The following is a 55,546-nucleotide window of genomic DNA, read 5'->3' on the forward strand; positions in this document are numbered from 1 at the left end:
CAGATATGACAAACGTGTCTATGTCTTCCTCGGCACGGTCACGGTCGCCGCCCTGGCCATCTGGCTCCGCTCATGATCGACCGGACAGAACCTAGGACCGATGCCGCGTCGATAGGGGTGGGGCCTGTGCGTCAAATCCCTGGCGTGGTCAGAATGTCGATGCTGATGGTGGCCTTGTAGCTGGTCCGGTCGATCGTGCCTTTGGCGTTGTGCTCGGAGATCGCGCGTTTGCTGCGCCGGCTCCCGCTTGAGTCGCCCGTTCTCCCGGCACAGCTTCTCGTTCTCGATCTCGGCAGTGGACTTCTTCGGGCAAGCCGGGCTGCGGCGGTGGTCGGCCGGCTTCTCCCGCGCCCCGGCCTGCCGGGCGGCCCGCCACTCCCGGATGTGCGAGTGGTACAGCCGCTCGCGACGCAGCAGGACCCCGCGCTCGGCGGGGGGAAGCCGCGGTCTCGTACTGCTCCAGGACGCGCAGCTTGTACTCGGCGGTGAAGGTGCAGCGCTTCGGCTTCGCGGCCGGATCAATGCCGTCGAGGGTAACGGGACGTCTCACCCAAACCTGCCACAGAGGGCTTCGCCATCCCCCTATCTACTCTCTGTCAACTCCCCCGCGAATACAAGACTGCAATTTTTGCGGTCAAACCTGGACACTCTTTCCCGGGCGACGGTCTGCGCCGCTCTCACGCGGGAGGACTTTCGTATGGCAGACATCTGGGATCCGCATGGCAGCCTGCACCACATGCTGTGGATCGGCGGCGCGCAGTGGTCCGGCAAGACCACCGTTGCGGAGCTCATCGCTCGTCGCTATGGACTGACGGTGTACCACTACGACTACCACGACGCTCGTGGCCATCAGGACCGCCGGATTGCGCGGCGGGTGGCCCAGGGCGCGCCAGTGGCGGACCTGACCCCTGACCAGGTCTGGTCGGACCGGAGCCCGGAGGAGATGGCCGCCGAGACACTGGCTGGCTTCCCGGTCCGCTTCGGGTGGGCGTTGGACGATCTGCGCGCGCTGTTCATCGCCCGCCCAGCGATCGCGGAGGGCTGGGGACTGCGACCAGAACTGGTCGCGCCACTGCTCGACTCACCTCGGCGGATGGTCGTCCTCGTCCCCACAGAGGACTTCCGGCAACACCAGATCCGCACCGTCCCGCGCGCGGGCGCTCTCGACATCCCGGTCAGCGACCCGGCCCGCGCCCAGGCCAACCGCATCGCTCGCGACCGCCTGGTGGCCGAGGACGCGACACAGAACGCCCGCCGCCTCGGCATCCGCGTCATCGAGGTCGACGGCACGCGCGACGCGTCGGCGGTGGCGTCAATGGTGGCCGAACAGTTCGCCCCCTACCTGCGGGCGTCAGCAACTGCGTAGCCGGTCGGTGTCCCGTCTCACCGGAGTTTGATGAGTCTCACCGGAGTTTGACCGGCCAGTCCTTCCAGTGCCGCCGGCGAACGGGCTGCCGGTGTGCCACGGCGGGGCGGAGAGGTTACGCGATCGCGCAGTCCAGAACCCGGCCATCGGCCGTGCGACGAGCAAGCGGCCCGGCCCGGTGGCGGTGAGCGCCGTCGGGACGGCGGGGACGCCGGCGACGGTGAGCCGGTGTCGCCAGCGGAGGGTGTCGTCCCGGATGTCCAGGGCCAGGATCTCGCCGTCGCGGTACGCGAGGCAGACGGTGTCCGCTTCGGTGCCGAGGTCGGTGGCGACGTGGTCGGTCCGGAGAACCCAGCGGGGCGCGCCGTCGGTGGCCGAGCGGCGGACGACGAAGGAGCCGCCGGGCTGCAGCCCGTGGCCGCTGTAGACGGTGCCGGCGTGCACCAGGTCGCCGTCGGCCGTCTCCACGCCCGGGCCGGGGAAATGCGTCTCCCGGGCTCCCAGGGGAACGGGAACAGTCGCTGGACATCCGCCCCTTCGGGGGGCGCACCGAGAGCCAGTGCTGCTTCGGTCCCCGCCGGGCCCGTGGGGCCTCGTTGACGTAGTCCCGGCTGCCGTGCCGGACCCGCAGGCGCCCGTGCCGGTCGACATTGGCGGCGGCCCGGCTGGCGCACCACCGCCCCCCGTCCGCCCTGAGCCAGAGGATCAGCGCCGCGATGACCACCCCGGCCTTGTGTCGGGCCGCCAGCCTGTCGAACCTGGTCGGTGCGCCACAGGACGCCATGGAGTCGAGTGAGGTGAGAAACCATCACCGCCGGGTTGTCGCAGCAACTCGGCTGAAGCTGAGGGAAGTTCGTCCCGGGGGATGCCGAGGTGGGCGGTGAGCAGCCCTGACGACGTCGGGACGGACTGGCACTGCCAGACGGTTCGGGCCCGGCTGGCGAGACGGCAGGGTGTACGCGAGGAACCGGTGCTTGACGCCCCGTGATTTCGACACCGGCTCCAACCCGGCGGATCCGGGCCGGACGCAGTGCACGACCGTCAGCGCGCACCGCGGGCCGACGGCCGGTGCCTCGACCGCCTCCGCGATCGAGCGGCCCCGGCCTTCGACCCACCGGCCGGCGCGGCGGGCCGAGGCCGTAGTCTCACCGCATGGAGAAGACCGTCACGTACCTGGAGATGACCGACCCGGCCGAGCTGCGCCCGTCCCCGCCGGTCGCGGCGCTGGCCCTCGTCCCGGCCGACGGCTCGTCCCCCGAGGTGCAGGCCGTCCAGGCGCGCGTCGGGGCGCCGCACGGCTGGCGCAGCACCGCCCGCACTGCCGCCGACTGGGCGGCCCACCTCGCCGAGCACCCCCGGCGCCAGTACTGGCTGCTGACGCACGCCGGTGAGCCCGCCGGCGTCGCCAACCTGGAGCCGCACCCGGCCGGCGACGTGGAGATCACCACCTTCGGGCTCGTCCCGGAGCATGTCGGCCGTGGCCTCGGCGGCTACGCGCTGACGCTCGCGCTGCGCCAGGCGTGGGCCACCGAGCCGCTCGGCGCCGAGTCCGTCCGGCGGGTCTGGCTGCACACCGACACCAACGATCACCCGAACGCCCTACGCAACTACGAGAGCCGGGGTCTGCGCCCGTACGACGTCCGGACCGAGACCACCGGCACCGCCTGAGCTCGACGTTCATGGCCGGCGGGTCTGGTGTTTCCTGATCGACTCGGCCCGCTTGACGCTCTTGCCGACCTCGTGGCGCTTGGCCCGGCGCTTGTTCTGCGAACCCGGGTGTGAGTAGTCGAGGTACAGGAAGTCCCGGTGAGATTGATCTTGCTGTGCTTCCCCTACCGGTCGCCGTTCCGGGCCTGCGCGAGCAGCTGGGCCACCAGGTCGTCGGAGCCGCCTTCGGCCTGGCAGGCCAGGTCGTCCAGCACGGTGTCGCCGTTGAGGACCTGCGCGGTGAGCCGTTCCATCAGCGCCGGGTCGGTGCCGCTGCCGGGCCCGGTGATGCAGGCATGGACCGGACGGCGGGGGCCGATGACTTGTGCATCGTCGGACCCGGCGGCGTCTTCGGCCTCGGCGAGCGCCCGGTACAGCGAGGCGACGGACGGGGGCTTGCCCGCGTTCTTGCCGGTCTTGATCGTGAGCTTCTTCGCGATCTGCGGGACGGGGACGCCCTTGTTCTTCAACGCAATGGCGAAGGTGAGCATGTCGTCGTCGATAACCTTCGGCCGTCCGCCGTGGTTGCCCTTCGCCGCGGCGGTCATCTGGCCCTCCAGGGTCTTCTCCCGGATGTAGTTGCGGTCGAGCTGGGCGGCGACGGCCAAGACGGCGAAGAACATCGCACCCATGCCGTTGGGGTCGTAGATGCCGGCGAGCGGGCCGGTGAGGAGTTCGAGCTGGACGCCGGCAGTCTGGAGCTGGGCGGACAGCGTCATCAGCTCCGCGGCGTTGCGAGCGAGTCGCTTGAGCTCGTGGACGGTGAGGATGACCTCCTGGTCGGGGGCGGCCTCCTTGATGTCGTACGCAAGCTTGAGCGCCTTCTCCAGTTCGGGACGGACCTTGACGCGGGTCGAGATCTTCTCGGAGAAGATGCGCTTGCAGACGGGTTCGAGGGCGGCGAGCTGGCTGCTGTGCGGTCGAGCAGCGCGCGTACCCGATCCGGATCGGCTTCGCGACCGGTGCCGCCGGCGCCTGCTCGACGGGCGGCCCTGGCTTCCACGGCCGCCCGGGTCCGCGGTCCTCGGGGACGAGGACGTCGAGTTCCTCCCGCAGTGCGGGGATGAGGATGAAGCGGGCGGTGTGGTATTTCGTGGCGGCTTTCCCGCCGCGGGTGCGGCACGGGCTTCCGGCCGGGGCCTCACACTTCGGACAGTCGTTTCGTTCTACCGCGCTTGCAGCTTGATCGGGCGTCAGATCCACCCGGGCAGCCTGTCAGAACTGTCTCGCACAACGTGCGGGTTTTGAGAGGACTTCTGCGAACGCCGACCTGGGGAAACGTGATCGACCCCGGGTCGTTCTCAGAACTCTCGCAACTGGTCATTTATGCGAATCGCCGAGCGTCACGCTTGTCACCAAGCCGCTACAGACGGCCCGCTGGCCCCCACGATGCGGTTGACAGCAGGGACCATCACCAGGGCTGTCGCCTAGATTGCCACAGCACCCTGCGTGAACGCCTACGGGCAGTGGATCACCACGCTTGGCGTCGAGACCGTCGCCGACTGCCTGGCGTCGGCGACGGATGCCCCTGAACGTCATGGCGACCTGATTCCGCCGGGGCCGTGTAGTGAGCGCGGACGGGCTCGGCGTTCGCGGATTGCGGTCGCTTACCCTGCTCCGGCGCATGCCTCCGCCTCTGCCAGGTACCGCGCCACCGGGCCCAGGGTCAGCATTCCGCTAGCGGCGCCGGCGTGTTCTGCACAGGCATCACGCAGGGCAGCTTCAGCGTGCGCGGCGATTCCGCGCTCGTCGAGGCGTACGGCGGCGCGGGCGGTCAGGCACCACATGGCCTCCTGCATGTGGTCACGCGGTGGTTCGGGCACTGCAGCGAGGGCGGTACGGGCCTGCTCGCCCCGGTTCTGGGCGAGCAGCACGAGTGGGCGAGTCCAGGGCCTGTACGGGCCCCAGTCGAGGTGCGGGTCGGTGGGCGCTGGCCGGTCGTGCAGCAGGCGCAGTCCCAGTAGGGCGAGCGGGAACAGGCCGCGGTGCAGCCCCGGCATTCCGGCCGTCCGGAGGGCGTCCTCGGCAGCGCGGTAGTGCGCTGCTGCCGTGGCGGCGGTCGGTCCGCCGGGTTCGGCGCTGCGGGCGGCCGTGGCCCGGGCCCTGAACCACCCGGTGAGGACGGAGACGAGGGGCGCCTCGGTGGTGGCGGCGAGCTGGTCGGCTGCATTGGCGTGCGAGGTCGCGGCGTCGAGGTCGCCGAGGGCCGAGGCGGATTGCAGGCGGACGAGTCGGCCGAGTACGGCGAAGTTCGACAGCTCGTGCCGGGTGGACAAGTCGAGGATCTCGGCGCCGGTCCTGTCCCGTGCCGCCGCGAGCCCGGGGCTGCTGAAGGACTGCAGGAACACCCCGTTGAGGGCGAAGGCCAGCAGGGCGGGATCGGCCAGGTCCCGTGCCAGCTCCTCGGCCTGACGCGCCGCCTGCTGCGCGTGCTTCAGCTCGGTCCCGGACAGATCGGCGCTGCGGCTCTCGACGGCGACCGTGGCCAGGAGGCGGGCGCGCAGGTCGGCGGGGCCGTCTGGGCCGAGCCCGGCGAGCGTGCGCTCGGCAGCCGCGACGACGGCGCGGGACTGTTCGGGGTCGTCGGCCCGGCTCCAGAGGGCGGGCACGTCGTAGGCGCCGATGATCCGGGCGGTCAGGGAGAGGTCTCCCGTGCGTTCCGCCGCCTGGATGGCGGCGAGGCGGTCGCGCCGCGAGCGGACGAGGGCGTCGCCACCCGCCAGTGCGAGGGTGCGGGCCAGATCCACGGTGGTGCGCGGGCCGAGCCGGACACCAGGGCCGGTCCACGCCGTACGTGCTCCTTCGGGGGGCGCGGACCCGTTGAGGATGTCCGTCTCCAAGCGCTGAAGGTCGCCACCGGGGTCGAGTCCGAGTTGGTCGACGAGCATCGCGCGGGCACGGCGGAGGGTGGCAAGCGCGTCGGCCTGGCGGCCCGTGCGGTACAGCGCGCGGGCAAGCAGCTCCCAGGCCGGCTCGCGCCACGGGTGTTCGGCGACATGGGCACCCAGTTCGGCAACGAGATCGGCCCCTTCTCCGGAGTCGAGAAGGATCCGGGCGCGCAGTTCCACCCCCTCCAACCTCAATTCCTCCAGCCGGTTCCGCTCGCGCTGCGCCCATGCGGAGCCGGTCGCATCGGCGTAGGCGGGTCCTCGCCAGGCCGCGAGTGCCGCGCCGAGGTCGGTCACCGCGGCGGGGTTGCGGCGGGCTCGGGCCAGGGTGTCCTGGAACCGATGGACGTCCACGTCCTCGCGCGGCAGGCGCAGCGCGTAGCCGGGACCTTCGGTGACGATGACGCGCGGCGGATTGCGGGGCGGCCGGTCGGGTTCGAGGGCACGGCGCAGCGCGGCGACGAAGGTACGCAAAGCACCCACGGCGCGGGCAGGCGGAACGGTCCACAGGTCATCGACGAGGGTGTCGGTGGTGACCATCCGTCCCTCGGCGGCGACGAGCCGGGCGAGTACCTCACGATGGCGGGGTCCGCCCAGGTCAACCTGGCGGCCGTCGTCGCGGAGGGCCCGCACCACACCGAGCACGTCGATTCGCATGCCCCCATCCTCCGTGCCGGAGGTCGGCTGCGCCCAACCGTACTGATCGGCTGCTGATCGCCGTCGCCCAAGCTGATCCGGTCAAGTCCCCGACCCGAAAGGGTGGTCCTTCATGACGCTCACCATTCCCGGCTTCGATCACATCCTTCTGCCCGGTGCGGACGGTGTGGAGCTGGCTGCGGCTGTCGGCGGCAGCGGCAGCCCGGTCGTGCTGTTGCACGGTTTTCCCCAGACCCACCTGATGTGGCGACACGTCGCCGAGCGGCTCGCCGACGAGCACACGGTGATCTGTCCTGACCTGCGGGGCTACGGCGCCAGCGACAAGCCGGCGGCCACCGACTCCGATGTGTACGCCAAGCGCACCATGGCCGCCGACGTCGTGACCCTGGCGGCGGCGCTCGGCCACGAGCGCTTTGCCCTCGTCGGCCACGACCGGGGCGCCCTGGTCGCCTTCCGGGCGGGGTTGGACCACCCTGAGACCATCACGCACCTGGGCATCCTCGACATCGTGCCGACGCTCGACATGTGGAACGTCCTGCATGGCGCCTCGGCGGCGGTCGGCTACCACCTCTTCCTGATGGCGCAGCCGCCGGGCCTGCCGGAGGCGATGATCGCAGGCAGCGCGGACGCGTTCTTCGGCTCCTTCCTCGACGCCTGGGCCAACGACCCGACCACCATGCCCGAGGATGTACGTGCCGAATACCTGCGCGCGAGCGCCGCGGCAGTGGCGTCGATCGTCGCGGACTACCGGGCCTCGGCGGACATCGACGTCATGCACGACCAAGCGGACCTGGACGCCGGGTCGCAGCTGGCCATGCCCGTGACGGTCGTCCAGCAGGACTGGGGCGCGCAGCTCGGCTACGACGCTGCCGGGGTGTGGAAGGCGTGGGCGCCGGACCTGGACCACCGGCTGACCCGCGCCGGGCACTTCATGGCCGAAGAGGCACCCGACGAGATCGCAGCCGTGATCCGGGGCCTGCTGGCCCGCTGAGCCTCCTGCTCTCGACTCGTCGGCTGGGCCGCGGTCGGTCGGCGAGCGCCAGGTTTTCGGCGATCAGCATACTTTTGCGCTGGGTACCCAGGCGGTGCCGCCCGGCCTGCACGGGGTACCACGAACGGCCTAACGTCTTGGGTGCGCCGGCGGTCAGTTCTCTTCCTCGTCGTCCTCGGCCGCGGGGTCGCGGAAGGGGCGCAGGCCCTGGCCGGGGCCGCTGGCCGTGATGTTGAACAGGTAGCGGCCGTGGAGGTTCTTATCTGGACACTTCCGGGTGGAGTTCAGTTTCTCGGCCTCGCGCTCCTCGTCGCCGCTCGTTGATGGTGCTGTGGAGTGCGAACTGCGTGTGGTGAAGGACCGAGACGGCGGCATCGTCCGTCGCGTCCGGTTGATCGACGCATCCGGTTCCGAGATCGATCCGGTCTGCCGGTTTCTGGGGCATCTCAGTGATCGGGGGCTGTCGCCGAACACCTGGTGCGCCTACGCCTACGACCTGAAGTACCTGTTCACGTTCCTGGCCCGGGAGAGCCTGGACTGGCGGGACTTCCGGGCACCGGACGCGTTGCGGCTGCTGGGCTTCCTGCGCCGTCAGCCGAGCCGCCGGCCAGCCCAGCGTCTCGGGTTGACCGTCGTGGTCGGCGGAGCGGACCTGCCTGGCAGTCTGCTGTCGCCGTCGACGGTGAACCGCATCCTGGCCGCGGTGTCGAGCTTCTACGACTGGGCCATGGTCGCTGAGGAGTACGACGGCGAGGACTCGCCGATGCAGATGCGCCCTGACCCGGCCCTCGCGCGGGTGCCGGGTCGGCATCAGCCGTTCATGGGTAAGGCCAGCCGTCAGCAGCCGGTGCGGCGCACGGTCACGGTCAAGCAGCCGCGCCGGCTCCCGCGCCCGATGGATGAGGCGGTGTTGGAGGGCTTCATCGCAAGCCTGACGAAGCTGCGTGACCTGGCGATGTTCCTGCTGATGCTGGACGGCGGACTGCGGCCGGGCGAGGTGCTGTCCCTTCATCTGGCCGACCTCTCCCACGGGCGGCGGCGGGTGACGATCGGCAAGCGTGACGACCATCCCGGCGGAGCCCGCGGGAAGTCGCGCTCCGAGCGGGTCGTCGACCTGCACGAGCCGCGCACGCTGGACGCGGTCAGCCGCTATGTCATGCACGAGCGGCCTCTGGAGTCCGCCAGCCCGTTCGTGTTCCTCGTCGGTGGCAACGGATCCCGGAGGCTGGAGCCGCTGGGCTACGACGCGCTCGTCCGGTTGTTCTCCCGCCGGATGGAGAAGCTTGGCGTGCGCACGCCGGAGGCCACTCCGCACGCTTTGCGGCACACCCACGCCACGGCGATGTGGGAGGGCGGGATGCGCGAGTTGTCGCTGCAGAAGCGGCTCGGACACGCTTCTCCGGAATCGACGAAAATCTATACCCGGGTCTCCGATGAGGCGGTGCTGGCCGACTACACCCGGGCGTTGGAGAACCAGCGGTGAATGCCCTTGCCGCGGTCCCGGCCCTGCCGGACCGGCGGCGCCACGCCCCGCGGGAGGAGTACACCGCGTGGGTCCGCGCCACCTTCGCCGGGACACGGGGGACGATCAGTTCCCGGCTGTTCTTCTACAACAGGTTCGTCCGGCACTGGCCCGATCTGGAGGACTGGTTCGCCGCCCCACTGCTGGACCGGCTGGACCTGCACGCCGACGCGCCTGCGGGCTCCGGTAAGCACCTGGGCATCTCCCACGAAGCAGGCTCCTACCTGGCCTACCTCTCACTGACCCACCGCATCCCGATGGACGCCGACTGGGTGCTGGCCCGGAACTTCGACAGCCTGTTCAACCCCCGCGTCGCCCCCACGCTCGGGATGAACCTGGACCTGGTCGACGCGCTGGACGAACGCCAACGGCAGCTCGGCTACCGCAGCGGCCGCTCGCTGCTGACCTGGGGAATCGCCCGCCTCGTCCTCTGGAAAGGCGATCCCGACATCACCGCCATCACCTATGACGACCTTGCCACGTTCGGCGAAGAGATCCGCCGCTGGTGCGCGATGCCGGAAGCCCGGACCATCCGAGCCGCCCACGTTCACCGCAACCGCCGCGACAGCGACCCTGCCACGCTCACCACCGAGTTCGAAAGAGCATGCCTGAGCCGGCTGCACGGACTGCACGTGCTGCTGTTCAACACCGGGCAGGTCAAAGAACCACCGTTCCACGGGCTGAAGACGTGCGAGCTATGGCGCGAAGAACTCACCTCCCCAGGCACCCCGCCCGCGATCGCAGCACCAGTCAACCGGTGGCTGTCCGGACGGCTGCAAACCACCGACCGGGCCGAATCCTCCCGTTGCCGCGGTAGAAGTTGCTCTCGACGGCGTTGCCGTCGCAGATCTCCATGCCGTTCCAGTTGTCGACCATCGAAGAACAACTCTGTGACGCGCACCCTCAACGGTCGGGACGGGCAGGCCTGCGGGTGGAGGAAGCTGCAGGCCTGATCGGTGTCCGTCCCGGTCATCAAGGGACCGGGACCGCCACCCAGGTGACCAGGCGTCAGCACCGGATGCTGTCGGGGTCTTGAACGACCGGGCCCGAGCACCGACAACACTGACGCGGTGGTCACCTGGTCCACGTGGAGGTGTCCTCAGTGCTCGGTCGGCGACGGCTCCAGCACAAACAGCGGGATCTCGCGGTCGGTCCTGGTCTGGTAGTCGGCGTAGTCCGGGTAGGCGGCGACAGCCCGCGTCCACCACTCCGCCTTCTCCGCTCCGGTCACCTCGCGCGCCATCATGTCCTGCCGGACCGGCCCGTCCTGCAGCTCGACCCGGGGGTCGGCCTTGAGGTTCCAGTACCAGACGGGGTGCTTCGGCGCGCCGCCCTGCGAGGCGACGACGGCATAGCGCCCGTCGTGCTCCACGCGCATCAGCGGCGTCTTGCGCAGTTTGCCGGACTTGGCCCCGACGGACGTCAGCAGGATGACCGGAAGCCCGCGCAACGTCGTCCCCTCCGTTCCGCCTGACGACTCGTACGCCTCGACCTGGGTCCGCACCCAGTCGGTCGGGCTCGGCTCGTACTCACCCTTGAGCGGCATGCTGTATCCGTCCCATCGCTTTCGGTGACGCTGGACGTCCTCATACTCCCACGTCCCGCCGCGTCGGTGAACCTCGCCGAACAGCGGGTGCGCACCGGGCGGCTCGCCTCCCGCTCGGCTCCGCCCGGGGTAACTGCTCAGCACGACCGCTGCGCGGGAGGGGTCCAGTCGGAGCGCCCGCAGCCCGTGAGGCAGCGAGCGGGCGAGGACGAACGAGCCGGACGCCGACGAGTGGTGGTCGACACCGGCGGGCGGGTAGCTCCGAACGCTCGTGTGGTGACGGCGGATTGGTGTCCCCCGGGAGATCGGTCGCCGTGTGAAGTCACACGCGCCCTCCCCCAGCCCACGGTGCGCCGCGGAATGTTCGCCGTCACGTGGATTTCTCCTTGCTTCGGACGACCGCGAATACGGTGAGCGTTACGGCGCAGACCACGAGCACGGCCAGCACCGGGTTGACGTACGAGGGGATCACCACGGACACCGTGCGGCCGTCGGAGCTGACACAGCCGAACTTCAGTGGGATGAACGAGGGGTCATAGCCGACCAGTTGCTTTCCCGTTGCCGCATCGCATGCTCTGGCCTCGGTGTAGTCGTCGGCCATGAGCAGGTGCAGCAGGCCCCAGGTATAGAGGCCGATCGTGGTGGCCCAGACCAGGGCCGAGGCGGAAACGAGGGCCATCGCGCGGGAGGCGGTGGCCCGGGCGCGGACCAGCACTCTGATGCCGTACAGGGTCAGCCCCGGAGTGGCGAGGGCTCCGACCAGCAGCACCAGGAGGAGTATGACGCCGTCGTGCCTGGCGAACGGTTGGTCTGCGGACATCACGTTCTCACATCCTGCCAGCGGTTCCGGGGGATGGCGTTGTCATTCTCCGTAGCCTAGTAGAGCCCCCATGCGCTTCTTCGCCTCGCTGTACGCCTCTTCTCCAGGCCTCTGTAACGGCGGAGGACGTCGTAGATCTCCTCGTCCACGTCGTCCGGGCGCGGCGACCCCATCGCGGGCGACCTGTCGTCGCCGAGGGGCTTGCCTGCGATGTCCCGCATGTGGATCAGGAAGACGGGGGCGCCCAGGACGTGTTCCTGGTCGCCTGGGGATGGCGGGCCCGCGTGATCCGCAGCGGGCATGCCGTCAGCCTCCTGTCGCGGACCCGCCCGCCCGTCTCACGGCACCCACAAAACCCCGGCCCACACACCACCCGACATCTCAACTACACCCCTCTGGGACGTCACCCGGCACCATCTCGGCCCCGGTGGACGCCTGCACCGGGCCGGCCTTGGACGGCAAGGCGGGGGACGGCCTGCTCGCCGATTCGGTCGGCTGACGCCCCGTCATTCGAGCTCGACGACGAGCGAGGCGTAGGAGGGGATCATCACCTTCCGGGCATAGCTGCGCGAGACGATCCGGTATGGGCGACCTGCTGCGCAGACCGCCGCGATCATCCGGGCGATCTCGGCGCGTGCGACGGGCGCGCCCAGGCACAGGTGCCGGCCGGCGCCGAACCAGAGCTGGCGCGAGCGCGGGTCGTACGGGCGGGCCAGGTCGAAGCCGCCGGCCAGGTTGTCGGCTGCGTAGGTGACGAGGAGGATCCGCTCGTCCCTGCGCAGTCGGCGGCCGGCCACGGTGACGTCCGCGCTGACGTGCCGTCCGATCACCGGCGCGGGCGTGGTCACCCGGAGCCCTTCGCGCACCGCGTCGCCGATCAGCCCGGGGTCGGCGAGCAGTGGGTCCTGCTGCCCGGTGTCGTGGATCAGCGCGACCGTGCGGGCCATCGCGCTGGCGGCGGTCTCGGTGCCCGCGACGAGCAGCAGCGAGGCGAGCCCGCTGGCCTCCTCCAGTGTGATCCCGGCCTCGCGGCAGCGGCCGAGCAGGGTGTCGGGTGCGGCGCCGGCGTACGCCGCAGGGACGCCGCTGGTCAGCGACCTGACGATCTCCTTCGCTGCTTCGATCCGCTCCGGCGGCAGCTCGGTCGAGGCGGCCGTGTCGAGGGCGAGCGCGGCCAGCCGCTCGCCTGCGGCGAAGGTCTCCAGGTACGTGGAGTCCGGGCTGTTCGGCGGGAGCTGAAGGCCCAGCAGGTCGGTCATCAGGCGGCCGACGACGAGCCGGGCGGTCGCGGCCACATCGACCCGGTCCCCGGCGGCGAGGCGCGCCGTGACGTCGGCGTAGACCGGCCCGGCGGCCCGTTCGACCAGGGCGGCGGAGTTCTCCTCGGTGAACAGGTCCCGGGCGCGCCGGCGCAGGTCCGCGTGGCCGGCGCCGTCGAAGAGCCGGGTGACGTACGGCCCGAGGATCTGCTCCCACAGGTGTCCGACGCCGCCCTCTCCGAGCAGGGTGAAGTGTTCGTGGTCGTTGAGCACGGCCCGGATGAGGGTGGGTTCGCTTGCCACCCAGCCCAGTCGGGGTACCCGCCGGATCGGTCCGAAGGGCCGTGCCATGGTGATCCTGGTCAGCGTCCACAGGGCGGGCCGGCTGGCCCACAGCAGTCTGCTCTCGTGCCGTTCTGCCGTTGTCGCGCCCATCGTCGCCTCGCCCCCGCCGCTGCCTCGAATGTCCGTGCGAGGAACCGTACCGCGACAGGCCGAGTCAGGGATCATCATATGATCAGGCAGCTCGGGGGAGGCTTGAGCACGTGTCGGAGGGCAGTGGAACAGTTGGTCGGGCAAGACGGCGGGGCGCGCGCGGTGATCGCCGCGGTGGCGGTGCACCTGCCGGAGGAATCGCTCACCTCGCGCGAGGTGGAGCAGCGGATCGCCGACAGCGGCCCCTACCGGCCGCGCCCCGGGCTGATCGAGGCGGTCACCGGAATCGCCGCGCGGCGCATCGCCCCTGACGACTGGCAGGCCTCCGACCTGGCCGCGGCAGCCGCCCGGAAGCTGCTGGCCAACGCCGGCCTCGACGTGCGGGACCTCGACCTGCTGATTTTCGCCAGCGCCTCGCAGGACATGGTCGAGCCCGCTACCGCGCACATCCTGGCTTCGAAGATCGGGGCGCGCTGCCCGGTGTTCGACGTGAAGAACGCCTGCAACAGCGTGCTCAACGCGATCCAGGTCGCCGAGGCGCTGATCGCCGGCCGACAGTACCGCAGGGTCCTGGTCTGCACCGGGGAGCTGCCGTCGCGGGCGATCCGCTGGTCGGTTCGGGACCGGAGCCAGTTCGCCGAGTCGTTCCCCGGCTACACCTTGTCCGACAGTGGCGCGGCCGTGCTGCTGGAGGCGGGGGCGGTGCCGGACGGGATCTTCCATCGCGCCTTCACCGCGGACTCCTCGGCTTGGGAGGTCGGCACCCTGCCCGGCGGCGGCACCGCGTACCCGCGGGACCCGGAGGCGACCTACTTCCGGATGGACGGCGCGCGGCTGCACGCGGCCTTCGAGGCGCTCGGTCCCGAGCTGATCCACCAGGCCCTGGCCGAACACGGCCTGACCTGGGCGGACTTCGCGGTGGTGGCGGTGCACCAGGTGACCGTGCCACTGCTGGACGCATTCCTGAGCAGGACCGGCCTGACCGCCGGGTCGCTGGTGCCGGTGCTGCCCGAGCACGGCAACCTCGCCTCGGCCTCGCTGCCGTTCCAGCTCGCCGAGGCATTGGAACAGGGCCGCTGCGGGCCGGGCGACCGGGTGGCGCTGATCGGCCTGGCCGGCGGGGTCTCGCTCGGCGTCGTCTTCGCGCAGCTGTGAATTCGATCATGAGCTCGATTGCGAGGGAGCACCAGTGACCGACCTGTGGGTGGTCGTGCCGGCCTACAACGAGGAGGCCTCGTTGCCGGCCACGCTGCGCGCGCTGGCAGAGCAGACCGACGCGGACTTCGAGTGCGTGGTGGTGGACAACACCTCGACCGACCGGACCGCCGAGGTGGTCCGGGAGTTCGCGGTCACCGCCGGCTTCCCGCTGCACCTGATCACCGAGGGGCGCAAGGGCACCGGCGCGGCCGCGGACACCGGGATGCGGTTCGCGATCGAGGCCGGCGCCCGGTACCTGGCCCGCACCGACGCCGACTGCCTCCCGGTACCGGGCTGGACGGCAGCCGTACGCCGCGGCCTGGCCGGCGGGCTGGAACTGGTCACCGGTCGACTCCTGCCGCGCACCGACGAGTTCCGGCTCAGGCTGTGGGAGAGCCGGCTGCTGCCGGCGGTGGTCGCGCTGGCGGCGTGGTTCGGCAGGTTCCGGCCCGGCAACCGCGACCCGCAGTACGTCGGCCCGTACCTGATGTGCCCCGGCTGCAACCTGGCCATCACCGCCGACCTCTACGAGCGCAGCGGCGGCTTCCCGCGCACCGCGATCGAGGAGGTGCACGAGGACCGCGCCCTGGTCAACCGGGTACGCAGGCTCACCGCCGCCTACGGGCAGGTCCCGGGCATGCGGGTCTACGGCTCGGTGCGGCGGCTGCGCGCGTTCGGGCTGCGCAACACGCTGGCCTGGTACGCGGACCACCGGTACCGGCCCGAGGTGGTCGACATCCGATGAAGCGGCAGGAGCACGTCTGGGAGCGACGGGTGCAGCTGGCCGCCCACCCGTTGGCGTACCCGTTCATCGCGGCCGTGGCCCGGCGTGGTCCCGCCGTGCGGGTGCCGGGGGTCGGCGTCGTGGTCAGCGATCCGGAGCTGGCCCGGCAGGTGCTGCTCGACCACGAGGGGTTCCGCAAGGACGGCCCCGGGTCCTCGGGCGCGCTGTGGACACCGGTCCTGGGGCCGTCCGTGCTGCTGAACATGGAGGGCGAGGAGCACCGGAGGCTGCGGGCGGCGCTGGCCGGCCTGTTCACCCGGGCCCAGGCCACCGAGCTGTGCACCCGGGTGCTCGGACCGGTGCTGCGCGGGGCCATCGACCGGCTGGGCGCCGGCGGCGCGGTGGACCTGGTCGCACTGACCAGGACGGCGGCCGGCACGGTGATCGGCGAACTGTTGGGGGTGGCCGACACCGCGGGTGCGGAGGTGTTCGAGCGGGGCGAGCGGATCGTACGGATGGTCGGGCTGCGGACCAGGGAACTGTCCCCGCGCCAGGTCGCGAAGGCGAAGGCGGTGTTGGCCACTCTGGTGGTGGCGGCGGGCGAGGCGTACGACCGCGCGGAGGCGGGCTCGATGATGGGGCGGCTGCGCGGCCACGGGCTCGACCGGGAGCAGGCGCTCGGGCTGGCGGCGGCGTTCCTGCTCACCGGGACGGAGACCGTGGCGACCACGGTGCCCCGGGTCTTCGCGCTCTGGCACGACTCCGGGCTCCTGCCTGCCCTGCGGGCGGATCTGGCGGCGGGCGGCGCGGCCTTCGACGCGGCGATCGACGAGGCGATGCGGGTGATCACCCCGAGCCCGGCGATGCTGCGCCGGGCCGCACGGCCGGGCCGGCTCGGCGCGACGGCGGTGCGCGAGGGGGACCGGGTGGTCATCGCCACTGCGCGGTGCGACGCGGCTGCGGGACCGTTCGACCGGGCGGCGGCGCTGGGCCGGTGCCCGGCGCACGATCCCAAGCGCCTGTGGTTCGGGGCCGGGCCGCACTACTGCATCGGTGCGCCGCTCGCGCTGGCTGAGATCCGGGTGCTGATGCAGGCACTGCTGATGGCGGGGGCTGAGCGCATCGTGCGGCGACGGGCCAAGCGACGCGTGCTGATACCGACCTACGCGCGGCTGGAGGTGGCAGCCGGACAGGCCGCCGGTCCCCCGAGACCCGCGGACCACGCAGAGCTGGAGGTGACCGCCTCGTGAGCGGCACGCCCGACCCCGCAGGCGCCGGACTGGCCGGACGGATCGCGGGCCACGCGCGCCGGACGCCCGACGCGGTCGCCCTGCTCGACGCACACGGCACGCTCACCTACGCCGAGCTCGCACAGAGGATCGCCGCCACCGCGAGCGGGCTGCGCGCCGCGGGCATGTCCGCCGGCGACACGGTGCTGTTCGCGGTCCGCCCCGGCCGGGACGCCCTGGTGCTCGGCCTGGCCGTCATGGCAGTGGGCGCCGTCGTCGTGGTGGCCGACCCCGGCGCGGGCGCCGAACTCGACGCCGCGCGCGGACGGCTCGTCACCGAACGCCTCGCCGCACCGCGCTGGCTGGCCGCCGAATCCTGGCTCTGCGCGCTCTCCGCCCGCAAGGCGGGACGCACACTGCTGCACCGCCTCGGCCTGAACCTTCCCGCGCTATCCGACCCGACCCTGCGCCTGCTCCACACCGGCCCGCGCCTCCCGGGCCTGCCCCCGGACGCGCTCTCCGCCGCTTCCCTGGCGCACACCGCGCCCGAGCCCGAGCCCGCGGGGGGCCCGGACCGCCCGGCCCTGGTCGTGTTCACCTCCGGCACCACCGCGCGCCCCCGGGCGGTGGTGCACAGCCAGGCCACGCTGCTCGCCGGCGCCGACCTGCTCGGCGAGGGCCTGGGCCTGCCCGCCGCCCCCGGCCCGGTGGTCGTGCACTCCGAGCAGCTGATGATCGCCTTCGCCTTCCTCGCCGCCGGCGCCACCTGGTCGGTGGCGCCGCTCCCGGTGCGGCCGAAGCGGTTCCTGCGGGACCTGCGGCGCCGCCGGGCCAGCCACACCTTCGGCACTCCGGCCGCACTGGCCCGCCTGCTCGCCGCCGGCCAGCTCCCGGACACCCTGGGCACGGTGCTGCTCGGCGCCGCACCCGTGCCGCCCCCGATCCTGCGCCGCCTGCGAAACGCGCTCCCCTCGGCCCGGATCGCCGTGGTCTACGGCGCGACCGAGATGCTGCCGATCGCCGTGACCGGGGCCGATGAGAAGCTGGACCACGCACCCCACGGCGACCTGGCCGGCCACCCCCTGCCCGGAGTCACGGCACGCCTCAACGAGGAGGGCGAACTCCTGCTGCGCGGCGCCCACCTGGCGATCGGCTACCTCGGTGACGGGCCGATCGGCGAGCTCAACACCGGCGACCGGGCCCGGATCGATGCCGAGGGCCGGATCGTGCTGCTCGGCCGGACCAAGGACATGCTGATCCGCGGCTCCTTCAACCTCTACCCCGGCCTGTACGAACCCGCGGTAGCCGCTCTCCCGGGCATCGCCGAGGCCGTTATCGTGGGCGTCCCCGACCCGCTGACCGCTGACGAGGCAGTGGTGCTGGCCGTACGCCCCGACGGCTCGGTCCCGGAACCGGAACTCCTCCGCTCCCTGCAACGCGAACTGCCCCGCACGATCGATCACGCGGCACTGCCGGACCGGATCCTCTGCCTCCCGGCGATCCCCCGACGGGGACGGACCGAGAAACCCGACCGCGAACAACTCCGCACACTGGTCGCGAAGGAGGCGTGGTGATCACCGTCGTCACCGGGGCCAGTGGCTTCGTCGGCAGCACCCTGTGCCGCGCAGCGCGGGCAGCCGGGCACCAGGTGCTGGCGTTGGGGCGGCGCCGAACCGTCCCCGCCGACCTGATCGGTGACGCCCCCTACCTCCCCTGGGACCTGGCGGACCCTGCGGCCCGGCCGGCCCTCCCCGCCCCGTTCACCCGCCCTGACGCGGTGATCCACTGCGCAGGCCTGGCAACCGACTGGGCCCGCCCTGAGGCGTTCCACCGCGGCAACGTGCTGACCACCAGGGGCGTGCTGGCCGCGTTCCCCGAGACGACGCGCTTCGTGCACCTGTCGACCGCGAGCGTCTACGATCCGCGTCGGCCGACCGTCATGGCCCGGGAGGACGAGGCCGACGCGGTCCACCACACCGACGCCTACGGGCGCTCCAAGGCGCTGGCGGAGGCGTGGGTCCGCCGGGTCCGCCCCGACGCGGTGATCCTGCGACCGCACGCCGTCTACGGTCCCGGGGACACCACACTGCTACCGCGCGTCCTCCAGGCGGTGCGCCGAACCCCGTTCGGGCCGAAGCTGTTCGCGATCGGTGACGGTCGGCAGCGGCTGAGCCTGACCAGCGTGGCGAACCTGGTCGACGCCTGCCTGCTCGCCGCCGAGGGCCGTTCCTCGGGCACCTTCAACATCACCGACCGGGAGCCGGCCGTGCTGGACGACGTGCTGCGTCAGGTCCTGACCGCCCACGGCCTCCCGGCCGAACCCGTCTACCTACCGCTTGCCCTCGCCTTCCCGCTGGCCCGCACCGCCGAACTCCTGGCCCGCACCGCCCGATCCGCCCGTCGCCCCCGCCTGACCGTCTACGCCGTCCGCCACCTGGCCCACGAACGCACCCTCGACCTCACCGCTGCCCGCGCCCACCTGGGCTACCAGCCGGCGCCGACGGACCTGGGGCCTGCCCTGCGCCGGAACTGACGCGGACTCTCCGCAGGTGGACCAGTTGCTCCTCGGTGGGTGCTTCAGAGGTACGGCTGCTGGTCGTCGCGGTGGGCAGTGCTGCTGCCTTCGGGCCGCCAGGAGCGACTGTGCCGGGACAGGGTCCAGGGTTCCGGCGCGTGCCGGGCGGCACTGATCCAGGCCGCGAGTTCGGGAAGCGCGCTCTGCCGCAGGATGTGCCGGGCCGCGGCCCGTTCGGCGGCCGGGAGCGGGGCGACACGGATCCGTACCGTACACCACCACCCGGGATGGATACCTCCGCCGTAGTTGGAGGAGAGGCGCGGCATCCACTCGACGTGCAACGCGGTCCCGTCCTCCCACGGGCGGTTGTCGAAATCCAGGTCGGCGGCATCCGTCTCCTGCACGCCGAGGACGGTGCGGATGTCATTCGGGGTGAGCGGCCACGCCAGATCGCGCGGCAGTCGGTGGTTACGGGCTGGCATACGGCCGAGAATGGCAGATGCCCCGATGAAAGCGCATGCAGGTTTCGACCCGGAACGCCGGTCAAGCCTCGGTGAGACGGGACAACCCGCAGGGCGCGGGGCGGGCATCAAGGTGACCGGCGCCGCCCTCACCAATGCCTTGACCTGGGGCGTTATCTGGCCGCGACCTGGCCGCCAAGGTATCGGACGGACACCTTGGCGGCCCGTCAAGGTACGGAAGGGCCCGACGCAAGGACCGTTCGAGGTGGCCGGCGGACGGTCAGTGCGGCGCCGTGCCGACCGCGCCGTCGGGCAGAACCGGCAGTGGCCAGGCCGGATCGGGTGACCAGGCGGTCCACGGGTCGGCGAACGGGCCGGCCCGTTCCTGGAGGAGGCCGAGCGCGCGCCGGCGGGCCTGCTCGACCGAGGTGTGGAGGTCGTCGCCGACCAGGCCCAGGCGCCGGCCTTGCGCGTACTCGTCCTCGTCCTTCCACGACCAGTCCGAAAGGTCGGGCTCCACCACCAGGTCGATGAACAGGTCGAAGGTGTCGATCCCGGCCGGTCGACGAGTGTGGGGCAGCTCGAAATTCACGTACCAGCGCAGTGGCTCCCCCGTGTCGGCGTCCTGGAACCGGTGCACCGAGAAGTGCTCCCCGGCCAGGAAGGTGCTGCGCAACGCGGTGCCGGTCCAGCGATAGGGGGCGACGGTCCAGGTGCCGGCGGCCAGGTCCTGCAGACCGCTCTCGCGCAGCGCGGTGTCGCCGGTGCGCAGGGAGTCGATCCAGGTGGTCGGGGCGAGCGAGGTGATGCCGGGCCAGTAGGCGAGCTGGAGGGTGTCGCCGGTGTCGCCGATGACCCGCTGCGGCATCGCGGTCCAGACCCGACCCGCGTGGACGTCGCGGCGCACCACCGTGCTGCCGGGCGCGAACCGGGCGGGCGAGGCCTGCGCGGCGGGGGCGGTCACGGCCGGCCCCCGGTCGTGCAGGCGGGCTCGTGCCACGTCGTGCGGACGACCAGGCCGCCCGGACAGATGCGTTCGCTGGACCAGGTCCGGCAGCACCCGCCCGCGCCGCGTTGTCGGGCAGCGGCCGGTGGCATCTGGGCTACGGCCGGAACGGCGGCGGCCGCCGGGTGGCGACGGCGACGGCGGTGCCTGGTGGGGGTCGTCATGCGAAGGCTCTGCCCGCCCCGGTGGGCCGGCGAACCCGGCCACCACCCGAACGGAGTAGCCCCGCCCGTTCTCACCAGGCACTGACGCGTAAATAACAGGAGGTGAGAGGGTTTTGGGCCGAAGTGGGTGCCGGGCGTCGGTTCGGCGGCCCGGTGTGGGAGCCGGTCTGTCAGGCCACGGTGTCGATTGGGTTGAGGGTGACGGTGTAGCCGGGTTGGTCAAGCTGGGTGACGGCTCGGCGGGCGGCCCGTTCGGGGCCGCGCCGGGTGAAGTAGGTTCCGCCCAGTTCCCGTTAGGGCTTCCGGTCGGTGAGCATGTGCCAGATCGCGGTGATGACGGAGTGCTCGATGGCGGCAAGGGCTCTCAGCGGGCCGCGACGGGAGGCGAGCCGTTCGTAGCGGGCCTGAAGGTAGGTGTCCTTGGTCCGCACCGCGCCGAACGCGGCGAGTCCGAGGGCGCCCTTGGGACACGGGTTGCCGGGGCGGACCTTGGTGCTCTTCGTGCGGCCGGCGGACTCGTGGTGGCCGGGCATGCCGTCAACCGGAGGAAGGTGGAGCGGATCATGCGCGAGCGCGGGATCGCGGGCGTCACCCGCCGCCGGCGCCGCGGTCTGACCCGCGAGGCCCGCAGGCCGGTGTTCGTCCCGGATCTGATCGGGCGCGACTTCACCGCGCCTCGCCCCGGGGTACGGTCGGTCGGCGACATGACCTGTCTGCCGGTCGAGGAGAACTGGCTCTACCTGGCCACCGCGATCGGCCTGGCCACCCGCGGGGTGGTCGGCCGCCTCGGCCGACCGCCACCGCGCCGAGCTGCCGGTGGCCGCGCTTCGGATGGCGGCCACCCGTGAGGCGGCCTGGAGCGCGGCTGCATCCTTCACTCGGACCGCGGCAGCGAGCACACGTCGAATGTCAGGATGATCAAGAGATCACGCAGTGACCCGCTTGTGATCCGCCGTCCGTGGTCCTCGTTTCCCCCGTCGCCACCACCTGCGCGGGCCTGGTGATGCGCAGCAGAGGTCCGGTCAGGCCCCTGCGGCCAGGGAAAGGCCGGTGACCAGCATCGTCGTTGCGACCAGGGCGTCCAGGACGCGCCAGGAGGAGGCGCGGCGGAAGAAGCCGGTGAGCAGGCGGGCGCCGAAGCCCAGGGCGGCGAACCAGCACAGGCTGGCCAGGACGGCGCCGAGCGCGAACTGCCAGCGCAGCGTGCCGTGGGTGGCCGCGACGGCGCCGAGCAGGAGCACCGTGTCGAGGTAGACGTGCGGGTTGAGCCAGGTCATCGCGAGACAGCTGAGTACCGCGCGGCGGCCGGACCGGACGGCGGGTCCGTTGCCCTCCAGGCGGGAGGCTCGGAAGACACGCCGGGCTGCGATCACGGCGTAGCAGAGGAGGAAGGCCGCGCCGACCGCACGCACCGCGGTCAGTGCCGCCGGCCACGCCGTGATCAGCGCGCCGAGCCCGCCCACGCCGCAGGCGATCAGTACCGCGTCGGAGGCTGCGCAGATCGCGACCACCGGCAGGACCGCTTCTCGGCGGACGCCTTGGCGCAGGACGAAGGCGTTCTGCGCCCCGATGGCGACGATGAGTGACAGGCCGGTCCCGAACCCGGCCACGGTGGCGGTGAGTGTGCTTCCCATGAGGGCCACCGTAGGCAGCCGGCGCGACACAAGGCCAGCTAAAGATTTTTACGTATCATTAGCACTCATGAAGGCTGAGCTGCCCCACGACCTCGTCCGGACCCTGCTCGCGGTGGTCGACGAGGGCACCTTCGACGCGGCCGCGGCGGCCTTGCACGTGACGCCCTCGGCGGTGAGCCAGCGGATCAAGGCGCTGGAACAGCGGACCGGGCGGGTACTGCTGACACGTTCCCGGCCGGTGAGGCCGACCGAGTCGGGCCAGGTCGTGGTGCGCTTCGCCCGTCAGCTCGCCCGCTTGGAGGACGACGCGCGTGACGCGCTGGGGATGCCCGAGGGAGGGGAGGGCGCCGGGCCGTCGGGTCCCTCCCGGCTGCCGATCGCGGTCAATGCGGACTCGCTGGCGACCTGGTTCGTACCGGCGCTGGCCTCGCTCGCGTGGGACGCACGGGTCCACGTCGACCTGCGGCGGGAGGACGAGGCGCACACGACCGCGCTGCTGCGCGCGGGTGAGGTGATGGCGGCGGTCACCTCCTCGCCCCATCCGGTGGCGGGCTGCTCGGTGCGCCGGCTGGGCGCGATGGTCTACCTCCCGGTGGCTACGCCGCAGTTCGCTGCCCGTTGGCTCGACGGCGACCCGGCCCGGCTGCTTCCGGAGGCGCCGGTGGTCTGCTTCGACCGCCGCGACGAGCTGCAGGACGCCTTCGTCGGTGAACTGACCGGTGGCCGGGGAGCGAGCCTGCGGCGGCGGCACTACGTCCCCTCCAGTGAAGGCTTCGCCGATGCCGTGACTGCTGGTCTCGGCTGGGGCCTCGTCCCGCGCAGCCAGGCCGAGCCCCGGCTGCACAGCGACGTGCTGGTCCAGTTCCTCCCGGGCAGCACGGTCGAGGTTCCCCTCTACTGGCAGCAGTGGCGCCTCGACTCGCCCGCGCTGGCAGCTGTCGCCACGGCGGTGGCGGCGGAAGCGGAGCGGGCCCTGCGGTAGGTGTGCCAGGCGCAACCGGAACTGCAACCACGAGCAGTGTGGCGAGCAGATGCCTTCCCTCGCGGTCGATGTCCGATGGTTCCTCACCCAGCAGGACGACAGCCGTGGCTGATCTGCATCTCGTCCGGACTCTCAACGGACACGGGTGGGCCGACTGCAGCATCGCTGACGGGCAAGCCGACACCGAAGCCAGTCCGGGCCGACGGCGCGCGGGCTGCCCCGACCTCGGATGTTGCCGCACCGGCGGGCGGGCGCCCCCGAGGGGATCGGGGGCACCGCCTCCGGGAGCCCTCGGGGCCGGGCCCCTGCCCAGGTCGTAGCCGCCCGGCCGGAGGGTGCGCCCCGGTGAGGAGACGGGGTCGAACCTGAGTCCGACGATCCACCGACCGAATGCCGAGAGAGTTTCGTCGGATTCGCCATCGCCGCACTCGTCTGGCTCGCCCAACGCTCTCGTACCACAGCCGCTCAGAGGGTCACCCGAACTCAGCTCGCACCCCCATCCGCCGTCACAGACCAGCTGGATCACGAGAACGGGTCCTGATCGGCAAGCACACCCTGTGTACACCGCGCGCCGGCCGGTGGCCTCGCCCGGCGCCGTGGACCCGGGCCCGTCGCGGCGGTGCCGAGCCCGGGTCCACGGCATCCGGTGCCTCAGCCGGGAGGCCGCCCGGCCGGGGCGGGGTCGTGGACGGTGGCGGCCTGCTGCTCGGCCCGGCGCGGGGGTCGGCGGTGAGGCTGCTGAGCCGACCACCCCAGCGGTAGGTCAGCCGCGGAAACCGCTCGGCACCGGTCCAGAAGTGGAGGGAGCCACCGTCGTGGGCGATGGTGATGCGGCCGGCCCGGGTGGCGAGTTCGTGGACGTCGGACAGTACGGTGCGGCGGTCGTGGCCGTCGTCCTCGGTGAGGCGCGACCGGAGCGCATCGAACAGAGCGCGAGCGGCCGGGCGAACGGCCGGGCGGCTCGACTGCCAGGCCGGTCCCAGGGCTTCCGGCTGGGCGAACTGCTCCCCGCTGGGCTTCGCCCGGCGGGCCTTCGTATTGTTCAGCCAGGCCCCCACCGACGCCCTCGTGATTTGCGGCGCGCCACACCGGTTGTCCGCGTACTCGGCCATGTACGCAGTCCGGTAGAGACGAACGCGTGGAGCCGCTTCCCGGCCCTGGTTGCCGGGCATGTGTCGGCGGCGCAGGCTGGAAGAACCCAAGAGGTCCGGTGTGCCGGGCCAGGAGGCGAGGTTCGTGATGAGCAGGCTTGAGGAGCAGATCAACATCGACGCCCCCGCACGGGAGGTCTGGGGGAGGCTGCACGACATCGAGGCCTATCCGACGTTCATGGACAGCATCCAACGTGCTTATGCGCCCAGCAGCGACCGCGCCCATCTGGACGTGCGGGCCGGCGAGGTACACCGGGAGTTCGACGCCGTTCTCACCGACCGCGGCAACGAGCAGGTCCTCGCCTGGGAGACGGAGGGCAGCCCGGAGCTGAAGGGCACGCTCTCGGTGCGGTCACTGGACCGGGACCACAGCCAGGTACAGGTGCACCTGGAATACGAGCCGGAGTCCATCCAGGACACCTTCGGCGGCCCGCGGGGCATGGCCCAGGTCCACCGGATCGAGAACACCGTCCGGGGCGGCCTGGAGCAGTTCAAGAACCTGGTGGAGTCGGAGCAGTAGCCGTTCACCTCCGCACGAGATTCCTCGGACCGCGTTCGCCGGGGCTCCCGGTCCGGACTCAGCTCGGAGAGCGCCTGGTGAGTCCCGTCCCGTCCATCGGGGCGCGGGGCGGGCACCCGGGGGGCGGCCAGGCCGTTCGGCTGTAGCCGAGGCACGGTGGAAGTAGCGGTCCGAGATGTCGGGGGTGAGCAACGATGCCCGCCAGGGCCGCCCCTTTTTGCCTTGTTTTGACTCTTCCCGCTGCGGCTGTGGTTGTACGTCTCTCCGTGTCCGGTGGGGGCTCTTCGACCGGCTCGACGGCCGTGTGGAGGTCGACTTCAGCGGCGCCCGGTTCTCGGACGGCAACACCGAGTTCCGACAGGCGGTGTTCAACGGCGCCACCGTCTTGTTCGAGGCCGCTCGGTCTCCCCGTCCACCGCTTCGCTCCGATTGGAGACGCGACGATGACCTCGTCGAACTTCGCTGCCTACCTCGAGCGCAACAAGCAGTTCGCCGCCACCGAGGCCAAGACCCGGATCCCCGAGGTCCCGTTCATCCCGTTCAAGCAGGTGTACCTGATCACCTGCATCGACCCGCGGGTGGAGCCCGCGGCGATCGTGGGCGTACAACTCGGCGAGGCGATCGTGGCCCGCAACGTCGGCGGCCGCGTCACCCCCTCCATGATCCACGATCTGACATGGATCTGCCACCTGCACGAGAACAAGACCCCCGACGCCGACTGGTTCGAGGTCGCGATCATCCACCACACCGACTGCGGCTCCGGACTGTTCGCCGACGCCGAACTGCGCCGCACCTACGCCGAACGCGGCGGCTATGACGAGGAGACCTCCGCAGCCATGACGGTGCTCGACCCGTCCGCCACCGTGCGTACCGATGTCGAGTTGCTGCGCAGGGCCCCCGAGCTGGCCGGCAGCATCGAAAGCTTCAAGATCGGCGGTTACGCCTACGACCTCAGGACCGGCGTGGTCACCACCGTCGTCGACCCGAACTGACCCGGTATCGCACCGGATCCCACCGCACCGCCGGTGCGGACGGCGGCCTCCGGGGCTCACCGGCGTAGCGCCATGGTGCAGGAAGCAGAGAAGATCGTGATTTCCAGCGATACGCACCTGAAGATCGGTTCGCTGGTGTATGAGAAAGTGGACCAGATTGATGTGACCGGACCGTTCGAGGCCTTCTCCCGGATCCCGAGCGTCGCGGCAGAACTGCGCGGTCTGCAGGTCGCCCAGAAAATCCAGCTCCACCTGGCCTACGCGCCCGAACCCCCCTTCGACAGCGGTACGCCGGCCTCTGCACCCGCCGCAGTTCTGGCCAAAGCCAAGGAAGCCGTCGGGGACGTCACGCGGCGTCGGAAGCAGACGGCCATCCGCATCGCCGACCGACTACACGTCCAACACGCCAACAGCAGCCCTGGATAGTGAAGTTCCCCCGGATACGGCTCTCGCCCCATGCCCCAGATCCCAGCATGCACATGCCGAACATCCGGCCCGTACGACGATCGGTACCACGAACGAGCGATCACGAATTGAGAGATAAGGAACTCGACACTCTCTCATACCAGCGGAACCCGCGCCGCCGTTCACGACGCCGACAAAAGCGCACCTCAGCAATGCAACTGACCGACCGTCGCAGCTGGGGACCTGGACACTGCACCGGGCCTCGGAGGACGCTCTGAGCCGCTTCGCCCGGTCGGCTGTTGGCTCGGGTCAGGAGGGCTGGTGGGCCGGGGAGTTTGGGCGGGGCCGCATCAGTAGCAGGTCCTCGCCCCAGGCGTCCAGCACCGCCGCGTGGCCGGCGGCCCGGGCAGCCGCCTCGGCCCGGGCGAAGAGCCGCTGCTGCGTCGCCACTTCGCCGGTCGCGGTGATCCGGGCAACGGTGTCCAGCAGCGCGGCGCTCTCCCAGCCGGGCAGCGGGAACCGGTCCAGCTCCCAGGCCAGGTACTTGTTGTAGGGGCGCGGTCGGCGGTCCAGGGCGAAGAGCAGGTCGAGCAGGAACCCGACACTGGCGGCCGCGTCGAGGAGGCCGGCGAGCGGGTTGCCATCGCGGTGGTTCTTGACCGAGCGGTAGAGCGAGTTGGCGTAGGCGTCCAGTAGGGCGGCGCCGGACCGGAAGGCCTCCTCGGCGCCGAGCCGTCCCATTGCGGCGACGATCCGGGTGATCTCCCCGTCGCGGCGGTCGACCAGCACCCGGGAGCGGGCGATGGCGTACCGCTCCCAGTCGGCGGGCCGGCGGAACCGTTCGAGGGTGGTGACGACCAGGTCGAGCCGCGCGGAGCGGTAGCCGTCGAGCGCGGCCAGTTCGCTCGCCGCGTCGTCGGCGAGGATGACGTAGAGGTCGTGGTCGGAGTGACGGGTGGTCATGCCGTCGTGGGCCCGGGAGCCCTTGAGGACGAGCCCGATGACGGCCGGGTCGGCCGTCGCATCGGCGACGAACGCCGCGAAATCCAGCGTCATGCCAGGTCCTTGCGCATCAGCGTGCACATCGTCTCGTACCGCTGGAGCGAGCCGTCCTTGGCCTCCACGTCCCAGGAGTCGAGCTCGCGGCCAAAGGCCCGGTAGCCCAGGCGTTCGTAGAGGGCGCGGGCGCGCAGGTTGCTCTCCTCGACGCCGAGTTCGGCGCGGGTCAGGCCCCGGGCGCCGATCCGCTGCTCGGCGGAGCGGATCAGCAGTGTGCCGATCCCGCAGGACTGCAGGGCCGGGTGGACGCCGAGTTGCCAGAGCGTGCCGACGCCGGGTTCGACCGTGTAGTCGATGCCGCCGACCGCCACCGGGAGCCCGACCGGCGTGCAGACCGCCAGGTAGTCGATCTCGCCCGCCTCGGCGCGGCGGATCTGGTGGACGAGTTCGCGCACGTGCTTGGGGGAGCCGGCCCAGCCGCAGGACGGCAGGTCCGCGTCGGTGAGGCCGCGCACCGACAGGTGCAGTCTGATCTCGGTCATCGCCGTATCCCTTCGACTCCGACAGCGGCCGTCTGCTATTTCAGCAAGCCGGTCCCCGTGCCGTCCAAGGGGTTTCGGCTCAGGGCCATGTGTCCCGAGCCGGTTCCCGCTTGCTGTCAGTGGTCAGCACGTCAGTGGTCAGCACCATGGGCTGGTTCGCGGGACAGGTTGCGGACGTACCAGTCGAACCGGTTGCCGTCCGCGTCCAGGACTTGCTTGACGTAGGTGAAGCCCGCCCTGAGGGCGACCGCGGCCGAGCCCGGGTTCTCCGGAGCCACCTGGATCACCGCCTGATCTGCTCCTTCGCCTGCCGCGTATCGGCAGACCAGGAGGACCGCGCGGGTCGCCAGGCCCCGTCCACGCCAGGCGGGGTAGAGCCCGTAGGCGATGTTCACCTGCCCAGCGGCAAGGCCGGCCATCTCGAACCGGAGGTCGATCGTTCCCGCGAGGGTCTGCTCGGCGCCCACTCGGATTCCGAAGGCACACAACGGGCGGCCGGCACGGTCACGGCGATGACCTGGCCGACGCCCACCGCTCGTCGGACAGGTCGCTTTTGCAGGGCTTGCGGTCACTCACCCGGACAGCATCCGATGAGCTGCTGGTGGACGCCCAGCCCTGCTAGAATGATGGTCATCACGTGAGCCTTCCCGGTGCGGATTCCGATCCGCCGGGGAGGCTTTTTTCATGCCCGGGGCCCGCCTGCCTCGACACCGGTGAAGCCGCCGCGAGGTCCTCGCCCTGCCGAGCGACCTGAACGCGCCGCGCCCACCCATCGGTTCTTCGTTCCAAGCCGCAAGAGGAGATCCACGTCATGAGCCCACAGACGAACACCACGCCCGCCACAGGTACTTGGCAACTTGGTGACCAGACCGTCAACCGCGTCGGGTTCGGCGCGATGCGGCTGACGGGTACCGCCCCCTTCGACCGCGGCGCGCCGCGTGACCGCGATCGGTCGATCGGCGTGCTCCGGCGGGCGATCGAGCTCGGCGTGAACCACATCGACACCGCCGCCTTCTACTTCTCGGCGACATGCTCCGCCAACGAGCTGATCAACCGGGCGCTGGCGCCATACCCGGAGGACCTGGTCATCACCACCAAGGTCTGGCCGGCCCGCGATCCCTCGGGCGCGTGGTGGTGGGCCGCGCCGACGCAGTTGCGCGGCCAGGTCGAGGAGAACCTGCGCCAACTCGGCCGCGACCACCTGGACGTGGTGAACCTGCGCGTGCCACCGAGCCGGCGGACCGGCTCGATCGGCGAGCACTTCGGCGCGCTGGCCGAACTGCGCGATGCCGGGCTTATCCGCCACCTCGGCATCTCCAACGTCACGTCCGAGCAACTGGCCGAGGCCCGGGCCATCGCCCCGGTCGTCTGCGTGCAGAACCCCTACGGGATCGGTGCGTCGAGCGAGGACCGGGCGCTCCTGCGGCTCTGCGGTGAACTCGGCCTCGCCTTCGTCCCGTTCTTCGCGATCGCCGGTCCCGGGCGCGAGGCAGGTCCGGCTCCCAGCGACCACGAGGCGGTGTACGCCGTAGCCCGCGCGCACGGTGTGTCCGTCGCACAGGTCCGGCTGGCCTGGACCTTGCAGCAGGGGCCGCACGTGCTGGCGATCCCGGGTACCGGCGATCCGGACCACCTCGCGCAGAACATGGCGTCCGGCGCGCTGCGGCTCTCGGAAGACGAGATGACACGCCTCACCTCGCTGCGGCCGGCCGGAGCATAGCGGCGCCGCTGCCGGCCGGAATCCATTCCGCAGGCCACCGCTCGGACTGAAAGGGTCCGCCAGCGCCCCACTGGCGGACCCTCTTGCCGAATGCCGTCCATGATCGTTTCTCCGGTCGTTCCCTCTTCCTCGCCCTGTGGAGGGCTCGCGCCGGCGGAGCGTGAGATCCGTCCCGGAAATCCCTTCCAGCCGTCCTCGCGCGGTCGCGGTCGCCCGGGCGTGACGTCCGAATGCCGCCAGCACCCGGCCCCTGCGCGAGCGACGATCGGAACAACCCGGCCGATCGCCGCTCACGGCCAGGCCTGTCCGCAGGCCCGCTTCCCCCCGCTCGTCCCCCGCACCTCCCCCGCACGTCGAAGGATCTCTCCGTGAACGACACCCTCTCCACCACCGACGCGCCCGCCGCTGCGGCGCCCGCCCCGGGCCCGGCCGTCCTGCCGGCGCTCGCCGCGCTCGACTGGCAGGACGTGCAGGAGCAGCCGGACCGGGACGGCGTCGCCCCCACCGGCGGCACCGCCCCCGCCTCCCCCACCGTCCTGGCTCCCGACAAGGCCGCCGCCGCCTACGAGCGCCTCGCCGCCGAGACCGGCACCCCCGGTGTGGCCCGCGCCGTCGACGCCGCGCTCGCCGCGACCCCCGTCCTGATCGCCCGCCCAGGCCACCGCGTTCCGGGCACCGACGGCACCCTGCCCGGCTACGCCGCCGGCACCGCCGCCAGGCAGCGCCTCCTCGACCACGAACACGCCCACACACCCGCCGCCACCGCCGCCTGACCCTGCGGCCACCCGCACCCGAGGACACCACCGTGAACACCACCCTGGCCACAGCCGTCCGCGCGCTCGACACCGCCGACTGGACCGCCCTCACCTCCGAACTCGACGCCCACGGCTGCGCCCCGACCCCCCGTCTGCTCGACCCCGACCAATGCCGGCAGATCGCCGGCCTCTACGACCGGCCCGGACTGTTCCGCACCACCGTCGACATGGCCCGCCACCGCTTCGGCTCCGGCCAGTACCGCTACTTCACCCACGACCTGCCCGAACCCGTCGCCGCCCTGCGCGAGGCCCTCTACCCCCGCCTGCTCACCGTCGCCCGTGCCTGGGCCGACAAGCTCCACCGCCCCGCCCCCTGGCCCGACACCCTCGCCGAGTGGATTGCCATGTGCCACGCCGCCGGCCAGGACAAGAGCTCCCAGATCCTGCTGCGCTACGGCCCCGGCGACTGGAACGCCCTGCACCGCGACATCTTCGGCGAACTCGTCTTCCCCCTCCAGGCCGTCATCGGCCTCGACGCCCACGGCACCGACTACACCGGCGGCGAGTTCCTCCTCGTCGAACAGCGCCCCCGCGCCCAGTCCCGCGGCACCGTCACCGTCCTCCCCCAAGGGCACGGCCTGATCTTCACCACCCGAGACCGCCCCGTCCCCTCCGCCCGCGGCCACCGCGCCGGCCCCGTCCGCCACGGCGTCAGCACCGTGCGCACCGGCCGCCGCCACGCCCTCGGCCTCGTCTTCCACGACGCCTGACACCCCGCCGCCATGGACGCCACCGACACACCCGCGCCCGCCATCGGCACCGCCCCGGTCCCGCCGCGCCGCTACACCCTGACCGGGCCCGACAACCGCCCCTGCTCCAGCACCACGCCCGGCACCCTCGGCGGCTACCGTCGAGGCCGCCTCTACGGCCGCCTCGACTGCCCCTCCGCCCTGCGCGCCCTCGCCGCCGGCGGCTACGTGCGCCACCGCGTCTTCTTCGCCGACGAAGCCACCGCGATCGCCGCCGGCTACCGGCCCTGCGCAGTGTGCCTGCCCGAGAAGTACCGGCAGTGGAAGACCTGCAAAAAGGACCGAACCCCGTGAACCCCCGCCCCGCACCCGCCCGCTCCCCCCTCCTTCCCGCACCCGAGGCCACCGCCTACGGCCCCCTCCCCGTACCCGCCCCCCACACCGCCCCCGAACTCGCCGCCCTGCTGCGCCTGCTCGCCGACCACCGCCGCCCGCGCCTGCACGACGTCGCGATCGGCCACAGTCGCGACGACGCGTCCCGCACGGCCGCCGCCGCGTTCGCCGACGCCTGGCGCGCCGCCGGCAACGCCGTCCTGGCCGTCGTCGACTGGCCCGAACAGGCCGCCTCCTGGCTGCGGCCCGCCCACCGCCTCACCGCCCCCGAACCCGACGCCCTCGTCATCGCCGCCGCCCCACTGGGCTGGGCGCAGCTCGCCCGGCGCCTGCGCCACAGCACCTCCTGGCGCCCGGACCGCACGTTCGGCTTCGCGTCCCTCGCCGAGCCGGCCGCCACGGCGCTCGCCGGGCCCGGCGTCCTGGACGGCGTGCGGGGCGCGAGCGCGGACGGCGGCACCTGGTGCATCGAATCCGGCTGGACCGACTCCTTCCCTCCCCCCGCCCCGGGCGCCGCCGCGTGAACATCACCCCCGCCCTGTTCGGCCCACCGCCCGCCGGCTACGAGCGCCGCGAGATCGCGCCGGGCGCCGTCCACCTGCCCGGCTGGCTCACCCCCGACCGGCAGCGCGACCTCGTCGCCGCCTGCCGCGCCTGGGCCGCCGGCCCCGTCCCGATCCGGCACACCCGGCTGCCGCGCGGCGGCGTCATGTCCGTGCAGACCGTGTGCCTGGGCTGGCACTGGCAGCCCTACGCCTACACCCGCACCGCCGACGACGTGAACGGCCGCCGCGTCACCCCCTTCCCCGGCTGGCTCGCCGACCTCGGCCGCCGGGCCGTGGCCGACGCCTACCAGGACCCCGGCCAGGGCGCCGCCTACGAGCCCGACGCCGCGCTGGTCAACTTCTACGACGCCGACGCCCGGCTCGGCATGCACCAGGACAAGGACGAGCGCTCCCTCGCCCCGGTGGTCTCCCTCAGCATCGGCGACACCTGCCTCTTCCGCCTCGGCAACACCGACAACCGCAACCGGCCCTGGACCGACCTGACCCTCGCCTCCGGCGACCTGCTCGTCTTCGGCGGCCCCTCCCGCCTCGCCTACCACGCCGTGCCGAAGATCCTCCCCGGCACCGGCGACCCCGCCACCGGCCTCGCCGCCGGCCGCCTCAACATCACCCTGCGCGTCACCGGCCTCACCGACCCCGCGCCGGAACCGACCGGAGCCGCCCGGTGACCGCCCCGCCCTCCCCGCCCGCCCCGCCCGCCGCCGGCCCCGGCGACGCCGACGCCTCGCCCGCTGTCCCCGGGCCGCCCACGGACCTCTCCTGCTCGCCTGCCACGACACCGAACGGGGCATGCCCCTGCACGGCGAACAGGCATTGTTCGAACGCATCACCCTCGAAGGCTTCCAAGCCTGACTCAGCCGGCGCACCATCCTCGCCGAACGCCCCGCCCTCCACAGGAACGGCTTCACCTGCACCAGCCCCGACGGGCCGTGCGCGGCGAGGAGGGCCAGGGACCGGTGGCAGTCCGTAGGCTCGCACGCCCGGGCCTGACGGTCAGCAGAACATCGGGCACGGGCAGACCGGAAGACGAGCCGGAACCCTACGCCCCACCACCGGCACGCGCGTGCGCCCGCGCGCGAGGGGCCGCGGTTGCAGTGGGCCTGGCGCTGACCGATCCCGGCCCCGTGCGGCTGAGGTGACCGCCTCCCGGCGCGACTCGCGAGAACGAGGGACCCCCCTGGTCACGAGCCTTCCGGCCGCCCCTGGGAGGATCTGCGCCATGACGACCGACATCCGCCGCGCCGCGGGAACCAGAACCCTCTTCGATGTCCTGCTTTCGATGTTCGGCATCCGGCGGCTGAGCACGGACAAGGACCTGGCCGACTTTCGGGCAGGCACCACCTTGCAGGTGTTCTGCTCGAGCCCGACGCTGGGCACGGTCAAGATGCTGTCGATCGGCAAGGGGCGCACCGTCCCACACGCGGCGCCCGGCAACCTGTACCTCGCGGCCGACGCGGTGACCTGGCGCAACCAGCGCACCGGCGAGAACGTCGCCCTCCAGGGTCCGTTCCGTCTGTCGCCGTCAGAGCGGAAGACCCCGCACCCGAAGATGGCCCGCCTCGACCTGGTGGCGGGCGACGAGCAGCACGTGATCGTGATACCCAAGGCCGATGTCGCCCTGGTCACGCGGGTACTGGAGGCGGCTGACCGGTAGCGCGCCGGCGAGAAGCCCTGGCCGCAGCCCGGCCTCTCGGCGACCGAGGCCACCCGGCCACCACACACCGCCGGCACCGTCCTGACCGTGAAGAGGGGGAAGCTGGGCATGGGGGTGGTCCTCACTCGGGCAGGGCGTCCAGGGTTCCCCGGGCCACCATGGCCACGTCGCCGCCCACCCGGACGTTGCGCAGGTCGTCGGGGTCTCCCTGCGGGAGAACGGTGAGCCGGCTCGGCCGGCCGGTGAAGCGCCCCTGCCGCAGCACGAACTCCTCCTCGACGGGCACGATGCGGTGCTTGGCCAGGTACGCGCCGACGCAGCCGGCCGCGCTGCCGGTCGCGACGTCCTCCAGGAGGCCGTCATTGTTCCAGTGGCGGCCTTCCAGGGCCTCGACGTCGATCACGTACGCGAACTGCGCGCCGTACCGCGCGACCAGGTCCGCGAAGTCGTTGCGGACGATCCTCGCCTCCGCCAGACCCGCCACCACCGGAACGATGAGATAACGCAGGCCGGTGGAGACGACGTGCAGGGGAAGATCGGCGAGTGCCTGATCGGGCAGGTTCAGGGCCGCGGCGACCTCCGGCCTGTTCTCCGCCGGGACGGTCGCGAGGAACTCCGGTTCTCCCTGGTCCAGTTCCGCGTGGTACCCGGTGGCGGTGCGCCGGGTGGTCACCTCGACGGTTCTGCCGGTCAGGCGGAAGGTCCAGCGCCGCGGGCCGGGGTTGCCGTCGCGCTCGTGCAGGACGGCGGCGGCGCCCAGGACCGGGTGCCCGGCGAAGTCGAGTTCCTCGAAGAGGTCGAACACCCGGGCGGTGACGTCCTGCGTCCCGTCCGCGCCGCTCAGAAAGATCGTCTCGAAATGCCGGAGCTCCTGGGTGATCGCGAGCATCTGCGCGGTGGACAGGCCCGGGTTCTCGGGGAAGACGGCAAGGCTGTTGCCGGTGAACGCCTTGCCGGCGAACACATCGACATGTCGATAGCTCAAGGGCATGTGGTTTCCGGAGTAGTGGCGGCTGGTCACGGCTCGACGCTAGGCGGGACCGACCGTCCGGTCATGGTCCAATCACGCTAAAGTGGCCTACGTGAATCGCGCTGTGCGGCGCGTCCCGGCGTCGCAGTTCCCCCGCCTGCTGGGCGACTGGCGCGTCGGCGAAGGCCCGCTCGCCAAGCGACTGGCCGTTGCCGTGGAAAAGGCCGTCCACGACGGCCGGCTGCCGCTGGGGGTGCAGCTTCCTGCCGAACGTCTCCTCGCCGGCGACACTCCGCCCGATCGGCCGTGGCGCGGCCGCGCATGCAAGTACCCGCATCCACGGTCGCCACGACGTCTGGCGCCGCGTTCGACGAGGCGGTCGTGCCGGCCCTGCGCCTGAAGCTGCCGCACATCCGTCGGGCGATGGCCGAGATCATCCCCACCGCGAAGGCCCGACGCCGGCCCGTCAGTTCGGCCACCACCTCGGGAGAGCCAAACCTTGCCGCCCGGTGCAGGCGGCCATGCCCGGCGGGCCGAAAGAAGGCAGGCCGACGGCCCGGCCCGGCCACGAGGCCACCCCGCTGGACACCCCGAGGTTGACGGCGCATACGATCCGATAACTCTGTGTCAGCCGATCAGTCACCCTATGGTGTCCCCATGTGGCGATCGAAACTCCTCTACTCGGCAGCCATCCTGCTCCTGGGCGCAGCGTCCGTTGCCGTTGCGAGGACGGCTCAGGGCGATGCCGATGAGACCCGCATGGCTCCCACGGTCCTGCTGAGCCGCGAGTACCACGAGAAGCAGCTGAGGCCGGTCGCGGACGAGGTCCACCGGCTGGTCGACACCGGCCGGGTCGACGGCGCCGGCTTCACCTCGATCGTGTTCCACGGCGACGAGCACTACCTCGACCTGTACTGGAAGGGCCCCGTCCCCTCCGGGGTCACCGAGGCCGTCGGTGCCTGGCGCGCACGCACCCGCGAACAGATGCGCCACGACCCCGCCGGCCCGGTGAACCCGGACTACGACGTCCGCTACCGCTCGGCCGGCTACTCGCGTTCCGAGATGGACCAGGCCGTCAACAGGTTCGTCACCGCTGTCGGCAACGACCCCTCGGAGTGGTCGTCGATCTCGCCCACCAACGACGGCAGCGGCCTCCTGCTCACCTACCAGCCGAAGACCACCCGGCGCATCGCGCCGGCCAACGCCCCGGAACGCGACTACGAGACCCGGGCCGGACACCTCGCCGGCGTCCCCGTCCACGCGCAGACCGGCTCCCCCGAAACACCCACCCGGGGCAGCCGTACCAGCGACGCCCCGCCCTGGTACGCCGGAGCCGACCTCGCCCTCGCCGACAACTCCCGCTGCTCCACCGGTGTCCCCGGCCGGGTCGACAACAAGCGCGTGCTGCTCACCGCCGCGCACTGCCAGACCAGTGGGAACGTCTACAACGGGCAGCGCGTCGTCGGGGAGGTCACCGCCTACGACAACGGACTGGACGTCGCCGTCGTCACGACCGACAAGGACACCGCGGCCCGCTTCTACAGCAGCTCCTGGAACAGCAGCGACTCCCGTCCCCTGTACGGTCCGGCGCGTCTGGACCCGGGCCAGTCCGCCTGCTTCAGCGGTGCCATGTCGGGGTTCCACTGTGAGCTGGAGGTCACGCGCGTCGGAGTCCACTCGCCATCCGGCCGCACCAACGCCACCGAGGTCAAGTCCCGCAGCGGGGGCATCGCCGTTGCCCAGGGCGACAGCGGAGGGCCGGCCGTCGCCAACCCGCAGGGCGACTCCATGGCACCGGTCGGCGTCATCATCGCCGGGAACACCGACGCGAAGATCCCGTGCAACGGCACCTCGACCTCGACGACCTGCTTCTCGACCGGCTACTACACACCGCTCGACCCAGTAGTGTCCGCATTCGGGTTCTCAGCGCTGTGAACCTCCCCGCGCCCCTCGGCCCGCCGAGCAGGAACAGCCGACTCCGCTGTACGTCCTCCTCTCCGGCACAGCTGAGCGGCTGTTGTCCTTCCGGGCTTGAGGACTGCGTTCTCGCTGGTCACCTGGTCCGGAACGCGCAGTCGCCCGGGAAAGCGGTGGCGTCGCTCGGGAGCGGGTGGCAGCAGCGGAGCCACGCGCTCCCACAGGTCGTCCGGAACAAGATCAGCACGCTCCCGGACACCCCTGCCGACCAAGATCGCCGAACGCAAGACCTGCGACTCAACTCATTCTGAAACGATCAGTAAGGTGAAGCGACGCGGTTCCGGCCGGTCAGCGGCGGTGGCCGCGCCGGTGCTCGCTGTGGATGAGCTGCTGTGCGGCGAGGTGCCCCGAGCCGCCGCCGAGGCCGGGGCCGGGATGAGTGGAGGCGCCGATCTGCCACAGGCCGGGCACGGGCGTGGCGTGCCTGGGCGCGCCGGGCAGTGGGCGCCACAGCAGGTTCTGGTCGAGTTCGGCGGAGCCGCCGTACGGGTCGCCGGCCACCGCGTTGGGGTTGTAGGAGGCCAGGTCGGTTGGGGTGACGGCATCCCAGGCGAGCACCTTGCCGGGCAGGTCGGGCGCGTGGCGGGCCACGCGTGTCAGGACCCGGCGGACGTAGCCCTCGGTCAGCTCCTTGGTCCAGCCGCCGGTGACGTCCAGTTCGCCCGCCGCGTCGCCGACAGGCTGGTACGGCAATTCCTGGAGCTGAAGCCACAGCACACCACGCGGATGTGTGAGGTCGGCGTTCCAGGGTAGCGGTGGCGGGCTGGGAGCGGCCTGCCGACCGTCTCTGACGAGGTGTGAGATCCGGTTCCGTCATCGACGGCCGTACCCGTCGCCGCCTCGGGAGACCCGAGCGCAGAGGACTATCGTTCTCATTCGGTCCGTCGGCGGGATGACCCCCGCTCCCCGGACGCGGCGAGACCCAGGAAACGGTCCGCCGTCTCGGCTTTCCCGCTCCCGCACCTGGTTCGTCAGGCATTCGCCCACACGCGGCGGAGGCCGGGCCGATGATGTGACTCATCATTCTCGCCGGCTCGCGCGGGGCCGCTGCGACACGCGAGGTTTCCCATGACCTCGCTGCCTCGAAGTGATCGGATCGGGGTATCTAATTGCGGTTTGTCATGATTTGCCATCAAATGTCCTGTCATGCCTGCGACTTGTCGCTCGGGGAAGTGCGGGGCGCTTTGTTGTGAGGAGAGGTGAACCCGCGGATGAGTGCTCGTACGCGTGGACAGGGCGACCTGCCGTGGTACCGGATCAGCCGTCAGCGGCCCGTGGCCGTGTTCAACAGGGCCCTGGCCAGCGGGATGACCCCGGCCGGTGCCGTCGGCGCGTCCGACCTGGCTGGCTCGGGTGAACGACGCGGGGAGCGCGGTGCGGGAGTGGCATCGCTGGGGGGCGCACTGCTGTCCGGTATGGCGCTGCTGGCGGCCACGGCTGCACCGGTGGCCGCTGCGCCGGTGGAGGACGTGCCGGTGCGGGCGCAAGGGGCTGATCCGTCGCAGACCTTCACCTTCACCGGCGGTTCGCAGACCCTGACGGTTCCGGCGGCGGCGGTGGTGACGATCACCGCGGACGGCGCGGGTGGCGCCGACAACACCGGCACCCCCTGTTCCGTCACGGGGACCGGTGGGACGGGGGCAAGGGTGGTGACCACCCTGCCGCAGACCACCGCACCGACGACCTTCACCGTCAACGTCGGCGGCACCGGCGGCAAAGGCTGCAACGGCACCGGCACGGCGGGCGCCGGCGGGTTCAACGGCGGCGCCCCGGGGGGAGGTTTTCCGCTCAGCGGCTTCCATTTCGAAGGTCCGGGCGGGGGCGGGGCCTCCAGCGTCAGCACGGGCGGCTCCCTGCTCGTGGTCGCCGGGGGCGGCGGTGCCTCCGGCGGCACCGGAGCGGGCTCCACGGGTGGCAACGGAGGCAACGGCGGGACAACGCCGGATGCCACCGGCGGTACCGCGGGAAGTGCCACCGGCCCCGGGGCCGCGCCGGGGCAGGGTGGGGGCGGCGGCAGCACCACGACCAGCACCGGGGGTGCCGACGGGGTCTCTGGCAGCGTTGCACTCTGTTCGGTCGCGAACGGCGCGCCGGGGACCGGGTTCTCCGGTGCCACGGTCGGCACCGGCGGCGCCGGGGGCAGGTTCGGCGGCGGCTGCGCCGCCACTGCCGTCGGTGGTGGCGGCGGCGGCGGGGGCGGCTACTTCGGCGGCGGGGGCGGCGGCAGCGCCGCCGTCAACAAGGAGGGCACCTCGGCGGGTGGCGGCGGTGGCGGTGGGGGCAGCAGCTTCGCCACCCCCACGGGTACCGGCACGAGCTATGCACTGTCGACGATCGGGACGGCGAACCACGACGGCCAGGTGATCATCTCCTACACGGTGCCGTCCTTGACCATCACCAAGACCCACACCAAGCACTTCACCCAGGGACGGGACGGCACCTACACCATCACCGTGGGCAACGCCGTCGGGGCCGCCCCGACCGACGGCACCACGGTCACCGTGTACGACACCCTGCCCCCCGGGCTCAGGACCGACAGCATCAGCGGCACGGGATGGATCTGCACCCTGGACATCCTCACCTGCACCCGTAGCGACGTCCTCCCCGCCGGGAGCAGCTACCCTCCCATCACCCTGAAGGTCGACGTCTCCTGCGAGGCCCGCGACGAGGTGACGAACCGCGTCACCGCCCTCGGAGGCGGCGACACCACCAGCCACACCGCCACCGACCCCACCAGGATCAGGCGCCACGAGCACGACGCGCGCTGCGAGCGCCACGACCACTGGTAGCCCAACCGACCTGTGCCCAACGGCGGGGCACGTGCTCATGGACGTGCCCCGCCGTTGGGCACGCGCTGCGGACCCCGGGCGGCGGGTGCCGCAGATCCCGCAGCGGCGACGCGCCCGGGATCCGGGTCGGACCGTGACCACGATGACCTGCGGCTTCTCCTCGAATCGGACGTCCTGCGCAACCGCCTGCCGACATCCGACCAACGCGTTCAACACTTCGCCCGGCAGACCGGGTCCGAGAGCATCACCCGCCTCCGCTCGGGCGAGGGCAGGAGCCTCGCGCCCCTCCCGGGGCACGACAACCCACCTCGGCCCTACGGTGTCCGGCGTTCCACGCCGTCGAGCAGCAGGCCGAGCCCCAGTTCGAACCCGCGGTCGTCGAGGCCCGTCGCGCCGCCGCCGCGGGCGAAGGAGCCGTCCAAGGCGTCCGCGAGCGCCGGGTACTGTGGCCGGTACGCGGCCGGTGCCCGGGTGAAGCCGGCGGTGAAGGTCTCCATCGCGGAGCCGAGTACCAGGTAGTCCAGTGCCGCAGCGACCTCCGCCGCGTCCGCGGGGCCGAGGCCGGCCCGGCCGAGGAGGGCGAGCAGCGCGTCGTAGCCGCGCAGCGCGCTGGCCGCTTCGACGCGGCGGCGGGCGAGCAGGGCGACGGTGTTCGGGTGCCTCAGGAAGACCGCGCGGTAGCCGCGTGCATACGCCGCGAGGCCGGCCCGCCAGTCGGGATCACCCAGCGGTGTGTGGTCGATCTCGTCGTTGACCAGCTCGGAGACCGTGTCGACCAGTGCCTCCTTGCTCTGTACGTGGTTGTAGAGCGACGCCGCCTTGACCCCGAGCCGCTCCGCCAGTGCCCGCATGGTCAGGCCGTCGGGGCCGTCCTCGTCCACCACCTGGAGGGCGGCGAGCGCGATCCGCTCGCGGGTCAGCAATGCCCTGCTCGGTCGGCCCACCGAAAAAATCCCCTCTTCCGCTCTCCGTGTCCGGGAGCTATCGTGCCAGACCAACAGCAGTTGCTAACAAAGTTAGTTTTATCTGGAGGGCGCAGCTCATGGCCGAGAACACCCCAACCGACGCCGACCGGCTGGCCGCGCTCGGCTACCAGCAGGAGCTGCGGCGCAGCCTGACCGTGCTCGGGAACATCTCCATGGGTTTCGCCGTCGTCTCCCCGGTCGTGGGGCTGTACGCCGCCGTGCAGGTCGGCATGAGTGTCGCGGGCGGCGCCTGGGTCTGGGCGCTGCCGCTGTGCCTGCTCGGGCAGTGCCTGGTCGTCGCCGTCTACTCCGAGCTCGCCTCGCAGTGGCCGCTGGCCGGCGGCGCCTACCAGTGGAGCAGACGCCTGACCAGACCGGCCGTCGCCTGGCTGAGCGGCTGGATGTGGCAGTTCGCCGTGATGTTCGGCAACACCACCGTCGCCTACCTCGCCTCACCCTGGCTCTTCGCACTCTTCGGCGCCGTCCCGACGCCCACCGAGCAGGTCCTCGTCTCGGTCGGCTTCATGCTCTGCTGCACCCTGGTCAACGCCTACGGCATCAACCTCCTGCGCTGGTTCGTCAGCCTGGGCATCGCCGCCGAAGCCGTTGCCTCCGTCCTGGTCGGCTTCACCCTGCTGCTGGTCTTCCGGCAGCACGGCTTCTCCCTGCTCACCGACTTCCTCAGTGCGCCCAAGGGGCTGGGCATCAGCGACACCGGCGCCCTGCTCGCCGCCGTGGCCGTCGCCGGCTGGGCCTTCATGGGCTTCGACGCCTGTGTGTCGACCTCCGAGGAGACCAAGGACGCCGCCAGACAGGTCCCCAAGGCGATGTGGTGGTCGCTGCTCAGCGTCGGGCTCGTCGTCATCCTCAACGCGGTCTCCGTCGAGCTCGCCCACCCCGACCCCGCCGACGTCGTCTCGGTCAAGGACCTCGACCCGGTCACCACCGCCGTCACCCACGCCTTCGGCGGCTGGGCCGACAAGCCCTTCGTCCTCGTCGTCCTGATCAGCTTCACCGCCTGCCTGATGGCCTCCCAGGGCGGCGCCGCCCGCGGCCTCTACTCCCTCGCCCGCGACGACGTCTTCCCCTTCTCCCGTCACGTCCGCAAGGTCAACCGGCACAAGGCGCCGATCGGCGGCCTCGTCGCCGCCACGGTGGTCAGCTGCGCCGCCCTGCCGCTCGGCCTGAACACCTCGGCCATCGGCAGCCTGATCACCTTCGGCAGCGCCGCCATCTTCGTGCCGTTCTTCCTGCTCACCCTCGTCGCCCTCGCCGCCCGCCTGCGCCGCACCTGGAAGCCGGCCGGAGCGGTCGACTACGGACGCCTCGGCACCCCGCTCAACGTCCTCGCGGTGCTGTGGACCGGCTTCGAACTGGTCAACATCTGCTGGCCGCGCACCATCCTCGCGCCGGCCGGAGCACCCTGGTACCAGATCTGGGCAGCACCGCTCGGCGTCGGCACCGTCACCCTCACCGGTCTCGCCTACCTGCTCGCGCGCCGCCCCGACCGCCGCATGCCCGACGCCGACCAGGACCACCCGCACACCGACGAACTCGCCCCCGCCGTCCTGTAGCCGGCGTCGGCCCGGCCGGCACCGCACGGCCGACCCACGTGAAGCCGCGTCCCCGCCCCGGGCGGGGTCGACTCCCACCAGCGGCCCAGCGCCGCACCTTCGAGGCCGAACGCCTCGGACCGTTCGACCGAACCACCCTGGAGGCACCCGCATGACACGCGCATTCGACGTCGTCGAGACAGGTATCGCCGACCTGCGCGCGGCGCTGGAGAAGGGCGAGACCACCGCCGTCGGCCTGCTCGACGCCTACCTCGCCCGGATCGACGCCTACGACCGGCCCGGCACCACCACGGCGCTCAACTCGCTCGTCGTGATGAATCCGGACGCCCGCGCCGACGCCGAGGCCTCCGACGCCCGCCGCGCCCGCGGCGAGACCCTCGGCCCCCTCGACGGTATCCCCTACACCGCCAAGGACAGCTACCTCGCCAAGGGACTGACCGCCGCCGCCGGTTCGCCGGCCTTCGAACACCTGGTCGCCCAGCGCGACGCCTTCGCCGTCGAGCGGCTGCGCGCCGCCGGCGCCGTGCTCATCGGCCTGACCAACATGCCGCCGATGGCGAACGGCGGCATGCAGCGCGGCGTCTACGGCCGCGCCGAAAGCCCCTACAGCGCCGACTGGCTCACCAGCGCCTACGGCTCCGGCTCCTCGAACGGCTCGGGCACCGCCACGGCGGCCTCGTTCGGCGCGTTCGGCCTCGGCGAGGAGACCTGGTCCTCGGGCCGGGCGCCCGCCTCGAACAACGCCCTGTGCGCCTACACCCCCAGCCGCGGCGTGATCTCGGTGCGCGGCAACTGGCCGCTCGTACCGACCATGGACGTCGTGGTCCCTCACACCCGCACCATGGCCGACCTCCTCGAACTGCTCGACGTCATCGTCGCCGACGACCCGGACACCCGCGGCGATCTGTGGCGCTCCCAGCCCTGGGTTCGGCTGCCCGCACCGTCCCGGGTCCGTCCGGCCTCCTACCCGGCGCTGGCCCCCGCGGACGCGGCGGCGGCGCGCGCAACGCTCGCCGGCAAGCGCGTCGGCGTGCCCAGGATGTACATCAACGGCGACCCCGACGCCGGGACCAACCCCGACGGCGGCATCGGTGGCCAGACCGGGCAGCGGATCGACACGCGCGCCTCGGTCATCGCCCTGTGGCAGGCCGCCCGCCGCGATCTGGAGGCCGCCGGCGCCGAGGTCGTCGAGGTCGACTTCCCCGTGGTGACCAACTACGAGTCCGACCGCCCCGGCGCACCGTCCCTCCTCACCCGAGGCCTCGTCAGCCGCGACTTCCTCACCCGCGAGATCCTCGACCTGTCGGCCTGGGCCTGGGACGACTTCCTGCGCACCAACGCGGACCCCGCACTGGCGACCCTCTCCGACGTCGACGGCGCACGCATCTGGCCCAAGCACCCCGGCGAACTGCCGGACCGCTACACCGGCTTCGACGACGTGATCGCCGACTACCCGCGGCTCGTGCGCGACCGTCCGTACGCGTCGGTCACCGAGATCCCGCACCTCGAACAGGGACTGCGCGGCCTGGAGGAGACCCGCAGGATCGACCTGGAGACGTGGATGGACGGACTCGGCCTGGACGCCGTGGTCTTCCCTGCGGTCGCCGACGTCGGCCCTGCGGACATGGACGTGAACGAGTCCTCCGCCGACCTCGGCTGGCGCAACGGCGTGTGGGTCGCGAACGGCAACCTCGTACCGCGCCACCTCGGAATTCCCACAGTGACCGTCCCGATGGGCACCATGACCGACACCGGCATGCCGGTCGGGCTGACCTTCGCCGGCCGCTCCTACGACGACAACACCCTGCTCCGGCTCGCCGCCGCCTTCGAGACGACCGGGCAACGCCGCACGGAACCGCCGCGCACCCCGCGCCTTCCAGTCGACTGACGGACCGCCAGGGGGCCCAAGGGATCGCGGGTTCACCACCCGCGCTTCCGACCCCGACGACACCTGATGACCGCATCCGGCTACCGCACCGCGATGGCACCGCCCACGGATCGTGGGACACCCGCCCAGGGCCGGGCCGCCGGGCACCGTTGCGTGTGTTGCCCGTTCACCGAGGCCGGTGGCCCGTACGGTGGTTCCCTCAAGCGCGCCCCATCCCCACCGCTACGGCCGATGGCGCCCGCACGCCGCGGCCCGGCGGCCAACTCCCCTGCGGGCAGGATGAGTCACGGAGGTGGAGTCGTGGAGCAGTGGGCCAGACGCGAGGACGAACGGCTGCTCACCGGCCGGGGCCGCTTCGTCGCCGACATCGAGGTACCGGGCTGCCTGGATGCGGCGTTCGTACGCAGCGGCGCGGCCCACGGCGTGCTGCGCGGGGTGGACTGCGCCGCCGCCCGCGAGGTGCCGGGGGTGGTGGGGGCCTGGTCCGGCGCGGATCTATCGGAGCCGGCACCGCCCGGGACGGCGTCCTCCGGCTCTCAGGGGCTTCCGGCAGTGCCGTACACGTTGCTGGCCGGGCTCTCCACGGAGGAGGCCGTGGCCGGCCGGGAGTGGCCGGCGCTGGCCAGGGACCGGGTGCGGTACGCGGGCGAGGCCGTGGCGGTGGTGCTGGGCGAGGACCGTTACCGGGCCGAGGACGGGGCGGCGGCGGTGTCCGTCCGGATCGACCCGCTGCCCGCGGTGGTCACCGCGGGCGCCGCGGCTACGGACTCGGTCCGGCTGTTCGACGCTCTGAGCAACACCGCCTTCCGTGGGGAGGCCGGGAAGCCGATCGACGCTTCGGTGTGGCAGCGGGCCGCGGCGGTGGTGGAGGGCCGCTACCGCCAGCAGCTCCTGCTGCCCTCCCCGATGGAGTGCCGGACGATCCTCGCCGTGCCCGAGGACGGCCGGCTGACGGTGTGGTCGGGGCACCAGATGCCCCACCGGCTGCGGCGCGAGCTGGCGGCGCTGCTGGGGTGGCCACTTGACCGGGTGCGCGTGGTGGTCCCGGACACCGGCGGGGCGTTCGGGTCGAAGAGCGCGGCGTTCCCGGAGTTCGTCGTCGTCGCCCACCTGGCGGTGCGGCTGGGCCGGCCGGTGCGGTGGATCGAGGACCGGCTGGAGTCGATGACGGCCGCCACCCGGGGCCGGGGGCAGGACCAGCGGGTGCGGCTCGCCGCCGATGCCGACGGACGGCTGCTCGCCTACGAGTTGGAGGTCGACGCCGACGTGGGCGCCTACCCCCACCTCGGCGCCGGGCTGCCGATGCAGACCGCCTGGATGGCCACCGGCCCGTACGCGACCCCGCAGGTGCACGCGACCGTCCGCTCGGTGCTGACCAACACCATGGTGACGTACCCGTACCGCGGCGCCGGCCGGCCGGAGGCGGCGATCGCGCTGGAGCGGGCCATGGATCTGCTGGCCCGTGAACTCGACATCGACCCGGCCGAATTGCGGCGGCGCAACTTCATCCCGCCGGACCGCTTCCCGTACCCGACGCCCACCGGCCGGTGCTACGACAGCGGGAACTACGCCGCCGCGCTGGACCTGGCGCTGGAGACCCTGGACTACCCCGGGTGGCGGGCCGAGCAGGCCCGGCGCCGAACGGATCCCAACGCGCTGCCGCTGGGCATCGGCCTGTCCTGCTACGTGGAACGCTCCGGCGGGGAGCCCGGCGGGCTGCACGAGTTCGGCGGCGTCGAGGCCACGGCGGACGGCGCGGTCGTCGTCCGGTGCGGCGCGGCCTGCGCCGGCCAGGGGCACGAGACGGTCTTCCCCGCGCTGGTGGCCGAGTCCCTGGGCGTGGACGCGAGCCGGGTCCGGCTGGTCGAGGGGGACACCGGCGAGCAGCCCGAGGGCCTGGGCTCCTTCGCCAGCCGCTCCGCCCAGGTGGCCGGCGCGATGCTGCGGCACACCTCTCAGCTACTGGTCGACGAGGCGCGGGAGCGGGCCGCGCGGCTGTGGAACGTTCCCGCCGAGGCCGTGGGCTGGTCCGACGGCGCCGCACAGCTCGCCCGTGGCGGCTCGCAGACGATCGGACTGGCCGAGCTGGTGCGGGCCACCGGGCCGCTGCGGGTGGACGACCGGTGCGAAACGAGCATGGCCTTTCCCTTCGGCGCCCACGCGGTGGTGGCCGAGGTCGATCCGGAGCTGGGCACCGTACGACTGCTCCGGGTGGTGGCCGTGGACGACTGCGGAGTGCAGCTCAACCCGGTGATCGTGCGCGGGCAGGCCTTCGGGTCGGCGGTGCAGGGCATCGGCCAGGCCCTGTACGAGGGGATCCCCTACCGGGACGACGGCGTACCACTGTTGGCCTCCGGGCTGCTGGACTACCTGCTACCGACCTTCACCGAAGTGCCGTCCATCGAGGTCAGGGACACCTGCACCCCGGGCCCGGGCACGCCACTGGGCGCCAAGGGGGCGGGTGAGTCGGGCTGCATCGGCACTCCGGCCGCGGTCGTCAACGCCGTGGTCGACGCGCTGCGGATCGCCGACCCCGACCTGTTGCAGATGCCGCTGACCCCGGATGTGGTGTGGCGGGCGGCCCGTGCCCCGAAGCTCACGCAGGCGCCCCGATGAAGCCCGCCTCCTTCGACTACGCCGTACCGCGCACGGTGCCCGAGGCCGTCGAGCTGCTCGCCTCCGCCGACGGGACGGCCCAGGTGCTCGCCGGCGGGCAGAGCCTGATCCTCGACATGCGGCTGCAGCGCGTGCACCCCGGGCTGGTGGTCGACATCAACCGCGTCGCCGGGCTCGGCCGGATCGACACGGACGGCCGCACCCTGCGGGTGGGCGCCCTGGTGCGGCACCGCGCGTTCGAAGCGGCGCAGTCCGTCCCGGGCCCGCTCGGCGCGCTGTTCGCCCGCGCGGTGGTCCACATCGCCCACCCGCCCATCCGCACCCGCGGCACGATGGCGGGCAGCTTCGCCTGGGCGCATCCCGCCTCCGAGTGGTGCGCCGTGGGCACCGCCCTGGACGCCGGCATCGAGCTGCACGGCCCGCTGGGCACGCGCAGCGTCGCGGCCCGGGACTACTTCCGGGGGCCGCACCTGACCGCGCGCCGCCCGGACGAACTGCTCACCGCGGTGACCTTCCCGCTGCTCGGCGAGGACACCGGGGTCGGCTTCACCGAGCACCGCCGTACGCACTTCTGCTTCGCCCAAGTCGCGGTCGCCGCCGCCCTGACGGTGCGGGACGGAGTGGTCGCCGAGGCCCGCATCGGTCTGGCCAACTGCGCCGACCGGCCGCTGCGGGCCCGCGCGGCGGAGCAGGCGCTGATCGGCGCCGAGGTCCGGGCACCCGCCGACGGACACCGGCTGCCCGACGGACACCCGTTCACCCGGGCCGGCCGGATCGCCGCCGAGCAGGACGCCGCCCCCGTGCCGGAGCCGTACGCCGACGTCGAGTACAAGCGGCACGCCATCGCGGTCCTGGTCGCCAGGACGCTGCACCAGGCGGCGCGGGACCTGCGATCCCGCCGCACCGAGCCGGACGGAGACCGCGCGTGAGGATCACCCTGACCGTCAACGGCGAGGCGTACGAACTCGACGTGGAGCCCCGCCGCATCCTCGCCGACGTGCTGCGGGAGGACTGCCGGCTGACCGGCACCCACCTGGGCTGCGAGCACGGCGTCTGCGGGGCGTGCACGGTGCTGGTGGACGGCGAGGCGGTCCGTTCCTGCCTCGTGTTCGCCGTGCAGTGCGACGGGAGCCCGGTGCGCACCGTGGAGGGCCTCGCCGGGCCCGGCGGCGAGCCCCACCCCCTCCAGCGCGCGTTCTCCGCCGAACACGCCCTGCAGTGCGGCTTCTGCACGCCGGGGTTCCTCATGGTGGCCGCCGGCGCCCTGGCGGCCGACCCCGCTCTCGCCGACTCCCCCGAGCGGGTCGACGCCCTGGTCGGTTCCAACCTCTGCCGGTGCACCGGCTACGAACCCATCCGCCGCGCGATCCTGCGGGCCGCCCGCGAGCAGGACGCGCCGCGCCCGCACGACGCGCGGGGCCCGCGGTGACGGCCGTCCGCTCACGGCCCCTCCCGGGTCCGGTCGTCGGCACCGGCGGCCGCCTCCGGACCGTCGAGGCCCAACCTGCGCCCGAGGCTGACTCCTTGACGGTGGATGGCGGTGCCCTCCGCGAGGCGGAGCCGCTCCCATGCCTGCAGGACGGTGTCCGCGGACGGCGCCTGCCGCAGGGCCTGGAAGAGGGCGATGGCGTCACCGGCAGCCTTCTCCGTGCTGGCGGCGGTGTGGGGCCGGACCACGAAGGCGGCGTCCCCGGTCAGCAGGATCCGGTGGTTGCGCATCCTGGTGGCGCGCGCGTCGAGGATCGCCTGCAGGAAGGGCTCCGCGGTGTGTTCCACCAGTTGGCACAGGGGCGGCGGCAGCGTCGAGCGCGCGCGGGCCAGGAGGTCGGTGTGGACCTGGGGTGCGAGCAGTCCCGGCGGCAGTGACAGCCCGTGGCGGGTGCCGTTCCGGTCAGTGGTGATGCGGGCGAGTTCGGGCCGGTCCGCCCGCGTGTACCAGACCCAGTTCATCCGGCGGCGGCCCGTCGCGGTCGTGCCGAAGTCGCCCGGGATGAAGTAGCAGAGGAACTGGCTGCGGTCCCCGTCCCAGAAGCTGAACCGGTCGTCGAAGCGCGCCGCCAGTTCCCGGGGGAGGTCGGCTTCGTCCACGACGCCGCGGTAGGCGACGTAGCCGGCGTAGCGCGGCGCACCGTCCGGTGTGACGAGTCCGCGGTACCGGGAGGCGGATCCGTCCGCGATGATCGCCAGGTCGACCGCCCGGGCCGCCCCGCCGACGTGGACGGTGGCCCCTGCGGGGCCGGGTGCGAGGGCGGTCACCGGCTGCCCGTCGTGGTAGCGCTCGGCGGGCAGCACGTCCCGTAGGGCCTGGTAGATCGTTCCCCAGGAGATCATCCGCTGCCGCATGGGCATGATCCGCACGTTCCCGTCGCCGGTGAAGAACTGCCGGTGGGTGACGGGGACGCTGACCTGGTCCGGATCGACGCCGCAGAACTCGCGCAGGAACCAAGCGACGCCCGGTTGCAGCACGATGCCGGCGCCGCGGTCGTCGGGGCGGCCCGTGGAGCGTTCCCAGACGTCCACGTCCAGGCCGAGCCCGGTGAGCGCGACGGCATGGAACAGGCCTGCGAGCGACCCGCCGACGATGCCGGCCGAGGTGATGTCGGGTGTTGCAGTCATCGTGAGCACGTCCCTTCCTCGCACACGGCTCCGGCCTGCGGCCGGCCCGTCTGCTCTTCCAGGGCTTCGGTGAGCCGCTCGACGTCGACCGCGCCGTTGATCGCACGCCCGCCCAGGACGAACAGCGGCACACCGCGCAGCCCCAGCCGCTCGGCGAGCTCCTCGTCCTCACGCACGGCCCTCTCCGGTACCGGGTCGTCCAGCCGCTGCGCCACGCCGGGGGCGAGGCCTTCGTCCTCGCCCAGCCGGGCCAGCACGGCCGGGTCGCCGATGTCCTGCCCCTCGGCGAAGTAGGCGGCGAACAACCGGTCCGCCATGGCCGCGCCCAGCCCCGTCTCGCGCTGCGCCAGGGCGATCAGGCGGTGTCCGGCCCGGGTGTTCGGTGTCCTGGTGATCTTCTCGTAGTCGAAGGCGATGCCGTCGCCTCGGCCGGCCAGGACCGTGCCGTGGTCGAGTTGCCGCGACCGTTCCCAGCTGCCGAACTTCGTGCTCCGGTAGGTGTGCCGGTCCATCCCCGCCAGGGGCATGGCCGGGTTCAGCTCGAACGCGCGGTGACGGATCCGGAACTCGGCGCCGGTGCGTCCTTCGACGGTGTCGACCGCCTGCTTCAAGCGGCGTCCGCCGATGTAGCACCAGGGGCAGATCAGATCGCTGAACACGTCGATCGTGAACATGGTCCCTCCTCTTCCCTCCTCATCGAACCGACTAGTCTGTTCGATCCGAACGGCAATCGAGCCGAACCCATTCCCACGCCCTCGGAGGCGCCGATGACCAGCCCTGAAGCGACCCGCACCAAGATCGTCGAGGCCGCCGCCGATCTGTTCACCCGCTGCGGAGTCCGTGCGGTGGGGATCAACGAGATCTGGCGTGCGGCGGAGGTCGCCAAGTCGACGCTCTACCAGCACTTCCGGTCGAAGGACGAGCTGGTGGAGGCGGTCCTGCGCCGGCGCAACGACGCGTGGTGCGCGCGACTGCGCGCGCTCGCCGAGAGCCGCGACGCACCGGCCGACCGGCTCCTCGCCATCCTCGACCTGCTCGGCGAGGAGTTCGCCGATCCCGCCTATCGGGGCAACGACCTGGTGAACGTCGCCGCCGAGTACCCCGACCCCGGCCACCCCGTGCGGGTGGCCATCCGGGACCACAAGCGGGAGATCCTCCGCTACCTCACCGGCCTCGCCACCGCCGCGGGAGCCCAGGCCCCGGAGCGGGCCGCCGCCCTGGTGCTCATGCTCGCCGACGGGGCCGTCTGCGCCCGGGTCAGCCTCGGTGACGCCGACGCCGCCCGCACCGCGCGCACGGCAGCGGCACGACTGCTGCCGGCCGGCCCGTCGAGCGCCGCCACCCCCTGACGCGGGAGCAGGCGCGGGAGAGGGCCGCCGGGACGGGCAACGGCTCCCACCGGACGCCAAGCGGTCCGATCGGCATGTCGGTGACGGACGTTCCGTGCACACGGCCAGGCAGAAGCGGGCGGACGCACCGGCCTGGCCGGCCTTCCACCGCGACAGCATCCGCCGGTACGCCGCGCCGACCACCCGGCTGGCGGCGGCGGTGTCCCGCTGGGAGCCCGGGCGACCGGCGCCGTTCGAGAAGCCGAAGGCGCCGGGCGGGCGGCGGGATCCGCTGCCCGCCCGGTGGGGCCGCCGGTGTTCCCGGATCAGGCGAAGTGCCGAATGGTGGCCGGTTCGGCGGGCTCGTACGGGTGCCACCGGTCCGCGGCGGGCCGGCCCGTGGCGGCGAACACCGCCACCGCACGGGAGAACTCCCGGCCGAGGGCACGGACGGCGTCGGTGGCCTCGCCGAGCATGGGGCTGTCCGGGTAGGCGTCGAAGGTGTCGAAGAAGAAGGGGAGTTCGACGCAGTGCGTGGCACCCAGCCGGGCCGGGTCCGGAGCCGGGGTGTGGTCGAACCGGTAGACGTAGGTGGGGTGGCCGGCCGTGGCGTGGCGGTCGGCGACGGCGAGGGTCCCGTCGCGGAACAGCGCCCCGGTGCCGATCCCGGTGAGGACCTCGCCCGACGTCGCGCCCGGCGTCCTGGCGGCGGCGTCGGCGAACCGCCCTGCGCCGCCCTCGACCAGTGCCGCCGCGATCGAGCGGGCCTGCTCGGCGGTGGCGGACCGGATGGACGGGTCGAACGCGAAGAACGCCGTCATCTCGTCCCTGGTGGTCCCGGTCAGCAACTGCTTGCCGTCCAGGCGCCCGTCCGCCAGGGCCTGCTGCCAGGTCGCCGGCATGCCGAAGGAGCCGAGGACGGGGTACATCGGCGGAGCGACGCTGCCCGGGCGGGAGACGTCCCGCGCGAGCTGCCGGTAGGCGGCGAGCAGGTGCTCGGCCGGGACGGTGCGCAGCGCGGCCAGCGGGTCGGGGCCGCGGTCCAGGCCGAGGATCCCGAGGAAGCGGCGGGCGTGGTCGGCCGCCTCCGCCGGGTCCTGCGGCGGGAGCCCCAAGGGGCCGCTCTGGGCGATGACCCGCTCGATCCACGGACCCGTGTCCGGTGAGAGGGCGAGGTGGAAGGCCGAGAACGCGCCGGCGGACTGGCCGCCGACGGTGAGGAGTTCCGGGTCCCCTCCGAAGGCGGCGATGTTGCTCCTCACCCAGCCGAGGACGGCGGCCTGGTCCCGCACCCCCAGGTTGTCGACGCCGAGCTCCGGGAGGTGGAGGTATCCGAGGGGGCCGAGTCGGTAGTTGGCGGTGACGACGACGAGGTCCCCGGCGGCGGCGAGGTTGCGGCCGTCGTACCAGTCCCAGCCGCCGGATCCGCTGGTGAATCCGCCGCCGTGGAACCAGACCAGGACCGGGCGGCTGCGCACGGCGCGACCGTCGGCCGACAGGCCGGGCGACCACACGTTGACGGTGAGGCAGCCGTCCTCGTCCCAGTCGGGGGCGCGCCGTCCCATCACCGCTTCGAGCCGGGAGGGCTCCTGGGGCACGGACGGCCCCGGGCGGGCCGCGTCCCGAACGCCCGACCAGCCCGGGTGCGGCCCGGGGGCGGCGAAGCGCCTCTCCCCCACCGGGGAGGCCGCGTACGGAATGCCGCGGAACGCGGCGACGCCGTCCTCGACGGTGCCCCGCACGCTCCCCGACCCGGTCACGACGACGGGGCGTTCCATCACGGTCATCGATGTCACCTTCCTTGCCCGACTGCGGGTTTCCTTGTCCGACTGCGCTGCCTCCGTTCTACGGTCGGACGGCGAGAACCGGCGGGTCATCGCCCATCGGCTTCGCGAAGTGCGCCATGCAACCCACGATCCCGGTGGAAGTGAGACACATGAGAGAGTCACTGGACGACACGGAACGGCGGATCGCCGCGGTGCTGCTGGCGTCGCCGCGGGCCTCGTGGCGAACGGTCGCCCGCGTCCTCGGCGTCTCCGAACGCACCGTCGTGCGCCGCGCGGCACCGCTCCTGCACGACGGCACCCTGCGGCCCACGGCGGTCCGCAATCCCGCCCGCTTTCCCCGGCTCATCCCGATGGCGTTGCGCGTCCGGTGCCGCCCCAGCCGCACCAGGGCCATCGCCACGAGCCTCGCAAGGCGCGCCGACACCGTGTGGGTCGACGTCCTCGGCGGCGGCGACGAGATCTGTGCCGTGCTCTTCCTCGACGGCCCCCGGGCCAGGACCTCACTGCTGCTGCGGGACCTGCCCGCCACCACCGACGTCCGCTCCTGGCACGCCTACGACCTGATGAGGATGTTCCCGGCCGGATTCGTCTGGAGCGCGGGGCTGCTGACGGCGGACCAGTTCGACGCCCTGGCCCCCTACTCGCGGCAGCCGGCGGCCGCTCCGGCGCCGCAGCCCCTCGACGACGCGCTCATCGACCGGCTGGCCGTGAACGCCCGGGCCGGCTACAACCGGCTGGCCGACCGGCTGGGATCCGCGCCGTCGACGGTGCGCCGCCGGCTGGACCAGCTCCTCGCCGCCCACCTGGTACGTCTGGCCTGCGAAGTGGACCTCAGACTGCTCGGCATCGGAAGCGAGGCGCTGCTGTGGATCACCGCCGGTCCGGGCAGCCTGGAGGCGACCGCGCACGAGCTGAGCCGGCATCCGCAGGTGCGCTTCGCCGCCGCGACCACCGGCACCGCGAACCTCCTGGTCGCCGTCGCCGCCGAGGACCTGGGCGGGCTGTACGCCTTCCTCACCGAGACCGTCGGCTCGCTCGACGACGTCCGCGGCCTGGAGGTGACCCCGATCCTCACCTCGGTCAAGAGGACCGGTCTGCTGCGCCCGTTCGAAGCCTGACGGCCCGCACCCAGCGCCTGGTCATGTTCCGGATCGGCGACGACGGCTCCGCCTACTACAGCTTCCTCCTGGACCGGAACTCCAACCGGTGGACCGGCTGGAGCAGGGTTCCCGGCATCCTGCACCTCACCGGCACGATCTCGGCGACCTACTCCACCGAGGGCATCCAGCTGGGAACCGAGGTCAACGGCTGGCTCTACACCCAGCAGATGGACCTCCGGCCCGGCCGGCCACGTTTCCGGCCCGACTGGGAGGTCCAGCACTTCCAAGGCCGGGACATCGGGCTCTCCAACACCTTCACCTTCACCGCCGGGGAACAGGAGTTCTACGCCTCCCGGGGCCTGACCAACACGGTCAACATCGCCCGCACCCGCCCGGGCGACGGCAGGAATGCCCGGTACACCGAACTGCCCGGCGGCGGCCGGTGCGAGTCGCTCGCGATCGGCCGCGGCGGCGACCCCGGGCACCTCGCCACCAGCCCCTTCGACCCGGGCTACGCCGCCCAGCAGAACATGGCGATCGGCTGCATCAGCCCCAACGACCACCAGCTCTACCTCAACCGCTCCACCGACGGCGGCAACACCTGGTCCGGCTGGGCCCACAGCTCCGGCGGCCCCTCCCCCTCCGCTGCCGCGCCCGAGATCCACGGCTTCCCCGGCGGCGAGGTCTTCGCCGTGCTCTCGTGGGGCAGCGACACCGCGCCCTTCAAGCGCCACATGATCGTGATGAAGCGCGTCATGTGACACCTGCTCAGGGCCGGGTTCGGCCTTGTCCGTGAATCGTGAGAACGCGTGTTGCTCAGCGGCGAGAGCCCCGGTCACCCCGGGGGTGATGCCGCCGAGTCCTGAGAGCGCGGTGGCGCTTGCCTGGGGCCTTTGGTCGTGCCGCGCGCGACGGGGAGGCCGGGGTGACGCCGAAATCGAAGGTCGAGACGCGTGCGGCGATCCGCCGGGACACCGGACCGGCATGTTCGATCGACGAGGCTCAGGGCACCGGCTTCGCAATCCGGCAGCGCCGGCGCCGCCGGCGCAATAGGAAGGCCAGCCTTGCAATATCAGACTTCGAAGGCTAGCCTTCCAATCATGGATGCTCGTGATGCCCTGAACCGTTCCACCGCCATCGCGGTCCGGGTGGCGCTGGGGATGCTCAAGCGACGCGCCCGCGAGGCCGTGGCCGACGGGCAGTTGACGACCCCGGAGTTGTCCGCGCTGGCACAGATCGATCGCAGCGGCCCGAGCACTGTCGCCGATCTCGCCCGTCAACAGCAGATCACCCCGCAGGCGATGGGCTCCACCGTCGCGTCGCTGGAGAAGCACGGGCTGGTAACGCGGTCCCCGGACCCCGACGACCGGCGGCGATCACTGCTGACGGTGAGCGTCGCGGGCAGCGACGCCCTCCACACCGGCCGCACCGCGGTATCCGACCGCATGGCCGTCACGCTCGGCGAGTCGTTCACCGACGACGAGGTCGCCACTCTGGCCGCTGCGGCGCCACTGCTGGAACGCCTGGCCCAGCGCCTCTGACCCTTGATCCGAACCAGCCTCCATGGCCGGCGTGCGAAGCCGATGACGTGCAGCCTCGACCGCACCCGAGGAGGTGCACATGTCCTCGACCGAAGAGCACTCCGCGACTTCTCCCACGTACGGTGGCCGCCCGTTTTCCTGGCGTTTCACCGCCCCCTGTTCGCCGGTTCGGCCCTCAATCCGATCAACCGCCCACTCATCGCGACGGCGCTGCTGCCGATCGCCGACGACTTGGGCGTCCACACCGGCCGGACCGCTGCCCTTGTGGCCGCCCTCTACCTGGCGAGCACGACCGCCCAGCCCACCACGGGCAAGGCCGCCGAGGTGTTCGGGCCCCGACGGGTCTTCATGTCCGGCATCGCCTCGCCATCGGCTTCTCAACCGCCGGCAGCCAGACCCCGCTCACCCAGCATGCACCCGCCGATCAGCTGGGCACCGCGTCCGGGCTGCTGCGCACCTTCGGGTACGTCGGCTCCATCGGCGCCAGCGCCGTCACCGGCTTGGTCTTCCATCACGACGTCACCAATCACGGCGTCCACCAGATCGGCTGGATCATGACGGCCGTCAGCCTCGTCCTGGCGGCACTCACACCCGCCGACCGCACCCTGCGGCCCGCCCGGCACCGACCGCTCAACACCACCAACTGATCAAGGAGATATCCATGCCCATCACCACGATCGACCCCAACACAGCCCTCATCGTCGTCGATCTCCAGGCCGCCGCCCGCCACATGCCGACGGTTCACCCGTTCGACGCCGTCCTGGCCAACGCGGTCAAGCTCGCCGACGCATTCCGCGCCAAGCAGCTCCCCGTCGTGCTCGTCAACGTCGCCGGCGGTGCCCCGGG

The 55,546-nt window shown here is 72.2% G+C and carries 54 protein-coding genes (1 of these 54 cut by a window edge); 35 read left to right on the plus strand and 19 right to left on the minus strand.

What is annotated here, in order from left to right; genetic code table 11:
• The first annotated feature begins 697 nt into the window (after positions 1-697).
• Positions 698-1,366 carry a hypothetical protein gene (locus AB0O11_RS33140; protein ID WP_363394449.1) on the plus strand — a complete coding sequence of 223 codons (669 nt, stop codon included), beginning with the start codon at positions 698-700 and terminating at the stop codon, positions 1,364-1,366.
• On the opposite strand, the gene AB0O11_RS33145 is transcribed toward AB0O11_RS33140, so the two are convergent.
• Positions 1,352-1,834: a hypothetical protein gene (locus AB0O11_RS33145; protein WP_363394563.1), complete on the minus strand. Its 483-nt coding sequence runs from the start codon at positions 1,832-1,834 to the stop codon at positions 1,352-1,354. The genes AB0O11_RS33140 and AB0O11_RS33145 overlap by 15 nt on opposite strands.
• 684 nt (positions 1,835-2,518) lie before the next feature.
• On the opposite strand from AB0O11_RS33145, the gene AB0O11_RS33150 reads away from it, so the two are divergent.
• The gene (locus AB0O11_RS33150) at positions 2,519-3,034 is read left to right on the plus strand and encodes a GNAT family N-acetyltransferase (RefSeq protein ID WP_363394451.1); all 516 of its coding nucleotides are present in this window, start codon (positions 2,519-2,521) and stop codon (positions 3,032-3,034) included.
• Positions 3,035-3,198: 164 nt separating this feature from the next.
• Here AB0O11_RS33150 and AB0O11_RS33155 read toward each other — a convergent pair whose 3' ends face one another.
• Positions 3,199-4,218 carry a recombinase family protein gene (locus AB0O11_RS33155; RefSeq protein ID WP_363394453.1) on the minus strand — a complete coding sequence of 340 codons (1,020 nt, stop codon included), beginning with the start codon at positions 4,216-4,218 and terminating at the stop codon, positions 3,199-3,201.
• A 462-nt stretch (positions 4,219-4,680) separates the two neighbouring features.
• Positions 4,681-6,618 carry a BTAD domain-containing putative transcriptional regulator gene (locus tag AB0O11_RS33160; RefSeq protein WP_363394455.1) on the minus strand — a complete coding sequence of 646 codons (1,938 nt, stop codon included), beginning with the start codon at positions 6,616-6,618 and terminating at the stop codon, positions 4,681-4,683.
• Between the two features lie 112 nt (positions 6,619-6,730).
• On the opposite strand from AB0O11_RS33160, the gene AB0O11_RS33165 reads away from it, so the two are divergent.
• The 3 genes from AB0O11_RS33165 (at position 6,731) to AB0O11_RS33175 (ending at position 10,084) form a co-directional block, all read left to right on the plus strand.
• Positions 6,731-7,609 carry an alpha/beta hydrolase gene (locus AB0O11_RS33165; protein ID WP_363394457.1) on the plus strand — a complete coding sequence of 293 codons (879 nt, stop codon included), beginning with the start codon at positions 6,731-6,733 and terminating at the stop codon, positions 7,607-7,609.
• 277 nt (positions 7,610-7,886) lie between these two features.
• The gene (locus AB0O11_RS33170; RefSeq protein WP_363394459.1) at positions 7,887-9,092 is read left to right on the plus strand and encodes a tyrosine-type recombinase/integrase; all 1,206 of its coding nucleotides are present in this window, start codon (positions 7,887-7,889) and stop codon (positions 9,090-9,092) included.
• Positions 9,089-10,084 (plus strand): hypothetical protein, encoded by a 996-nt coding sequence (locus AB0O11_RS33175; RefSeq protein WP_363394461.1) that lies wholly within the window; start codon positions 9,089-9,091, stop codon positions 10,082-10,084. The genes AB0O11_RS33170 and AB0O11_RS33175 overlap by 4 nt, the downstream gene beginning before the upstream one ends.
• Positions 10,085-10,230: 146 nt before the next feature.
• Here the strand turns inward: AB0O11_RS33175 and AB0O11_RS33180 are convergent, their stop codons facing one another.
• From AB0O11_RS33180 to AB0O11_RS33190, 3 genes are all read right to left on the minus strand, one after another.
• A complete protein-coding gene (locus AB0O11_RS33180) occupies positions 10,231-10,677 on the minus strand; it encodes a nitroreductase family deazaflavin-dependent oxidoreductase (RefSeq protein WP_363394463.1) in 447 nt (148 codons plus the stop codon).
• A 370-nt stretch (positions 10,678-11,047) separates the two neighbouring features.
• Positions 11,048-11,497, minus strand: coding sequence for a hypothetical protein (locus tag AB0O11_RS33185; RefSeq protein ID WP_363394465.1), 450 nt, complete (start codon positions 11,495-11,497; stop codon positions 11,048-11,050).
• Between the two features lie 506 nt (positions 11,498-12,003).
• Entirely contained in the window at positions 12,004-13,059 is a 1,056-nt protein-coding gene (locus AB0O11_RS33190; protein WP_363394467.1) for a cytochrome P450, read from the minus strand.
• A gap of 264 nt (positions 13,060-13,323) precedes the next feature.
• On the opposite strand from AB0O11_RS33190, the gene AB0O11_RS33195 reads away from it, so the two are divergent.
• The 5 genes from AB0O11_RS33195 to AB0O11_RS33215 are packed head-to-tail and all read left to right on the plus strand — an operon-like array spanning position 13,324 to position 18,874.
• Positions 13,324-14,346 carry a 3-oxoacyl-[acyl-carrier-protein] synthase III C-terminal domain-containing protein gene (locus AB0O11_RS33195; RefSeq protein ID WP_363394469.1) on the plus strand — a complete coding sequence of 341 codons (1,023 nt, stop codon included), beginning with the start codon at positions 13,324-13,326 and terminating at the stop codon, positions 14,344-14,346.
• A gap of 34 nt (positions 14,347-14,380) precedes the next feature.
• Positions 14,381-15,133, plus strand: a complete 753-nt coding sequence (locus AB0O11_RS33200) for a glycosyltransferase family 2 protein (RefSeq protein ID WP_363394471.1) — start codon at positions 14,381-14,383, stop codon at positions 15,131-15,133.
• On the plus strand, positions 15,130-16,362 hold the full coding sequence (locus AB0O11_RS33205) for a cytochrome P450 (RefSeq protein WP_363394473.1): 1,233 nt from the start codon (positions 15,130-15,132) through the stop codon (positions 16,360-16,362). Before AB0O11_RS33200 ends, AB0O11_RS33205 begins: the two co-directional genes overlap by 4 nt.
• A complete protein-coding gene (locus AB0O11_RS33210; RefSeq protein WP_363394475.1) occupies positions 16,359-17,915 on the plus strand; it encodes a class I adenylate-forming enzyme family protein in 1,557 nt (518 codons plus the stop codon). The genes AB0O11_RS33205 and AB0O11_RS33210 overlap by 4 nt, the downstream gene beginning before the upstream one ends.
• Positions 17,912-18,874, plus strand: coding sequence for an NAD(P)-dependent oxidoreductase (locus tag AB0O11_RS33215; protein WP_363394477.1), 963 nt, complete (start codon positions 17,912-17,914; stop codon positions 18,872-18,874). The genes AB0O11_RS33210 and AB0O11_RS33215 overlap by 4 nt, the downstream gene beginning before the upstream one ends.
• A 44-nt stretch (positions 18,875-18,918) precedes the next feature.
• Here AB0O11_RS33215 and AB0O11_RS33220 read toward each other — a convergent pair whose 3' ends face one another.
• The 3 genes from AB0O11_RS33220 to AB0O11_RS33230 all read right to left on the minus strand — a co-directional run bounded on the left by AB0O11_RS33220 (position 18,919) and on the right by AB0O11_RS33230 (position 21,020).
• Positions 18,919-19,338 (minus strand): hypothetical protein, encoded by a 420-nt coding sequence (locus tag AB0O11_RS33220; protein ID WP_363394479.1) that lies wholly within the window; start codon positions 19,336-19,338, stop codon positions 18,919-18,921.
• A 259-nt stretch (positions 19,339-19,597) separates the two neighbouring features.
• Positions 19,598-20,281, minus strand: coding sequence for a DUF402 domain-containing protein (locus tag AB0O11_RS33225; RefSeq protein ID WP_363394481.1), 684 nt, complete (start codon positions 20,279-20,281; stop codon positions 19,598-19,600).
• 499 nt (positions 20,282-20,780) lie between these two features.
• Positions 20,781-21,020: a hypothetical protein gene (locus tag AB0O11_RS33230; RefSeq protein ID WP_363394483.1), complete on the minus strand. Its 240-nt coding sequence runs from the start codon at positions 21,018-21,020 to the stop codon at positions 20,781-20,783.
• An 18-nt stretch (positions 21,021-21,038) separates the two neighbouring features.
• On the opposite strand from AB0O11_RS33230, the gene AB0O11_RS33235 reads away from it, so the two are divergent.
• Positions 21,039-21,335, plus strand: a complete 297-nt coding sequence (locus AB0O11_RS33235) for a hypothetical protein (RefSeq protein WP_363394561.1) — start codon at positions 21,039-21,041, stop codon at positions 21,333-21,335.
• A 174-nt stretch (positions 21,336-21,509) separates the two neighbouring features.
• Here AB0O11_RS33235 and AB0O11_RS33240 read toward each other — a convergent pair whose 3' ends face one another.
• Positions 21,510-22,121, minus strand: a complete 612-nt coding sequence (locus AB0O11_RS33240; protein ID WP_363394485.1) for a LysE/ArgO family amino acid transporter — start codon at positions 22,119-22,121, stop codon at positions 21,510-21,512.
• A gap of 67 nt (positions 22,122-22,188) precedes the next feature.
• Between AB0O11_RS33240 and AB0O11_RS33245 the strand changes: the two genes are divergently transcribed.
• From AB0O11_RS33245 to AB0O11_RS33260, 4 genes are all read left to right on the plus strand, one after another.
• Positions 22,189-23,103 (plus strand): LysR family transcriptional regulator ArgP, encoded by a 915-nt coding sequence (locus AB0O11_RS33245; protein WP_363394487.1) that lies wholly within the window; start codon positions 22,189-22,191, stop codon positions 23,101-23,103.
• 1,239 nt (positions 23,104-24,342) lie between these two features.
• On the plus strand, positions 24,343-24,774 hold the full coding sequence (locus tag AB0O11_RS33250; protein WP_363394489.1) for an SRPBCC family protein: 432 nt from the start codon (positions 24,343-24,345) through the stop codon (positions 24,772-24,774).
• A gap of 443 nt (positions 24,775-25,217) precedes the next feature.
• Positions 25,218-25,766 (plus strand): carbonic anhydrase, encoded by a 549-nt coding sequence (locus tag AB0O11_RS33255; protein ID WP_363394491.1) that lies wholly within the window; start codon positions 25,218-25,220, stop codon positions 25,764-25,766.
• Positions 25,767-25,838: 72 nt separating this feature from the next.
• Positions 25,839-26,192, plus strand: a complete 354-nt coding sequence (locus AB0O11_RS33260) for a hypothetical protein (protein ID WP_363394493.1) — start codon at positions 25,839-25,841, stop codon at positions 26,190-26,192.
• 288 nt (positions 26,193-26,480) lie between these two features.
• On the opposite strand, the gene AB0O11_RS33265 is transcribed toward AB0O11_RS33260, so the two are convergent.
• The 3 genes from AB0O11_RS33265 to AB0O11_RS33275 all read right to left on the minus strand — a co-directional run bounded on the left by AB0O11_RS33265 (position 26,481) and on the right by AB0O11_RS33275 (position 28,284).
• Positions 26,481-27,227, minus strand: coding sequence for a hypothetical protein (locus AB0O11_RS33265; protein WP_363394495.1), 747 nt, complete (start codon positions 27,225-27,227; stop codon positions 26,481-26,483).
• Positions 27,224-27,712 (minus strand): GNAT family N-acetyltransferase, encoded by a 489-nt coding sequence (locus AB0O11_RS33270; protein ID WP_363394497.1) that lies wholly within the window; start codon positions 27,710-27,712, stop codon positions 27,224-27,226. Before AB0O11_RS33270 ends, AB0O11_RS33265 begins: the two co-directional genes overlap by 4 nt.
• Positions 27,713-27,843: 131 nt before the next feature.
• Positions 27,844-28,284, minus strand: coding sequence for a GNAT family protein (locus AB0O11_RS33275; protein WP_363394499.1), 441 nt, complete (start codon positions 28,282-28,284; stop codon positions 27,844-27,846).
• A gap of 239 nt (positions 28,285-28,523) precedes the next feature.
• Here AB0O11_RS33275 and AB0O11_RS33280 point away from each other — a divergent pair, with 239 nt between their 5' ends.
• The 7 genes from AB0O11_RS33280 to AB0O11_RS33310 all read left to right on the plus strand — a co-directional run bounded on the left by AB0O11_RS33280 (position 28,524) and on the right by AB0O11_RS33310 (position 33,549).
• The gene (locus AB0O11_RS33280) at positions 28,524-29,432 is read left to right on the plus strand and encodes an aldo/keto reductase (protein WP_363394501.1); all 909 of its coding nucleotides are present in this window, start codon (positions 28,524-28,526) and stop codon (positions 29,430-29,432) included.
• Between the two features lie 368 nt (positions 29,433-29,800).
• Positions 29,801-30,205, plus strand: a complete 405-nt coding sequence (locus AB0O11_RS33285) for an MGMT family protein (RefSeq protein WP_363394503.1) — start codon at positions 29,801-29,803, stop codon at positions 30,203-30,205.
• A gap of 32 nt (positions 30,206-30,237) precedes the next feature.
• Positions 30,238-30,957, plus strand: a complete 720-nt coding sequence (locus AB0O11_RS33290) for a 2OG-Fe(II) oxygenase (RefSeq protein ID WP_363394505.1) — start codon at positions 30,238-30,240, stop codon at positions 30,955-30,957.
• A gap of 12 nt (positions 30,958-30,969) precedes the next feature.
• Positions 30,970-31,290 (plus strand): Ada metal-binding domain-containing protein, encoded by a 321-nt coding sequence (locus tag AB0O11_RS33295; protein ID WP_363394507.1) that lies wholly within the window; start codon positions 30,970-30,972, stop codon positions 31,288-31,290.
• Entirely contained in the window at positions 31,287-31,853 is a 567-nt protein-coding gene (locus tag AB0O11_RS33300; RefSeq protein ID WP_363394509.1) for a hypothetical protein, read from the plus strand. Before AB0O11_RS33295 ends, AB0O11_RS33300 begins: the two co-directional genes overlap by 4 nt.
• Positions 31,850-32,563 carry an alpha-ketoglutarate-dependent dioxygenase AlkB gene (locus AB0O11_RS33305; protein WP_363394511.1) on the plus strand — a complete coding sequence of 238 codons (714 nt, stop codon included), beginning with the start codon at positions 31,850-31,852 and terminating at the stop codon, positions 32,561-32,563. Before AB0O11_RS33300 ends, AB0O11_RS33305 begins: the two co-directional genes overlap by 4 nt.
• A gap of 551 nt (positions 32,564-33,114) precedes the next feature.
• The gene (locus tag AB0O11_RS33310; RefSeq protein WP_363394513.1) at positions 33,115-33,549 is read left to right on the plus strand and encodes a hypothetical protein; all 435 of its coding nucleotides are present in this window, start codon (positions 33,115-33,117) and stop codon (positions 33,547-33,549) included.
• 121 nt (positions 33,550-33,670) lie between these two features.
• On the opposite strand, the gene AB0O11_RS33315 is transcribed toward AB0O11_RS33310, so the two are convergent.
• Entirely contained in the window at positions 33,671-34,570 is a 900-nt protein-coding gene (locus AB0O11_RS33315; protein ID WP_363394515.1) for a PhzF family phenazine biosynthesis protein, read from the minus strand.
• Positions 34,571-35,278: 708 nt separating this feature from the next.
• On the opposite strand from AB0O11_RS33315, the gene AB0O11_RS33320 reads away from it, so the two are divergent.
• Entirely contained in the window at positions 35,279-36,454 is a 1,176-nt protein-coding gene (locus tag AB0O11_RS33320) for a trypsin-like serine protease (RefSeq protein WP_363394517.1), read from the plus strand.
• A 330-nt stretch (positions 36,455-36,784) separates the two neighbouring features.
• Here the strand turns inward: AB0O11_RS33320 and AB0O11_RS33325 are convergent, their stop codons facing one another.
• Positions 36,785-37,189 carry a hypothetical protein gene (locus AB0O11_RS33325; protein WP_363394519.1) on the minus strand — a complete coding sequence of 135 codons (405 nt, stop codon included), beginning with the start codon at positions 37,187-37,189 and terminating at the stop codon, positions 36,785-36,787.
• Positions 37,190-37,707: 518 nt separating this feature from the next.
• Between AB0O11_RS33325 and AB0O11_RS33330 the strand changes: the two genes are divergently transcribed.
• Positions 37,708-39,285, plus strand: a complete 1,578-nt coding sequence (locus AB0O11_RS33330; RefSeq protein WP_363394521.1) for a hypothetical protein — start codon at positions 37,708-37,710, stop codon at positions 39,283-39,285.
• 314 nt (positions 39,286-39,599) lie between these two features.
• Here AB0O11_RS33330 and AB0O11_RS33335 read toward each other — a convergent pair whose 3' ends face one another.
• Entirely contained in the window at positions 39,600-40,229 is a 630-nt protein-coding gene (locus AB0O11_RS33335) for a TetR/AcrR family transcriptional regulator C-terminal domain-containing protein (RefSeq protein WP_363394523.1), read from the minus strand.
• A 98-nt stretch (positions 40,230-40,327) separates the two neighbouring features.
• On the opposite strand from AB0O11_RS33335, the gene AB0O11_RS33340 reads away from it, so the two are divergent.
• From AB0O11_RS33340 to AB0O11_RS33360, 5 genes are all read left to right on the plus strand, one after another.
• The gene (locus AB0O11_RS33340; RefSeq protein ID WP_363394525.1) at positions 40,328-41,824 is read left to right on the plus strand and encodes an APC family permease; all 1,497 of its coding nucleotides are present in this window, start codon (positions 40,328-40,330) and stop codon (positions 41,822-41,824) included.
• 151 nt (positions 41,825-41,975) lie between these two features.
• Positions 41,976-43,712 carry an amidase gene (locus AB0O11_RS33345; protein WP_363394527.1) on the plus strand — a complete coding sequence of 579 codons (1,737 nt, stop codon included), beginning with the start codon at positions 41,976-41,978 and terminating at the stop codon, positions 43,710-43,712.
• 300 nt (positions 43,713-44,012) lie between these two features.
• On the plus strand, positions 44,013-46,328 hold the full coding sequence (locus tag AB0O11_RS33350) for a xanthine dehydrogenase family protein molybdopterin-binding subunit (RefSeq protein ID WP_363394529.1): 2,316 nt from the start codon (positions 44,013-44,015) through the stop codon (positions 46,326-46,328).
• Positions 46,325-47,257, plus strand: coding sequence for an FAD binding domain-containing protein (locus tag AB0O11_RS33355; RefSeq protein ID WP_363394531.1), 933 nt, complete (start codon positions 46,325-46,327; stop codon positions 47,255-47,257). Before AB0O11_RS33350 ends, AB0O11_RS33355 begins: the two co-directional genes overlap by 4 nt.
• Positions 47,254-47,757, plus strand: a complete 504-nt coding sequence (locus tag AB0O11_RS33360; protein ID WP_363394533.1) for a (2Fe-2S)-binding protein — start codon at positions 47,254-47,256, stop codon at positions 47,755-47,757. The genes AB0O11_RS33355 and AB0O11_RS33360 overlap by 4 nt, the downstream gene beginning before the upstream one ends.
• Positions 47,758-47,768: 11 nt before the next feature.
• Here AB0O11_RS33360 and AB0O11_RS33365 read toward each other — a convergent pair whose 3' ends face one another.
• A complete protein-coding gene (locus AB0O11_RS33365; protein ID WP_363394535.1) occupies positions 47,769-48,944 on the minus strand; it encodes a hypothetical protein in 1,176 nt (391 codons plus the stop codon).
• A complete protein-coding gene (locus AB0O11_RS33370) occupies positions 48,941-49,618 on the minus strand; it encodes a DsbA family oxidoreductase (protein ID WP_363394537.1) in 678 nt (225 codons plus the stop codon). The genes AB0O11_RS33365 and AB0O11_RS33370 overlap by 4 nt, the downstream gene beginning before the upstream one ends.
• A gap of 93 nt (positions 49,619-49,711) precedes the next feature.
• Between AB0O11_RS33370 and AB0O11_RS33375 the strand changes: the two genes are divergently transcribed.
• Positions 49,712-50,293, plus strand: a complete 582-nt coding sequence (locus tag AB0O11_RS33375) for a TetR/AcrR family transcriptional regulator (RefSeq protein WP_363394539.1) — start codon at positions 49,712-49,714, stop codon at positions 50,291-50,293.
• A 305-nt stretch (positions 50,294-50,598) separates the two neighbouring features.
• Here the strand turns inward: AB0O11_RS33375 and AB0O11_RS33380 are convergent, their stop codons facing one another.
• Positions 50,599-52,059: a carboxylesterase family protein gene (locus tag AB0O11_RS33380; RefSeq protein WP_363394541.1), complete on the minus strand. Its 1,461-nt coding sequence runs from the start codon at positions 52,057-52,059 to the stop codon at positions 50,599-50,601.
• A gap of 149 nt (positions 52,060-52,208) precedes the next feature.
• Here AB0O11_RS33380 and AB0O11_RS33385 point away from each other — a divergent pair, with 149 nt between their 5' ends.
• The 5 genes from AB0O11_RS33385 to AB0O11_RS33405 form a co-directional block, all read left to right on the plus strand.
• On the plus strand, positions 52,209-53,177 hold the full coding sequence (locus tag AB0O11_RS33385) for an Lrp/AsnC family transcriptional regulator (RefSeq protein WP_363394543.1): 969 nt from the start codon (positions 52,209-52,211) through the stop codon (positions 53,175-53,177).
• A 23-nt stretch (positions 53,178-53,200) separates the two neighbouring features.
• Positions 53,201-53,920 carry a zinc-ribbon domain containing protein gene (locus tag AB0O11_RS33390; protein WP_363394545.1) on the plus strand — a complete coding sequence of 240 codons (720 nt, stop codon included), beginning with the start codon at positions 53,201-53,203 and terminating at the stop codon, positions 53,918-53,920.
• 339 nt (positions 53,921-54,259) lie between these two features.
• On the plus strand, positions 54,260-54,700 hold the full coding sequence (locus AB0O11_RS33395; protein WP_363394547.1) for a MarR family transcriptional regulator: 441 nt from the start codon (positions 54,260-54,262) through the stop codon (positions 54,698-54,700).
• A 500-nt stretch (positions 54,701-55,200) separates the two neighbouring features.
• Positions 55,201-55,347 (plus strand): hypothetical protein, encoded by a 147-nt coding sequence (locus AB0O11_RS33400; protein ID WP_363394549.1) that lies wholly within the window; start codon positions 55,201-55,203, stop codon positions 55,345-55,347.
• A 14-nt stretch (positions 55,348-55,361) separates the two neighbouring features.
• On the plus strand, positions 55,362-55,546 hold the beginning of the coding sequence (locus AB0O11_RS33405) for an isochorismatase family protein (RefSeq protein ID WP_363394551.1). The gene runs 370 nt beyond the window's last position; only the first 185 of its 555 coding nucleotides appear in the window; its start codon is at positions 55,362-55,364; its stop codon lies off the right edge, out of view.

Source organism: Kitasatospora sp. NPDC093102 (genome assembly GCF_040683915.1).
In the GTDB taxonomy this organism is placed as follows: Bacteria; Actinomycetota; Actinomycetes; order Streptomycetales; family Streptomycetaceae; genus Kitasatospora.

What these genes read in the sequence shown, in the direction of transcription:
- AB0O11_RS33205 (WP_363394473.1), top strand. Translation starts at nt 15,130, where the DNA reads ATGAAGCGGCAGGAGCACGTCTGGGAGCGACGGGTGCAGCTGGCCGCC.
- AB0O11_RS33330 (WP_363394521.1), top strand. Translation starts at nt 37,708, where the DNA reads ATGAGTGCTCGTACGCGTGGACAGGGCGACCTGCCGTGGTACCGGATC.
- AB0O11_RS33150 (WP_363394451.1), top strand. Translation starts at nt 2,519, where the DNA reads ATGGAGAAGACCGTCACGTACCTGGAGATGACCGACCCGGCCGAGCTG.
- AB0O11_RS33310 (WP_363394513.1), top strand. Translation starts at nt 33,115, where the DNA reads ATGACGACCGACATCCGCCGCGCCGCGGGAACCAGAACCCTCTTCGAT.
- AB0O11_RS33165 (WP_363394457.1), top strand. Translation starts at nt 6,731, where the DNA reads ATGACGCTCACCATTCCCGGCTTCGATCACATCCTTCTGCCCGGTGCG.
- AB0O11_RS33230 (WP_363394483.1), bottom strand. Translation starts at nt 21,020, where the DNA reads ATGCCCGGCCACCACGAGTCCGCCGGCCGCACGAAGAGCACCAAGGTC.
- AB0O11_RS33365 (WP_363394535.1), bottom strand. Translation starts at nt 48,944, where the DNA reads ATGACTGCAACACCCGACATCACCTCGGCCGGCATCGTCGGCGGGTCG.
- AB0O11_RS33160 (WP_363394455.1), bottom strand. Translation starts at nt 6,618, where the DNA reads ATGCGAATCGACGTGCTCGGTGTGGTGCGGGCCCTCCGCGACGACGGC.
- AB0O11_RS33320 (WP_363394517.1), top strand. Translation starts at nt 35,279, where the DNA reads ATGGCTCCCACGGTCCTGCTGAGCCGCGAGTACCACGAGAAGCAGCTG.
- AB0O11_RS33185 (WP_363394465.1), bottom strand. Translation starts at nt 11,497, where the DNA reads ATGTCCGCAGACCAACCGTTCGCCAGGCACGACGGCGTCATACTCCTC.
- AB0O11_RS33280 (WP_363394501.1), top strand. Translation starts at nt 28,524, where the DNA reads ATGAGCCCACAGACGAACACCACGCCCGCCACAGGTACTTGGCAACTT.
- AB0O11_RS33220 (WP_363394479.1), bottom strand. Translation starts at nt 19,338, where the DNA reads ATGCCAGCCCGTAACCACCGACTGCCGCGCGATCTGGCGTGGCCGCTC.
- AB0O11_RS33245 (WP_363394487.1), top strand. Translation starts at nt 22,189, where the DNA reads ATGAAGGCTGAGCTGCCCCACGACCTCGTCCGGACCCTGCTCGCGGTG.
- AB0O11_RS33370 (WP_363394537.1), bottom strand. Translation starts at nt 49,618, where the DNA reads ATGTTCACGATCGACGTGTTCAGCGATCTGATCTGCCCCTGGTGCTAC.
- AB0O11_RS33250 (WP_363394489.1), top strand. Translation starts at nt 24,343, where the DNA reads ATGAGCAGGCTTGAGGAGCAGATCAACATCGACGCCCCCGCACGGGAG.
- AB0O11_RS33395 (WP_363394547.1), top strand. Translation starts at nt 54,260, where the DNA reads ATGGATGCTCGTGATGCCCTGAACCGTTCCACCGCCATCGCGGTCCGG.
- AB0O11_RS33180 (WP_363394463.1), bottom strand. Translation starts at nt 10,677, where the DNA reads ATGCCGCTCAAGGGTGAGTACGAGCCGAGCCCGACCGACTGGGTGCGG.
- AB0O11_RS33375 (WP_363394539.1), top strand. Translation starts at nt 49,712, where the DNA reads ATGACCAGCCCTGAAGCGACCCGCACCAAGATCGTCGAGGCCGCCGCC.
- AB0O11_RS33380 (WP_363394541.1), bottom strand. Translation starts at nt 52,059, where the DNA reads ATGACCGTGATGGAACGCCCCGTCGTCGTGACCGGGTCGGGGAGCGTG.
- AB0O11_RS33240 (WP_363394485.1), bottom strand. Translation starts at nt 22,121, where the DNA reads ATGGGAAGCACACTCACCGCCACCGTGGCCGGGTTCGGGACCGGCCTG.
- AB0O11_RS33340 (WP_363394525.1), top strand. Translation starts at nt 40,328, where the DNA reads ATGGCCGAGAACACCCCAACCGACGCCGACCGGCTGGCCGCGCTCGGC.
- AB0O11_RS33140 (WP_363394449.1), top strand. Translation starts at nt 698, where the DNA reads ATGGCAGACATCTGGGATCCGCATGGCAGCCTGCACCACATGCTGTGG.
- AB0O11_RS33265 (WP_363394495.1), bottom strand. Translation starts at nt 27,227, where the DNA reads ATGACGCTGGATTTCGCGGCGTTCGTCGCCGATGCGACGGCCGACCCG.
- AB0O11_RS33385 (WP_363394543.1), top strand. Translation starts at nt 52,209, where the DNA reads ATGAGAGAGTCACTGGACGACACGGAACGGCGGATCGCCGCGGTGCTG.
- AB0O11_RS33345 (WP_363394527.1), top strand. Translation starts at nt 41,976, where the DNA reads ATGACACGCGCATTCGACGTCGTCGAGACAGGTATCGCCGACCTGCGC.
- AB0O11_RS33260 (WP_363394493.1), top strand. Translation starts at nt 25,839, where the DNA reads ATGGTGCAGGAAGCAGAGAAGATCGTGATTTCCAGCGATACGCACCTG.
- AB0O11_RS33295 (WP_363394507.1), top strand. Translation starts at nt 30,970, where the DNA reads ATGGACGCCACCGACACACCCGCGCCCGCCATCGGCACCGCCCCGGTC.
- AB0O11_RS33255 (WP_363394491.1), top strand. Translation starts at nt 25,218, where the DNA reads ATGACCTCGTCGAACTTCGCTGCCTACCTCGAGCGCAACAAGCAGTTC.
- AB0O11_RS33270 (WP_363394497.1), bottom strand. Translation starts at nt 27,712, where the DNA reads ATGACCGAGATCAGACTGCACCTGTCGGTGCGCGGCCTCACCGACGCG.
- AB0O11_RS33355 (WP_363394531.1), top strand. Translation starts at nt 46,325, where the DNA reads ATGAAGCCCGCCTCCTTCGACTACGCCGTACCGCGCACGGTGCCCGAG.
- AB0O11_RS33390 (WP_363394545.1), top strand. Translation starts at nt 53,201, where the DNA reads ATGTTCCGGATCGGCGACGACGGCTCCGCCTACTACAGCTTCCTCCTG.